Annotated in this window: 55 protein-coding genes and 1 tRNA gene (1 of these 56 cut by a window edge); 39 read left to right on the top strand and 17 right to left on the bottom strand. The window is 66.6% G+C overall.

Features of this window, described 5'->3' with window-relative positions; translation table 11 throughout:
* Window positions 1–39: 39 nt before the first annotated feature.
* Window positions 40–1,239: an LL-diaminopimelate aminotransferase gene (locus tag PS060_RS08215; protein WP_273986891.1), complete on the bottom strand. Its 1,200-nt coding sequence runs from the start codon at window positions 1,237–1,239 to the stop codon at window positions 40–42.
* Between the two features lie 161 nt (window positions 1,240–1,400).
* Between PS060_RS08215 and PS060_RS08210 the strand changes: the two genes are divergently transcribed.
* The 7 genes from PS060_RS08210 to PS060_RS08180 all read left to right on the top strand — a co-directional run bounded on the left by PS060_RS08210 (window position 1,401) and on the right by PS060_RS08180 (window position 8,390).
* Entirely contained in the window at window positions 1,401–3,335 is a 1,935-nt protein-coding gene (locus PS060_RS08210) for a PHA/PHB synthase family protein (RefSeq protein ID WP_273986765.1), read from the top strand.
* Between the two features lie 146 nt (window positions 3,336–3,481).
* On the top strand, window positions 3,482–4,276 hold the full coding sequence (locus PS060_RS08205; RefSeq protein ID WP_273986764.1) for a phasin family protein: 795 nt from the start codon (window positions 3,482–3,484) through the stop codon (window positions 4,274–4,276).
* Between the two features lie 216 nt (window positions 4,277–4,492).
* Entirely contained in the window at window positions 4,493–4,900 is a 408-nt protein-coding gene (gene clpS, locus PS060_RS08200; protein WP_443112410.1) for an ATP-dependent Clp protease adapter ClpS, read from the top strand.
* Window positions 4,901–4,910: 10 nt separating this feature from the next.
* Complete coding sequence (locus PS060_RS08195) at window positions 4,911–5,420, top strand: DUF427 domain-containing protein (protein WP_273986763.1); 510 nt, start codon at window positions 4,911–4,913, stop codon at window positions 5,418–5,420.
* A 93-nt stretch (window positions 5,421–5,513) separates the two neighbouring features.
* The gene (locus PS060_RS08190; RefSeq protein ID WP_273986761.1) at window positions 5,514–6,755 is read left to right on the top strand and encodes an LptF/LptG family permease; all 1,242 of its coding nucleotides are present in this window, start codon (window positions 5,514–5,516) and stop codon (window positions 6,753–6,755) included.
* Window positions 6,756–6,765: 10 nt separating this feature from the next.
* A complete protein-coding gene (lptG, locus tag PS060_RS08185) occupies window positions 6,766–7,878 on the top strand; it encodes an LPS export ABC transporter permease LptG (protein WP_273986760.1) in 1,113 nt (370 codons plus the stop codon).
* 47 nt (window positions 7,879–7,925) lie between these two features.
* Complete coding sequence (locus PS060_RS08180; RefSeq protein WP_273986759.1) at window positions 7,926–8,390, top strand: GNAT family N-acetyltransferase; 465 nt, start codon at window positions 7,926–7,928, stop codon at window positions 8,388–8,390.
* A gap of 165 nt (window positions 8,391–8,555) precedes the next feature.
* Here the strand turns inward: PS060_RS08180 and PS060_RS08175 are convergent, their stop codons facing one another.
* Entirely contained in the window at window positions 8,556–9,647 is a 1,092-nt protein-coding gene (locus tag PS060_RS08175; protein ID WP_273986758.1) for a fatty acid desaturase family protein, read from the bottom strand.
* 166 nt (window positions 9,648–9,813) lie between these two features.
* Between PS060_RS08175 and PS060_RS08170 the strand changes: the two genes are divergently transcribed.
* Together PS060_RS08170 and PS060_RS08165 are read left to right on the top strand one after the other, a co-directional pair.
* Entirely contained in the window at window positions 9,814–10,968 is a 1,155-nt protein-coding gene (locus PS060_RS08170; protein WP_273986756.1) for an N-acetyltransferase, read from the top strand.
* Window positions 10,969–11,433: 465 nt separating this feature from the next.
* On the top strand, window positions 11,434–12,222 hold the full coding sequence (locus PS060_RS08165) for a response regulator (protein ID WP_273986754.1): 789 nt from the start codon (window positions 11,434–11,436) through the stop codon (window positions 12,220–12,222).
* Window positions 12,223–12,393: 171 nt separating this feature from the next.
* On the opposite strand, the gene PS060_RS08160 is transcribed toward PS060_RS08165, so the two are convergent.
* Window positions 12,394–14,223, bottom strand: a complete 1,830-nt coding sequence (locus PS060_RS08160; RefSeq protein ID WP_273986751.1) for a CHASE domain-containing protein — start codon at window positions 14,221–14,223, stop codon at window positions 12,394–12,396.
* A gap of 111 nt (window positions 14,224–14,334) precedes the next feature.
* Here PS060_RS08160 and PS060_RS08155 point away from each other — a divergent pair, with 111 nt between their 5' ends.
* Both PS060_RS08155 and PS060_RS08150 read left to right on the top strand, forming a co-directional pair.
* Window positions 14,335–14,562, top strand: a complete 228-nt coding sequence (locus PS060_RS08155) for a NepR family anti-sigma factor (RefSeq protein ID WP_273986750.1) — start codon at window positions 14,335–14,337, stop codon at window positions 14,560–14,562.
* Entirely contained in the window at window positions 14,559–15,182 is a 624-nt protein-coding gene (locus tag PS060_RS08150; protein WP_273986749.1) for a sigma-70 family RNA polymerase sigma factor, read from the top strand. The genes PS060_RS08155 and PS060_RS08150 overlap by 4 nt, the downstream gene beginning before the upstream one ends.
* 150 nt (window positions 15,183–15,332) lie before the next feature.
* Here PS060_RS08150 and PS060_RS08145 read toward each other — a convergent pair whose 3' ends face one another.
* Entirely contained in the window at window positions 15,333–15,941 is a 609-nt protein-coding gene (locus PS060_RS08145) for a superoxide dismutase (RefSeq protein ID WP_273986748.1), read from the bottom strand.
* 86 nt (window positions 15,942–16,027) lie between these two features.
* Window positions 16,028–17,314, bottom strand: coding sequence for a dicarboxylate/amino acid:cation symporter (locus PS060_RS08140; RefSeq protein ID WP_273986747.1), 1,287 nt, complete (start codon window positions 17,312–17,314; stop codon window positions 16,028–16,030).
* Between the two features lie 98 nt (window positions 17,315–17,412).
* Here PS060_RS08140 and glmM point away from each other — a divergent pair, with 98 nt between their 5' ends.
* On the top strand, window positions 17,413–18,750 hold the full coding sequence (gene glmM, locus PS060_RS08135) for a phosphoglucosamine mutase (protein WP_273986746.1): 1,338 nt from the start codon (window positions 17,413–17,415) through the stop codon (window positions 18,748–18,750).
* Window positions 18,751–18,761: 11 nt separating this feature from the next.
* Window positions 18,762–18,986 (top strand): DUF1272 domain-containing protein, encoded by a 225-nt coding sequence (locus PS060_RS08130; RefSeq protein ID WP_273986745.1) that lies wholly within the window; start codon window positions 18,762–18,764, stop codon window positions 18,984–18,986.
* 9 nt (window positions 18,987–18,995) lie between these two features.
* Here the strand turns inward: PS060_RS08130 and PS060_RS08125 are convergent, their stop codons facing one another.
* The 4 genes from PS060_RS08125 to PS060_RS08110 are packed head-to-tail and all read right to left on the bottom strand — an operon-like array spanning window position 18,996 to window position 22,005.
* Window positions 18,996–19,985 (bottom strand): FAD:protein FMN transferase, encoded by a 990-nt coding sequence (locus PS060_RS08125; RefSeq protein ID WP_337960238.1) that lies wholly within the window; start codon window positions 19,983–19,985, stop codon window positions 18,996–18,998.
* The gene (locus PS060_RS08120; protein WP_273986743.1) at window positions 19,982–20,839 is read right to left on the bottom strand and encodes a DUF4198 domain-containing protein; all 858 of its coding nucleotides are present in this window, start codon (window positions 20,837–20,839) and stop codon (window positions 19,982–19,984) included. Before PS060_RS08120 ends, PS060_RS08125 begins: the two co-directional genes overlap by 4 nt.
* A 26-nt stretch (window positions 20,840–20,865) precedes the next feature.
* Window positions 20,866–21,348 (bottom strand): DUF2271 domain-containing protein, encoded by a 483-nt coding sequence (locus tag PS060_RS08115; protein WP_273986741.1) that lies wholly within the window; start codon window positions 21,346–21,348, stop codon window positions 20,866–20,868.
* 27 nt (window positions 21,349–21,375) lie between these two features.
* Complete coding sequence (locus tag PS060_RS08110; RefSeq protein WP_273986739.1) at window positions 21,376–22,005, bottom strand: PepSY-associated TM helix domain-containing protein; 630 nt, start codon at window positions 22,003–22,005, stop codon at window positions 21,376–21,378.
* 318 nt (window positions 22,006–22,323) lie between these two features.
* Between PS060_RS08110 and PS060_RS08105 the strand changes: the two genes are divergently transcribed.
* Genes PS060_RS08105 through PS060_RS08085 form a run of 5 tightly spaced genes read left to right on the top strand, consistent with a single transcriptional unit; the run spans window position 22,324 to window position 27,746 of the window.
* Complete coding sequence (locus PS060_RS08105) at window positions 22,324–24,558, top strand: TonB-dependent receptor (RefSeq protein ID WP_273986738.1); 2,235 nt, start codon at window positions 22,324–22,326, stop codon at window positions 24,556–24,558.
* A gap of 6 nt (window positions 24,559–24,564) precedes the next feature.
* Window positions 24,565–25,413: an energy transducer TonB gene (locus PS060_RS08100; RefSeq protein ID WP_273986736.1), complete on the top strand. Its 849-nt coding sequence runs from the start codon at window positions 24,565–24,567 to the stop codon at window positions 25,411–25,413.
* On the top strand, window positions 25,298–25,969 hold the full coding sequence (locus PS060_RS08095) for a Fe2+-dependent dioxygenase (RefSeq protein ID WP_273986887.1): 672 nt from the start codon (window positions 25,298–25,300) through the stop codon (window positions 25,967–25,969). The genes PS060_RS08100 and PS060_RS08095 overlap by 116 nt, the downstream gene beginning before the upstream one ends.
* A gap of 53 nt (window positions 25,970–26,022) precedes the next feature.
* Window positions 26,023–26,820 (top strand): bifunctional hydroxymethylpyrimidine kinase/phosphomethylpyrimidine kinase, encoded by a 798-nt coding sequence (thiD, locus tag PS060_RS08090; protein ID WP_273986734.1) that lies wholly within the window; start codon window positions 26,023–26,025, stop codon window positions 26,818–26,820.
* Window positions 26,817–27,746: an acyl-CoA desaturase gene (locus tag PS060_RS08085; RefSeq protein WP_273986733.1), complete on the top strand. Its 930-nt coding sequence runs from the start codon at window positions 26,817–26,819 to the stop codon at window positions 27,744–27,746. Before thiD ends, PS060_RS08085 begins: the two co-directional genes overlap by 4 nt.
* Here PS060_RS08085 and PS060_RS08080 read toward each other — a convergent pair.
* Together PS060_RS08080 and PS060_RS08075 are read right to left on the bottom strand one after the other, a co-directional pair.
* Window positions 27,728–28,615: an LOG family protein gene (locus PS060_RS08080; protein ID WP_273986731.1), complete on the bottom strand. Its 888-nt coding sequence runs from the start codon at window positions 28,613–28,615 to the stop codon at window positions 27,728–27,730. The genes PS060_RS08085 and PS060_RS08080 overlap by 19 nt on opposite strands.
* A gap of 85 nt (window positions 28,616–28,700) precedes the next feature.
* Window positions 28,701–28,774, bottom strand: a tRNA-Gln gene (locus PS060_RS08075).
* A 182-nt stretch (window positions 28,775–28,956) separates the two neighbouring features.
* Here PS060_RS08075 and PS060_RS08070 point away from each other — a divergent pair.
* Window positions 28,957–30,225 (top strand): Ppx/GppA phosphatase family protein, encoded by a 1,269-nt coding sequence (locus PS060_RS08070; protein WP_273986729.1) that lies wholly within the window; start codon window positions 28,957–28,959, stop codon window positions 30,223–30,225.
* Complete coding sequence (locus PS060_RS08065) at window positions 30,222–30,887, top strand: RlmE family RNA methyltransferase (RefSeq protein ID WP_273986727.1); 666 nt, start codon at window positions 30,222–30,224, stop codon at window positions 30,885–30,887. The genes PS060_RS08070 and PS060_RS08065 overlap by 4 nt, the downstream gene beginning before the upstream one ends.
* Before the next feature lie 20 nt (window positions 30,888–30,907).
* On the opposite strand, the gene PS060_RS08060 is transcribed toward PS060_RS08065, so the two are convergent.
* The gene (locus PS060_RS08060; protein ID WP_273986726.1) at window positions 30,908–31,585 is read right to left on the bottom strand and encodes a c-type cytochrome; all 678 of its coding nucleotides are present in this window, start codon (window positions 31,583–31,585) and stop codon (window positions 30,908–30,910) included.
* A 97-nt stretch (window positions 31,586–31,682) separates the two neighbouring features.
* On the opposite strand from PS060_RS08060, the gene PS060_RS08055 reads away from it, so the two are divergent.
* From PS060_RS08055 to bla, 8 genes are all read left to right on the top strand, one after another.
* Window positions 31,683–32,588, top strand: coding sequence for a prephenate dehydratase (locus tag PS060_RS08055; RefSeq protein ID WP_273986723.1), 906 nt, complete (start codon window positions 31,683–31,685; stop codon window positions 32,586–32,588).
* Between the two features lie 83 nt (window positions 32,589–32,671).
* Window positions 32,672–33,370 carry a hypothetical protein gene (locus tag PS060_RS08050; protein WP_273986721.1) on the top strand — a complete coding sequence of 233 codons (699 nt, stop codon included), beginning with the start codon at window positions 32,672–32,674 and terminating at the stop codon, window positions 33,368–33,370.
* Window positions 33,367–34,650, top strand: a complete 1,284-nt coding sequence (locus tag PS060_RS08045) for a DUF4350 domain-containing protein (RefSeq protein WP_273986720.1) — start codon at window positions 33,367–33,369, stop codon at window positions 34,648–34,650. The genes PS060_RS08050 and PS060_RS08045 overlap by 4 nt, the downstream gene beginning before the upstream one ends.
* Window positions 34,647–35,609, top strand: a complete 963-nt coding sequence (locus PS060_RS08040; protein WP_273986718.1) for an AAA family ATPase — start codon at window positions 34,647–34,649, stop codon at window positions 35,607–35,609. The genes PS060_RS08045 and PS060_RS08040 overlap by 4 nt, the downstream gene beginning before the upstream one ends.
* A 6-nt stretch (window positions 35,610–35,615) precedes the next feature.
* Window positions 35,616–36,989: a DUF58 domain-containing protein gene (locus PS060_RS08035; protein WP_273986885.1), complete on the top strand. Its 1,374-nt coding sequence runs from the start codon at window positions 35,616–35,618 to the stop codon at window positions 36,987–36,989.
* Complete coding sequence (locus PS060_RS08030; RefSeq protein WP_273986716.1) at window positions 36,989–38,068, top strand: stage II sporulation protein M; 1,080 nt, start codon at window positions 36,989–36,991, stop codon at window positions 38,066–38,068. Before PS060_RS08035 ends, PS060_RS08030 begins: the two co-directional genes overlap by 1 nt.
* A complete protein-coding gene (locus PS060_RS08025; protein ID WP_273986714.1) occupies window positions 38,065–38,988 on the top strand; it encodes an RDD family protein in 924 nt (307 codons plus the stop codon). The genes PS060_RS08030 and PS060_RS08025 overlap by 4 nt, the downstream gene beginning before the upstream one ends.
* The gene (gene bla / locus PS060_RS08020; protein ID WP_273986712.1) at window positions 38,985–39,917 is read left to right on the top strand and encodes a class A beta-lactamase; all 933 of its coding nucleotides are present in this window, start codon (window positions 38,985–38,987) and stop codon (window positions 39,915–39,917) included. Before PS060_RS08025 ends, bla begins: the two co-directional genes overlap by 4 nt.
* A 104-nt stretch (window positions 39,918–40,021) precedes the next feature.
* Here the strand turns inward: bla and PS060_RS08015 are convergent, their stop codons facing one another.
* The gene (locus PS060_RS08015) at window positions 40,022–41,098 is read right to left on the bottom strand and encodes an isoaspartyl peptidase/L-asparaginase family protein (RefSeq protein WP_273986711.1); all 1,077 of its coding nucleotides are present in this window, start codon (window positions 41,096–41,098) and stop codon (window positions 40,022–40,024) included.
* A 73-nt stretch (window positions 41,099–41,171) separates the two neighbouring features.
* Here PS060_RS08015 and PS060_RS08010 point away from each other — a divergent pair, with 73 nt between their 5' ends.
* Together PS060_RS08010 and PS060_RS08005 are read left to right on the top strand one after the other, a co-directional pair.
* Window positions 41,172–41,684 (top strand): GNAT family N-acetyltransferase, encoded by a 513-nt coding sequence (locus tag PS060_RS08010; RefSeq protein ID WP_273986709.1) that lies wholly within the window; start codon window positions 41,172–41,174, stop codon window positions 41,682–41,684.
* Between the two features lie 15 nt (window positions 41,685–41,699).
* Window positions 41,700–42,650, top strand: a complete 951-nt coding sequence (locus tag PS060_RS08005; protein ID WP_273986708.1) for an SDR family NAD(P)-dependent oxidoreductase — start codon at window positions 41,700–41,702, stop codon at window positions 42,648–42,650.
* 4 nt (window positions 42,651–42,654) lie between these two features.
* Here PS060_RS08005 and PS060_RS08000 read toward each other — a convergent pair whose 3' ends face one another.
* The gene (locus PS060_RS08000; protein ID WP_273986707.1) at window positions 42,655–43,605 is read right to left on the bottom strand and encodes an alpha/beta hydrolase fold domain-containing protein; all 951 of its coding nucleotides are present in this window, start codon (window positions 43,603–43,605) and stop codon (window positions 42,655–42,657) included.
* Between the two features lie 46 nt (window positions 43,606–43,651).
* Window positions 43,652–44,389: a hypothetical protein gene (locus tag PS060_RS07995; protein WP_273986705.1), complete on the bottom strand. Its 738-nt coding sequence runs from the start codon at window positions 44,387–44,389 to the stop codon at window positions 43,652–43,654.
* A gap of 219 nt (window positions 44,390–44,608) precedes the next feature.
* Here PS060_RS07995 and ispG point away from each other — a divergent pair, with 219 nt between their 5' ends.
* From ispG to PS060_RS07965, 6 genes are all read left to right on the top strand, one after another.
* Complete coding sequence (ispG, locus tag PS060_RS07990) at window positions 44,609–45,757, top strand: flavodoxin-dependent (E)-4-hydroxy-3-methylbut-2-enyl-diphosphate synthase (protein WP_273986704.1); 1,149 nt, start codon at window positions 44,609–44,611, stop codon at window positions 45,755–45,757.
* A gap of 17 nt (window positions 45,758–45,774) precedes the next feature.
* The gene (locus PS060_RS07985) at window positions 45,775–46,266 is read left to right on the top strand and encodes a thioredoxin family protein (protein WP_273986703.1); all 492 of its coding nucleotides are present in this window, start codon (window positions 45,775–45,777) and stop codon (window positions 46,264–46,266) included.
* Window positions 46,263–46,808 carry a manganese efflux pump MntP gene (locus tag PS060_RS07980; RefSeq protein ID WP_273986702.1) on the top strand — a complete coding sequence of 182 codons (546 nt, stop codon included), beginning with the start codon at window positions 46,263–46,265 and terminating at the stop codon, window positions 46,806–46,808. Before PS060_RS07985 ends, PS060_RS07980 begins: the two co-directional genes overlap by 4 nt.
* 9 nt (window positions 46,809–46,817) lie before the next feature.
* Window positions 46,818–47,741 (top strand): histone deacetylase family protein, encoded by a 924-nt coding sequence (locus PS060_RS07975; RefSeq protein ID WP_273986701.1) that lies wholly within the window; start codon window positions 46,818–46,820, stop codon window positions 47,739–47,741.
* A 70-nt stretch (window positions 47,742–47,811) separates the two neighbouring features.
* Window positions 47,812–48,513, top strand: coding sequence for a murein L,D-transpeptidase catalytic domain-containing protein (locus tag PS060_RS07970; protein ID WP_273986700.1), 702 nt, complete (start codon window positions 47,812–47,814; stop codon window positions 48,511–48,513).
* Entirely contained in the window at window positions 48,513–48,956 is a 444-nt protein-coding gene (locus PS060_RS07965) for a hypothetical protein (RefSeq protein ID WP_273986699.1), read from the top strand. Before PS060_RS07970 ends, PS060_RS07965 begins: the two co-directional genes overlap by 1 nt.
* Window positions 48,957–48,965: 9 nt before the next feature.
* Here the strand turns inward: PS060_RS07965 and PS060_RS07960 are convergent, their stop codons facing one another.
* A complete protein-coding gene (locus PS060_RS07960; protein WP_273986698.1) occupies window positions 48,966–50,333 on the bottom strand; it encodes a L,D-transpeptidase family protein in 1,368 nt (455 codons plus the stop codon).
* 162 nt (window positions 50,334–50,495) lie between these two features.
* Between PS060_RS07960 and PS060_RS07955 the strand changes: the two genes are divergently transcribed.
* The 3 genes from PS060_RS07955 to PS060_RS07945 all read left to right on the top strand — a co-directional run bounded on the left by PS060_RS07955 (window position 50,496) and on the right by PS060_RS07945 (window position 54,690).
* The gene (locus tag PS060_RS07955) at window positions 50,496–51,386 is read left to right on the top strand and encodes a DMT family transporter (protein ID WP_273986697.1); all 891 of its coding nucleotides are present in this window, start codon (window positions 50,496–50,498) and stop codon (window positions 51,384–51,386) included.
* Between the two features lie 122 nt (window positions 51,387–51,508).
* Window positions 51,509–54,181, top strand: coding sequence for an aconitate hydratase AcnA (gene acnA / locus PS060_RS07950; RefSeq protein WP_273986696.1), 2,673 nt, complete (start codon window positions 51,509–51,511; stop codon window positions 54,179–54,181).
* A gap of 8 nt (window positions 54,182–54,189) precedes the next feature.
* Window positions 54,190–54,690, top strand: a complete 501-nt coding sequence (locus PS060_RS07945) for a rhodanese-like domain-containing protein (protein WP_273986694.1) — start codon at window positions 54,190–54,192, stop codon at window positions 54,688–54,690.
* A gap of 79 nt (window positions 54,691–54,769) precedes the next feature.
* Here PS060_RS07945 and PS060_RS07940 read toward each other — a convergent pair whose 3' ends face one another.
* A protein-coding gene (locus tag PS060_RS07940) for a hypothetical protein (protein ID WP_273986693.1) crosses the window boundary here: on the bottom strand, window positions 54,770–55,159 show its end. 1,092 nt of this gene lie beyond the right edge of the window; the window shows 390 of its 1,482 coding nt (coding positions 1,093–1,482); its start codon lies beyond the right edge, outside the window — the gene reads right to left on this strand; the stop codon is at window positions 54,770–54,772.

Genomic DNA, 55,159 nt, shown 5'->3' with positions numbered 1-55,159 from the left:
CCGTTTTGGATCAGAAAGGGTTGAGAGTTGGGAAACGTCTCAGGCGGCGGACGCGTTGACGCCGACTGATTGCAGGTAGCGCTTGATGTTGCGCGCGGCCTGGCGGAGGCGCTGTTCGTTCTCGACCATGGCGATCCGCACATAGCCTTCACCATTCTCGCCATAGCCGACCCCCGGCGCAACCGCGACCTGCGCCTGCGTGAGGAGCTGCTTCGAGAATTCGAGGCTTCCCATCGATTTCAGCGCGGGCGGCAACGGAGCCCAGGCGAACATCGAGGCAGGCGGCGGCGGGATCTCCCAACCGGCGCGGCCAAAGGCCTCCACCATTACGTCGCGGCGCTTGTGGTAAAGTTCGCGATTGGTTTCGATGATGTCCTGCGGGCCGTTCAATGCCGCACAGGCGGCGGCCTGAATCGGGGTAAAGGCGCCGTAATCGAGATAGGACTTCACCCGCGTCAGCGCCGCGATCAGCTGGCGGTTGCCGACCGCAAAGCCCATCCGCCAGCCGGCCATCGAATAGGTCTTCGACATCGAGGTGAATTCGATCGCGACATCCTTGGCACCCGGCACTTCCATGATCGAGCGCGTCGGCTTGCCGTCGAAATAGAGCTCGGAATAAGCGAGATCGCTGACGATCCAGACCTGATTCTCCTTCGCCCAGGCCACCAGCCGCTCGTAGAAGGGCAGCTCGACGGTCTCGGCCGTGGGGTTGGAAGGATAGCTCACCACCAGCACCGACGGGCGCGGGACGGTGTAGTTCATCGCCCGCTCGAGCGATTCCCAGTAATGTTCGTCCGGCGTGGTCGGCACCGAGCGGATCGTGGCGCCGGCGATAATGAAGCCGAAGGTGTGGATCGGGTAGGAGGGGTTGGGCGCCAGCACCACGTCGCCCGGCGCGATGATCGCGGTGGCGAGGCTCGAGAGGCCCTCCTTCGATCCCATCGTCACCACCACCTCGGTCTCGGGATCGAGCTCGACGCCGAAGCGGCGCGCGTAATAGCCCGCCTGCGCGCGGCGCAGGCCCGGGATGCCCTTGGACTGCGAATAGCCGTGCGCATCGGGCTTGGCCGCCACCTCGCACAGCTTGTCGATAACATGCTGCGGCGGAGGCTGGTCGGGGTTACCCATGCCGAGGTCGATGATGTCCTGCCCCGCAAGACGGGCGGCATGACGCATGGCATTGACCTCCGCGATCACATACGGGGGCATCCGCTTCATGCGATAGAACTGGTCATTCATGCTCGTCATTACCTTGTCTTGCGCGGGGTCGATGGCTGCCGCTGCATCCTCCCCTTGGCGAATATTGCTCTAGCAGGGAAGGGCGTTTTCGGCGAGTTACGAGCAAGACCGGCAAGCGACACGTTCAGCACAGTCCGGCGAATGAGGGATAAAGGCAGGCGATGGCACAGGATAACGACCTGATGGCAGCAGCGGGCGAGAGCCTAAAAGGCTTCTTCGATATGCAGGGCGAGGCCTTGCGGGAGATGATGGGTGGCAAGGCTCCCGAAGCGCTGATGGCAGGTGCTGGCCAGGCGGGCCTTGACCCTGCGGAGCTGACCGAATGGGCCGCCACCGCCGCACAGCTCCAGCAATTGTGGCTCGATTTCGCGACCCATCAGGCGCAGGCCGCAGCCGAGAAGGCGGCAAAGGGCAATCTGGCCGGTGCAGGGGCGAATATGCTCGACCCGGCGCAGTGGCTGGTCATGTCGCAGGCCATGCTGGGTCAGATGCCGAAGGGGATGCTCGAAGCGTCGGGCAAGCTGGTGCAGGATCAGATGCAGCTGTGGTCGGGCGTGATGCAGAGCTTTGCCGCCGGAGCCGTCGGGGGGAAAGCCGATGCGGCCCCTGACGCTGCCGCCCTCCCCCGTTCCGACCGCCGCTTCGCCGATCCCGCCTGGCGCGAGCATCCGGCCTTCCTGCTGCTTCACCAGACCTACCTGATGCTCGCCGATTACTTCCGGCAGGCGGTCAAGGGCATGGACGGGCTCGACAAGGCAAAGCGCCAGCAGCTCGAATTCGCAGTGACCGCGCTCGCCGAAGCGATGAGCCCGGACAACTTCCTTGCGCTCAATCCGGTGGTCTTGAAGCGCACGATGGAGACCAAGGGCGGCAATCTGGTGCGCGGGATGCAGCACCTCATCAATGACCTCAAGCGCGGGCAGCTGACCCACACCGACCCCAACGCCTTCCGGCTGGGCGAGAACCTTGCGGCTAGCCCCGGCAAGGTGGTGCACGAAACCCCGCTCTACCAGCTGATCCAGTATTCGCCTTCGACCGAGACCGTGCTGGACGTGCCGCTGGTGATCTTCCCGCCGTGGATCAATCGCTTCTACATTCTCGACCTGACGCCGAAGAAGAGCTTCATCAAGTGGGCGGTCGATCAGGGCATTTCGGTCTTCGTGGTCAGCTGGAAGAGCGCTGACGAGACCATGGGCGACATCGTGTGGGACGATTACATCCGCGCCCAGATCGAGGCGATCGACCATGTCCGCGCGCGTCTGGAGGTGCCCGCCGTCCACACCATCGGCTATTGCGTGGCGGGCACGACATTGGCAGCGACGCTGGCGGTGCTCCATCGCCGGGGCGAAGCGGACAAGGTCAAGTCGGCGACCTTCTTCACCGCGCAGGTCGATTTCGAGCGGGCGGGCGATCTCAAGAACTTCATCGACGAAGGCCAGCTCGAAATGATCGGGCAATTGTCGCCGCAGGGCTATCTCGACGGGCGCTATCTTGCGGCAGCGTTCAACGCGCTGCGCGGGCGCGACCTGATCTGGAACTACGTGGTCAACAATTACCTGCTGGGTGAGGATTACCCGGCCTTCGACCTGCTGCACTGGAACGGGGATGTCACCAACCTCCCCTCCAAATGGCACAATGCCTATCTGCGCGACCTCTACCGCGACAACAAGCTGGTGGTGCCCGACGCGCTGGAAGCCGACGGAACGCCGATCGACTTGCGCCGGGTTGCCACGCCCAGCTTCGTGCAGGCAGGGCGCGAGGATCATATCGCGCCGGCCGAAAGCGTGTGGCGGATCACACGGCACTTCACCGGGCCGATGGATTTCCTGCTCGCCGGATCGGGTCACATCGCAGGCGTGGTCAACCCGCCTGCTGCGGGCAAGTACCAGTACTGGGTCGGCGACAGCGCTGCGCCGTCATTGAAGGACTTCGTGGCGGGCGCGACCGAGCATCCGGGCAGCTGGTGGCCGCACTGGCTCGCATGGCTGCACAAGCAATCCGACGCCCGCGTGCCGGCGACCGGCAAGCGAGTCCCCGGCGGCCCGGACGACACCGTGATCGAGGACGCGCCGGGGCGCTATGTGAAGACGCGCTGAGGGGTTTCGTTCAGCGGGCGCAACCGACGCGGACAGCAAGTCTCTGAATCTGCAAGACTTTCTACATTTTTGTGCGCTGCACAAAAAAGCTTGACTTCGCATTCGCAATGCCTATTTTGTGCAGTGCAACATGAAGCGAGGTCGCCATGTCCGAAGTTGAGAACAATGCTGAAGTGAAGGCTCCCGTCGCTAAGATCGACGCGGCTGCCGAGAAGGCTTACGCCGAGGCTTCGGCCAAGACCGTCGAAGCGCCCGCAGCCCCCAAGGCTGCCGCTCCGGCTGTGAAGACCCCCGCAGCGCCCAAGCAGGCTCCGGTCGCCAAGAAGGCGCCGGTGGTCAAGAAGGCCGCTGCCAAGACCGTCAAGAAGAAGACGGCGACCAAGACCGCTCCGGTCAAGAAGCCGGTGCTGGCGAAGAAGGCTGCCGCCAAGACGAGCAAGCCCGCCGCGCCGAAGACCAACCCCGTCATCAAGATCAAGGATACCATCATGGCCACTGCCAAGAACGCCGACATCACCGCCACCGCCAAGACCGTCCTTGCCGACGTTCAGGCCCGTGCGAAGACCGCCGCCACCACCGCCTACGCCAAGGGCACCGAACTGACCGCCGAAGCGACCGAGTTCGCCAAGGCGAACGTTGAAGCTGTCGTGGAAAGCGGCAAGATCTTCGCGGCCGGTGCGCAGGAACTGCTCAAGGACAACATCGAAACCGGCAAGACCGTGTTCGAAACCGTCACCGAAGACGCCAAGAAGGTTGCTGCCGTCAAGTCGCCGACCGAGCTGTTCCAGCTGCAGGGCGAAATCGCCCGTCGCAACTTCGACGCGGTCGTCGCCTATGGCTCGAAGCGCACCGAAGCCTGGGTGAAGCTCTACAACGATGCCTTCGCCCCGATCTCGAACCGCGTCAGCGTCGCGGTCGAGAAGGCCAAGAAGGCGGCGTAAGCACTACGAATTCTCCGGCCGGGCCTCTCTCCTCTCTCTCCCAACCCGGTCCACGAGAGCGCGCCGCAAGGCGCCGGCCGGCCAGACGCAAGTCTGGCCGGCCTTTTTCTTGGCCAAGTCCGGGACAGGTATCGGGGTTGGGGGTGGGAACGCAGCCTGAAACAATTCCCACGCAACCGCTTGCACCTTCCCCAGCGAATCCCATAATGGAGGCTCATGCCAACCTGCGCCTTTCCCGATCTCGCCGAACTGGCCGAGCTGCCTTTGCCGCAGCCCGTGCCCGTGCGTGCGGGTGAGGATGACGATGGCGGCAAGGACGGCGACGGACAGGGTCAGGTCGGCATTGCCACCAAGACCCGCGCCAAGCCCAAGAAGCCAAGCCAGTACAAGGTGCTGATGCTCAATGACGACTACACCCCGATGGAATTCGTGGTGCTCGTGTTGAAGCGCTTCTTCGGCATGGATCTGGAGCAGGCGACCCGCGTGATGCTCCATGTCCACCAGCGCGGCGTGGGCGTGTGCGGGATCTTCACCTACGAAGTGGCCGAAACCAAGGTCAATCAGGTGATGGACTTCGCCCGCCAGAACCAGCACCCGCTGCAATGCACGCTCGAAAAGGCGTGAGCGCGCAGGCGTGACGCGCCAGCCGCACCACCCGCAGCCCGATCCGCCCGCGCCGGGCCAGGAAAGCGTCTGGGACTACCCCCGCCCCGCCATCGCCGAACCGACCGGGCGCCATATCGTTATCGTCCACAAGGGCGTGACCCTCGTCGATAGCCGCGCGGCATGGCGCACGCTCGAAACCTCGCACCCGCCGACCTATTACGTCCCGCAAACCGACATCGCGATGGGGCATCTTGTGCCCAATCCGGCGCGTTCGATCTGCGAATGGAAGGGACAGGCTTCCTATTGGGACGTCGTGATCGCGGGCGAACGGATTGCGCAGGCCGGGTGGAGCTACCCCGCCCCTACCCCCGCCTTTGCCGGGATCGCCGGGCACATCGCCTTCTATGCCGCCCCCTTCGATGAGGTGACCGTCGATGGCGAACAGGTCACGCCCCAACCCGGCGGCTTCTATGGCGGGTGGATCACCACGCGCGAGGCCGGGCCATTCAAGGGCGTTCCCGGCAGCCGGTTCTGGTAAATCCCCCGGTCATCCCGCCTCCCCCAGATTTGGGGGCATGACGCGCCGCCACGAAGCGGCTAGGGCAGCAGCACAAACGACGGAACGGCGGACGTGTTCAACACCATTCCCAGCATCGACCGCTATATCCTGCGGCTGACGATCGTGCCCATGCTGGGCGTGTTCGCGCTGGCGGCATCGCTGCTGATGCTAGACAAGATGCTGCGCCTGTTCGATTTCGTCGCGGTGGAGGGCGGGCCGGTGGGCATCGTCTTCAAGATGCTCGGCGCGCTGATCCCTGAATATGCCAGCCTCGCGATCCCGCTCGGGCTGTTGCTGGGCGTGCTGCTGGCGTTCCGCAAACTGGCAACTTCATCCGAATTGGACACGATGCGCGCGGTCGGGCTGTCGTATAACCGGCTGCTGCGGATGCCCTATCTCATCACGCTGGTGCTGGTCGCGGTCAATGTCGCGCTGGTGTTCTACGTCCAGCCGCTGAGCCGCTACTACTACGAGCAGATGGAGTATGATCTACGGTCGGGCGCGCTGGGTGCCTCGATCAAGGTCGGCGAATTCACCACGCTGGCAGATCGCATGGCCTTGCGGATCGAAGCCAGCGAGGACGAAGGCCGCAAGCTGATGGGCATTTTCGCCCGCGTGTCGAACAGCAAGGGTCAGGTGCTCTCGATCAGCGCACGCGAGGGGGCATTCCTTGCCACGCGCGACAATCCCGACACGATCATCCTGCGCCTGACCGAAGGCACGATCATTCAGGATACGGGCATGAAGGGCCAGACCCCGCGCGTGCTCAGCTTCAGCCGCCACGATCTGCCGATCGATCTGCCCGCGATCGAGAAATTCCGCGCCCGCGGCGATGCGACGCGCGAATATATCCTGCCCGAATTGCTGCGGATCGGCTGGAACAGCGATGCCGCGCCCCAGCAGCGCGACGCCAGCCTTGCCAGCTTCAACTTCCGGCTGGTCGAGATCGTGATGATGTTCCTGATGCCGCTGCTCGCAGTGGCGCTCGCGATTCCGCCCAAGCGATCGACCAGCGCGCTGGGCGTGTTCATCTCGATCGTGATGGTGGTCGCCTATCACAAGGTGAACCAGTACGGCGAGGACGTCGCCTCACTCGGCCGGCTCGATCCGATTCTCGCCTTCTGGGTGCCCTTCGTGCTGTTCGCCGGGCTGATCGTCTGGATGTATTACCGCGTCGCCTATGTCCCTGGCGGGCAGGCGATCGGCGCGCTGGAGATGGCCTTCGCCAAGCTGTCCAAGCGCATCGGCAAACTCTTCACCCGCCGCCGCCCGCGCATGGCCGGGCCTCTGGCCGAGGCAGCTCCGGCAGAGTAGGCGCACGGCAATGCAGCTCGACTTTTTCCCTTCGCGCACGCTGACGCTTTATCTGGCGAAGCTGTTTGTGGTGCGCATCCTTGCGGTGCTGATTATGCTGGTCGTGGTGCTGCTGGCGCTCGACCTGTTGTCGGAAACGGGCGACATTCTCGCCGCACCGGGCAACGGGCAGGCCGAGATCCTGCGCTATGCCAGCCTGCGCGTGCCGCAACTCGTCAGCCGCTTCCTGCCCTATTCGGTGCTGCTGGCAACGCTGATCACGCTGGTGACGCTGAACCAGAATTCCGAAGTCGTGGCGATGAAAGCGGCCGGGCTTTCGGCCCATCAGGTGCTCGCCCCGCTGCTGCTGACAGCGGCGGTGATCGCAGGCGTGAGCTTTGGCTTCAACGAGCGGATCGTGACCCGCGCCAATGCCACGATCAAGGCGTGGCAGGCGGCCGAATATGGCCCGATCCCCGAAGTGGAAAGCGGCGCATCAAGCGGCGTGAGATCGAACATCTACCTCACCGATGGCGACAATATCCTTGCCGCTTCAACCCTTACCGGATCGGGCAAGGACATCGTGCTGACCGGCGTGACCTGGTATGCGCGCGGGCCGGGCGGGATCATCCGCGAACAGGTGCGCTCCGCCCGCGCGACCTATGCTGCACCCGGCTGGCGGCTCGAAAACCCGGTCGCCTTCGACGTGGCGGGCGCGGTGACGCAAGCGCTGCCGGCACGGGTAGTGGGCGAAGCGCTGACGCCGGAGCGGATCATGCTCCAATCGGTCGATGTTGACGGGCAGAGCTTCTGGGAACTGGGCGAGAGCATTGCCGCCTATGATGCCGCCGGGCGCAACACCGACGAGATGCGCGCCAAGTGGTGGCACCGTTTGTCGGGGCCGCTCTCGGCGCTGCTGATGCCGCTTTTAGGCTCGATCGCCGCCTTCGGGCTGGCACGCTCGGGCCAGCTGTTCGTGCGTGCGATCATCGGGATGGCGCTGGGCTTTGCCTATTTCGTGGTCGACAATGCGGCGCTCGCCATGGGGAGCTTCGGCGGTTATCCGCCCTTCCTGGCCGCCTGGGCACCGTTCTTCCTGTTCCTGCTGGTCGGCGAAACGGTGCTGATCCGGACCGAAGAGTGAGCCGCGACTGGTCACTCCGCCTCGCGCGGGCGGAGGATGCCGCGGCGATGCCCGCCATCGAGCGCGCTGCGGCAGAAGCAGCCTTTTCGGGCGAGCCTTCGATCGACCCATCCCGCACCCGCTCTGCGGAGGACTACGCCCGCCTGATTCGCCGGGGGCACAGCCTTGTCGCGCACGTCGGCGAGGCGATGGCGGGCTTCCTTGTGGCCCAGCCCTTTTCCCGCGAACTCCACATCTGGGAGATGGACGTCGCCCCCGCCTCCCAGCGCCGCGGGATCGGGGCGGGGCTGGTGCGTGCGGCGATGATCGATGCGCGGAACACCGGCTTCAAGGCGCTCACCCTCACCACCTTCCGCGATCTGGCGTGGAACGCGCCGTTCTATGCGCGGCTCGGCTTCGAGGAAGTCACCGCGCTCGACGCCCATCCGCGCCTTGCGGGCGAACTCGCCAACGAGATCGACGACGGCCTACCCGCCGACCGCCGCTGCGCGATGATCTGCTTCTTGGATTAGAGCCACCTTCGGTGGCGCAGACCTCCCGCCCCGCCTCCCCACCCGGCCACCATAGCCTGATGGTATCATTGGTGGCTTCCGGCGTCGCCGGCCGCCTACAGCGGTGGGGAGGCGGGGCGGCCAAAGGGAAGGCAGGTCTGCATCGCGCATCAGCGCGACCAGAAATCAGCCCCGCTTGCCCATCGTGCTCCTGGCGATCCGCCCGACCAGCACCAGCATCCCCGGGTGGTTCGCGCCTTCATAGGTCGAGCCCGTTCCCAGCTCGCGCGCCAGACGGCGGTGGGCTTCGGGAAGGTCATGATAGGGCATAGACGGCATAAGATGGTGCAGCGCGTGATAGCGCAGGCCAACGGGCGCCCAAATCTCGGCAGCAAGGCCCGGCGGGGGGACGTTGACCGAATCGAGGAACTGCGCGGTCACCGTCATCGCCTCGCCCTCGTTCTCCCACAGATGCGCGACCAGCGTGCGCAGCTGGTTGAGCACCGCGGCGAGCGAGAGGATCGCCAGCGCTGTGGCGAGCGGCTCCCAGCCGAACACGAAGACGCTCGCGATCAGCGCAATGGCCCACAGGCTCGCGCCCGCTTCCTGCCAGCGCACCCGGCCGGCGAACTCGCCCTCGGGGGCTTTGCGGCGGAACTCGGGGTTGATCGAGAGCGACGAGAACCGCTCCCACACGAAGGTGCGCAGCGGCGGCACCAGCAGGCCGAGCGGATAAAGCACCCCGAAGCGAATGATCAGCGCCACCGGCAGCAGCATCGCCACCAGCACGAACAGCGGCAGGCTCCACGGCTTCATCAGCGCCAGCGGGAGGTATTCGGGATCCTCCACCGTGCCGTATTGCGTGCGCTTGTGGTGGATCACGTGGACGCCTTCATACATGAAGGAGGGCGTCAGCATCGGGATGCCGACGAGGATGTTCCACGCGGTGCGGAAACCGGGCAGCGCGTCGCGGTGGATGTGGGTCAGCTCGTGAATGAACATCAGCGCCCGGTAAAGCGCCAGTGCCGCGACCAGCCCGGCGGCGATTTTCACGGCCATGCTGGGCGAGGCGATCGCAACAGCAATCCCGGCATAGCCGACGCCCGCCGATACCAGCATATCGGGCCAGTAGATCGCGGGCCTCGCTTCCCCCAGCCCCTTGGTGAGGTCGCGCGCGGCGCGCAGCATCGCCTTGTCGTCCTCGGCCATGAACTGGGCGCGGGTCGCCTTGGGAACAGCCGTGCCGGGCTGGGCGGAAAGGGTCTGGTGCAAGGTCATTTCAGCGAATTCCTGTGGCTCGCCCTACCCGAAAATGGGTCGCTCGCCAAACGCGGGTTGTTGGTGACAGTGATCGATAGCCTTGCGCGATTGCCCTGCGCGCGACACAGACACCTTGATCAACCGCAAATACGAAGGAAGCGGCGTGACGGATGAGGCAACCCGCATGGCTCAGATAGTTATCGAACCGGTCACCGACAAGCGCGGCCGGGAGGCCTTCGTCGATCTGGGCCGCGCCTTCTCCGACCGGCTGGAGCATTTCGTTCCCCAGATCCGCGCCGAACAGATTGAGCTGGTCGATCCGGCCAAGAACCCCTTTTTCGGCCACGCGCGGGTGCAGCTGTTCATTGCCAGGCAGGGCGGCAAGCCGGTCGGGCGAATTTCGGCGCATATCGACGAGCTCGCGCTCGCCATGCCGGCAGACCAGGGATTTGGCCCCGGCACCGGCTTCTTCGGCTATTTCGATGCCGAGGACGAGGCCGTCGCGCGCGCGCTGCTGACGGCGGCAGAAGGCTGGCTGGCAGGGCAGGGCATGACCCGCGTGCTCGGCCCGATCTCGCTATCGATCTGGGAAGAGCCGGGCCTGCTGGTGCGCGGGCAAGACCACGCGCCGATGCTACTGATGGGCCACCACCCGGCGCATTATGCCGGCTGGATCGAGGCGGCAGGCTATGGCCGCGCCAAGACGCTCTATACCTATGATCTCGACATCACCCGGCCCTTCCCCCCGCTGGTGCAGCGGATCGTGCAATCGGGACACAAGAATGCGCGCATCACGATACGGCAGGTGCGCAAGAAGGATTGGGACAGCGAGGTCGCGACCATCCTCGGCATCCTCAACGATGCCTGGTCGGACAACTGGGGCTTTGTCCCCTTCACCCCGGCCGAAGTCGCCTATGCGGGCAAGAAGCTGCGCCCGCTGATTTTCGAAGAGCTCAACATGATCGCCGAGCTGGACGGGCGCCCGGTGGCGTTCATGCTCACATGGCCCGACATCAACGCCGCGCTGGCGAAGATCAGGGGCAAGCTGTTTCCCTTCGGCTGGATCACCATGCTGCGCTGGCTGCGCCACCCCAAGGGTGCCGGGATGCGCGTGCCGCTGATGGGCGTGCTCAAGGAGTTCCACTCCAGCCGCCTCGCCAGCCAGCTGGCCTTCATGATGATCGAGGCGATCCGCGTTCAGGCGAACGAGAAATTCGCCTCGACCCGCGGGGAGATCGGCTGGATCCTCGACGACAATCAGGGAATGGTCGCGATTGCCGACACGATCCAGAGCACAATCAACCGCGAATATGTGATCTACGAGCGAAAGCTTGGTTGAGCGGGTTCGCTGACGCGAACCGCAGACCTCCCCACTATTTGGCCGCCCCGCCTCGGAGTCTTTGTTTGCGGGTTCGCTGACGCGAACCGCAGACCTCCCACCCCGCCTCCCCACCCGGCCACCAAGAATACCATTACGGTATGGTGGCCGGGTGGGGAGGCGGGGCGGGAGGTCTGCGTCGTGCGCCAGCACGACCAACGAAAAAAGGCCTCCGTTGCGTAAGCAACGGAGGCCTTTCGGGATCGTATCACCAGCCGCTTGGACGGGAGGGGGGTCTCGGCGGTGACAACGGGATAATGATCAGACCCGAACGCGGTTCCCGGGCATCCGAAAATTTTTTTCGCCCTTACGGAAACCGCAGCAAACTTGCGCGATTCCAGCAATTTGCGAGATTGAGGCGACGGGGCGGCGGGGAACCGCTATGCCCCGAATCGGTAGTCTCTGCAGACCAGCGAAAGGTGTCCCATGTCACTCGCCAGCCAGATCGCGGCTCATCTGCCGTTCCTGCGCCGCTACGCGCGTGCGCTGACCGGATCACAGGCGAGCGGCGATGCTTTCGTGCGCGAAATGCTCGAAGCGGTGCTGGCCGATGCCGATCTGATGGCGAGCCTCGCTGGCGGGCGGGTGCCGCTCTACCGCGCCTTCAGCAAGGTCTGGGCGAGCGCCTCCGGCCCGGTCGCCACAGGCGCGGTCGCAAGCGAACACGAAGCTGGCGCGCAGGCCCGGCTGGGCGCCATCACCCCGCCCGCACGACAGGCGCTTCTGCTCACCACGCTTGAGGATTTCACCACCGCCGAGGCGGCGGCGATCCTCGAACGCACGCCCGAAGAGATTGCAGCGCTGGTGGCCGAAGCGATCGCCGAGATCGAACGCGAGCAGACCACCAGCGTCCTCATCATCGAGGATGAACCGCTGATCGCGATGCAGCTCGAAGACCTTGTCTCCAGTCTCGGCCACACCGTCAGCGGCACCGCCGCAACCCGCACCCAGGCCCGCACCGCCGTGGCCGAGGCGATGCCGGGTCTGGTGCTGGCCGACATTCAGCTGGCCGATGGTTCCTCCGGCCTTGATGCGGTGGACGATATTCTCAGCGTCGGCGCGATGCCGGTGATCTTCATCACCGCCTATCCCGAACGCCTGCTGACCGGCGACCGGCCCGAGCCGACCTATCTGGTCACCAAACCGTTCCAGGAAGCGACGGTGCGTGCAGCGATCAGCCAGGCGCTGTTCTTCGGATCGACCAGGCCGCTTTGATTTTCGGCCACCTTCGGTGGCGCAGACCTCCCGCCCCGCCTCCCCACCCGGCCACCATAGCCTGATGGTATCATTGGTGGCTTCCGGCGTCGCCGGCCGCCTACAGCGGTGGGGAGGCGGGGCGGCCAAAGGGAAGGCAGGTCTGCATCGCGCGTCAGCGCGATCGCAAAATCACGGCTTCACCACCCGCCGATCCGCGTCCTTCTCGCGAATCCGGAAGTCTGCCGGTCGCCGGACGGGCACCCGCAGCACGCAGCGCACGCCGGTGATCGCGAAATCGAGTGTCACCGGCTGACGCAACTCGTGAGCCACGACCTTCTCGATCAGTTCGGTGCCGAACCCGCGGCGGCGCTGCTGGGCGACCGGCGGCCCTCCGGTTTCCTGCCATTCGACCTCGGCCCAACTGGTTTCGGCCTGCGCATCATCGCCGCGCCGCCAGCGGATAGTGACCTTGCCGCCCGGCACGCTCAGCGCGCCATATTTGGCGGCATTGGTGGCGAGTTCATGCACCGCCAGGCCAAAGGACAGCGCATCATTGGGCGCCAGTTCCAGATCATCCCCTTCGAGCAGGATCGCATCGCCCAGCGCCTCGCGGAAATGCTGCAACTCCGCCTCGATCACCGCGCGGATCGGGGTCGTGCCCCAATCGGTAACGGTCAGAAGGTCATGCGTTGCCGAAAGCGCGCGGATGCGGCCCTCGAGGCTGTCGGCGAAATCATCCAGCCCGCTCGCCCGGCGGCGGGTCAGCGACAGGATCGACAGCACATTCGCCAGCGTGTTCTTGACCCGGTGATTGAGCTCGCGGGTCAGCGAATTGCGGATCGAGTGCTGTTCTTCAAAGAACGCCAGCCGCGCCTGATCCTCGAAGGCCTGCTGGGTCAGCAGGCGGGCGAGCAGCATCAGCAGGCTGGCAAGGGCAAGGCCGAACATCAGCGTCACCATCGACAAGGGCGAGAGCACCTGCGCGTCGGCGGTTTCGATCACCAGCATCAGCTTGCGGTCGGCGATGGTGACTTCCTGCTCGACCGTCTGCTTCGCATCGCCTGCGATCGAGTGTGCGACCAGCAGGTGCCCGGTCGACACCTCGCCATCGTAGAGCCGCACGCCGAAGCGCCCCTGCCCTTCGCGGTCGATGGCGGCATCGAGGAATTCGCGCGCGCGGAACGGAGTGTAGACAAAGCCCAGCAGCCGCCGCTCGTCCTGCGATCCGGCAAGGCGGAAGACCGGCATATAGATCGCAAAGGCAGGCGCAGTGCCGCTGGTTTCCTGCCGCAGCACGATCCGGCCCGACGCGGCCGGGCGCAGCGTCACCTCGGCCTCGGCCATGGCGGCAGCGCGGGCGGCGTCGGAATACATATCATAGCCCAGCGCGCGGCGGTTAAGCGGGGTCGCAGGCGCGAACATCGTCACGGGTGCGATCCGGCTGGTGCCGCTGCTGGGGGCGGGGAAGATATCGGGGAAGTCGGGCTGGCGCGCGCGGGTGCTCCGCAGGAAGCTGTCCAGATCGCGCGCCTCGATCACCGGGATCCAGCCGATCCCCTCCGCCCCGGAATATTCGGTGTTGAGCTTCAGCGCCCGCACAAAGTTGTCGAAGGTCGCCGGACTGACCTCGTCGAGACTGGCAAACAGCGCGGCGCCGGCGCGAAGGTAGGAGGAAAACCCGCTCCCGCTGCGATCCAATGCCGCGGCCACGCCTTGCGCATATTCGCGCATCACTGCGCGTTCGCGGGCGCGGGCGTTGCTTTCGATCGCGAAGACGCTGAGCGCGGTGATTGCCACCAGCGCGAAGAAGATCACCAGCGGCACCGCGCGCGGATACATCACCAGCCAGCGCCGCGCCCGGCCCGACGAAGTCGGCGGCGGAGGGGCCGCCGGGTCAAGATCAGGGGAGATGACAAGCGGGTCGATGATGCGAAAATCCTGTCGGGCCGTGGCACAAAGCGGGACGCGAGAGCCGGTGCCGGAACCAAACTGGTAGCGCATCGTTCCCGAATCGTCCAAACTCGGCTCCTGAGGGTCTCGGCCGATGGCAAGTTGTCCGGCCTCAGCAGGCGATGACAGCCCCTTTCTGCGGGGCGGGGACAACGGGATCAGGGACAAGACCACAGCATCATGGCCGCGAATCACACACAGGGTGGCAGCAATGGCGGAGGCGACGACAGCGCCCCGCGTCGCCCGCCCGAATGGGCCGATGGGCTGAAGCAGCTCTATGATCAGGTGGTCGAGGAAGCCCTGCCCGACAGTTTCAAGGATCTGCTCGACCGGCTCGACAGCATCGATCCCGCGCGTGGCAAGCGCGGGGCCGCGCCATCTGCGGATGGCTCGGACACGAGCCAATGAGCGACGACCGCCCCACTGGCGACAGGCGCTCGGCCGCCGAAAAATCCGATTTCAAGCGTGAGCTGACCGAGGTGGTGCCGCACCTGCGCGCCTTTGCGCGCGGGCTGTGCGGGCGGCCCGATCTGGCCGATGATCTGGTGCAGGAAACGCTGCTGAAGGCCTGGGCCGCGCAAGACCGGTTCGAGCCCGGCACCTCGATGCGCGCCTGGACCTTCGTGATCCTGCGCAACGCCTATCTCACCGATATGCGCCGCAACCGCTTCCGCGGCGAGTATGACGAGGGCGTGGCCGAACGCATCCTCACCGCGCCTGCCGGTCAGGAAGAACCGATCCACCTGAGCGATCTGCACCGCGCGCTGCTGACCCTGCCCGCCGAACGGCGCGAGGCGCTGCTGCTGGTGGGCGCAGGCGGGTTTTCCTACGAGGAAGCCGCCGCGATCTGCGGCTGCGCTGTCGGCACGATCAAGAGCCGGGTGGGCCGCGCCCGCGCCGCGCTGACCGAAATGCTCGCCAACGGCAGCATCCCGCGCCGATCAAGCGACGACGACGTGGCGCACGCCGCGATCCTCGAAGAGCTGGACACCGTGGCTTCGGGCAACGGTGTGAGTTCGCGGGACTGAGTTACCATGCCCGCTCCGGACTTGATCCGGGGCCCAGCTTTCTCTTTCCCGCGCAAAGGCAGCGGGGTCCCGGGTCAAGCCCGGAACGAGGACGAAAAAAGGCCCGAGGGATCGCTCCCCCGGGCCTTCTTCATTCACATCCCGAAGAAATCAGGCGTAAGTCCACACCGTGCCGCGCGCGAGGTTCTCGCTCGCGAAGGCCCAGTTGAGCTTGGTTTCGACCACGGCATCCAGATAGGCCGGACGCTTGTTCTGGTGATCGAGGTAGTAGGCGTGCTCCCACACGTCGAGCACCAGCAGCGGGTTCATGCCCTTGTCGGCGAGCGTATCGGCATCGTGGGTTTCCTCGATCGAAAGCTTGCCGTCCTTCTCGGCCAGCCACACCCAGCCGGAGGCGAAGTGGCCCACGCCGCGATCCTTGAGCTGCTGCTTGAGGGCATCGACCGAGCCGAACGCCTCGTCGATCTTGGCGGCGAGTTCCGCCGAGGCTTCGGTCGTCTCGGCGGCCATCGAGTGCCAGTAGAACATATGGTTCCAGGTCTGGGCGGCGTTGTTGAACAGGCCCTGATTGGTCCCGCGCGAGGCCGCGACGATCTCTTCGAGCGACTTCGATTCGTGCTCGGTGCCGGCGATCGCGGCGTTCATCTTGTCGACATAGGTCTGGTGATGCTTGCCGTAGTGGAACGACAGCGTCTCGGCCGAAATCGCCGGTTCAAGCGCGGTGTCGGCATAGGGAAGCGGGGAAAGTGCGAAAGCCATGGGTCGTCCTCCAAAAGGGCTGGGGTGGATGCTCTATCTGTCGGTAACGCAAATGCGCACGAAGGGTTGCACGTTCAAGACGCAGATCAGGTTGGGGCGATAGCCTCATCGGCCGAGCGGTCAACCGCGCTTGTGACAGCGACGTTCATCGTGACGTTGCCCAGTGTGCGCATCAGGTCGGGCAGCATCTCGACCGCGACCAGCAGCGCGAGCGGCTCCACCGGCACGCCCATGGCGAGCGCAATCGGCCCGATCGAGACGACGAAACTGATCGATCCGGGCAGGCTGACGGCGCTGAGGCTGATGACGCTGGCAATCAGGATGCCGGCGATGGCAACCGTGGGCGAAACCTCGACCCCGGCGAGCGCGGCGACGTAATAGACCACGGCAAGGTTCATCGCGGCGCTGGTGGCGCGGAAGATCACCACCGCCAGCGGCAGCACGAATTCGGCGGTCGAGGCGCGCAGGCCCAGCCGTCCAGCCGAATCGAGCATCGCTGGGAGGCTGGCGAGCGATGACTGGGTCGACAGCGCCACCGCCTGCGCGGGCAACATCGCACGGAAGAACCCGCCCAGCCCCTTGCCGCCCAGCCCGGCCGCGACAGCATAGGCGAGCAGGAAGATGAAGGTGCCCATCAGCGTCACCGTCAGCACGTAATGCCCGAGCGCCGCAAAGGCGCCGCCCCCGCTTTGCACGCCCACGCCATAGGCCAGCGCGAAGACGCCCACTGGCGCGGCGGAGAGCACCCAGCCGATGATCAGCAGCATCGCATTGCCCAGCGCATGGAAGAACCCCATCAGCCGGTCACCCTGATCGTCCGGCAGCCGGGTGATCGCCACGGCGAACATCACGAAGAACAGCGTCAGTGGCAGCATCGCGGTCTCGGCGGCAGCGGCGATGATGTTGGGACTGACCAGTGATGCCATGAAGTCGAGCACGCGCGGCACTTCGCCCACCTCCGAAGGGGTCTGGGCGAGGAAGGCCTCGGCCCCGGCGGGCACCGGGAAGGCGCGCAGGAGCATCGGCATGGCGACCGAGGTGAACGCGCCGCCTGCCAGCTGCACGAACACCATCAGCGCAATCATCCGCCGCGCCACAGTGCCGACCCGAGCGGCCATGATCATCTGCACGAGCCCCAGCACCAGCAGCGCCGCGACCAGCGGGATGATCGTCATCTGCAAGGCGCGCAGCCACAGCCCGCCCACCAGCCCCGCGATCTCGCCGACCAGCGCGGGCGCATCGGCCAAGGCGCCGAGGATGCCCGCCACCAGCCCGCCCACCAGCCCGGCAAAGGTGAGCGCGACCGGCAGCCGGATCGACACCAGCCCGAACTTTCCCTGCCCGCTCGCAGCGACGTTTTCACTTTCCAGCAATGGCCTGTCCTTATGCGGGCGTCTCGCCCTTCCCTTTGCGCGATAACCGCGCCAGAAGCGCGAGACAATCTCATGCGACCGGCACGACAGGGGAATTCATGGCACGCAAGCTGTTCGGAACAGACGGGATCAGGGGCCGCACCAATGCAGGTGCGATGACAGCGGCGATGGCGATGAAGGTCGGGCAGGCCGCAGGTCGCCATTTCGTGCGCGGCGGCCACCGGCACCGGGTGGTGATCGGCAAGGACACGCGCCTGTCGGGCTACATGATGGAGAGCGCGCTGGTGGCCGGTTTCACCTCGGTCGGGATCGACGTCATCATGACCGGCCCCCTGCCCACCCCCGCGATTGCGCTCCTGACGCGGGAAATGCGCGCCGACCTTGGCGTGATGATCTCGGCCAGCCACAATCCCTTTGCCGACAACGGGATCAAGCTGTTCGGCCCCGATGGCTTCAAGCTCTCGGATGAAGCCGAAACCGAAATCGAGCGGCTGATGGAAACCGACATCCCGCTTGTCCCTGCCGAAATGATCGGCCGCGCGCGCCGGATCGAGGATGCGCGCGGGCGCTATATCCACGCGGTCAAGCAGTCGGTTGCCGCCGAGCTGCGCTTCGATGGTCTCAAGGTGGTGGTCGATTGCGCGAATGGCGCCGCCTATCAGGTCACGCCTTCCGCAATCTGGGAACTGGGTGCGGAGGTGGTGGCGCTGGGTGTCTCCCCCAATGGCACCAACATCAACGACGGGGTCGGATCGACCGCGATTGCCGCGCTGCAGGCCAAGGTGGTCGAGGAGAAGGCCGATATCGGCATAGCCCTGGACGGCGATGCCGACCGGCTGATCGTGGTCGATGAAAAAGGCCGCGCGGTTGATGGCGACCAGATCATGGCGCTGATCGCGGGCCGGATGCAGGATCGCGGCTCCCTGCGCGGCGGCGGGATCGTGGCGACGGTGATGAGCAATCTCGGGCTCGAACGCTACCTCAATGGCCGCGGCCTCGATCTGGTGCGCGCCAAGGTGGGCGACCGCTATGTGCTCGAAGCGATGAAGGCGGGCGGGTACAATGTCGGCGGCGAACAGTCGGGGCACATGATCCTGCTCGATTACGCCACCACCGGCGATGGCACCGTGGCGGCGCTGCGGGTGCTCGCCAGCCTGGTGCGCAGCGGCAAGCCCGCAAGCGAGCTGCTCCACGTCTTCGACCCCGTGCCGCAATTGCTCAAGAACGTGCGCTACGACGGCGGCAAGCCGCTGGAGAACGCGGGCGTCAAGGCCGCCATTGCCGAGGCCGAGGCATCGCTGGCCGGCAAGGGGCGCCTTGTGATCCGCGCCTCAGGCACCGAACCCCTGATCCGGGTCATGGCCGAGGGCGACGATCAGGCGCAGGTGGAACAGGTGGTCGACACCATCTGCGAAGCGGTGCGCGCGGCGGTTTAGGAGACGGCACGATGCTCGAAATGCGCCCCGATTGCGAAACCTGCGGCGTGCTGCTTCCCGCCGAAGCGCCCGGCGCGTTCATCTGCTCGTTCGAATGCACCTTTTGCGCCGAATGCGCCGAGGATCTCGACGACCGCTGCCCCAATTGCGGCGGCGAGCTGATGGATCGGCCCGCGCGTGCCAAAGCGCTGCACGCCAAGTTCCCGCCGAGCACGCAGCGCCGGTTCAAGGGCTGACGTCGCCGGTCAGGCAAGCATCAATTGCAGCGCGGGGCTGAGCCATTCCTCGCCGCTGCGCGACACGATGCGGGCGGCGAGGTGATGGGCCCGGGCCAGCTGGCAGGCGTGATCGGGCCTCGCGACGCTGAGCGCGGTCGCCCAGGCATCAGCCACCATGCATGACGGATGCAGCACGCTGATCGCCGTGGTCGCATGAGTGATCGGGAGGCCGGTCGCCGGGTCGAGCGTGTGGCCACCGCGCAGATAATCGCCCGAGGTTGCCACCGAGAGCTGATGCAGCGCCACCCGCAGCGGCGGCAGGGTGCAGGCGGGCGGGCTTTCGAGCTCGACCCACCAGGGATCGCCATCGGGCCGCATCCCGCAGCCTGCCAGCTCGCCGCCAATCTCGATCAGCGCATGGCCGATCCCGCGGCCTGCCAGCAGATCGGCAAGCGCATCGACCGCATAGCCCTTGGCGATCCCGGAAAGGTCGAGCCATACCCCACCGGGCTGCGTCAGGGTCGCCGTTGCCGGGTCAAAGCCGAGTTGCCGCCAGTTGCGCTCGGTCTGCACCCGCGCCAGCGCTGCGGCATCGGGCACACCCGCGGCCGGTCGGGGGCCGAGACCCCACAGGTCAGTGAGCCGGCCCAGCGCCGGATCGAAGGCGCCGCCGCTCGCCGCCGCAATCGCAAGGGCAGCGGCGATCACGCGGGCAAAGTCAGGCGACAGCGGGTGCGCGCTGCCTGCCGGCGACCTGTTGAAGCGGCTGAGTTGCGAGCCTGCATCCCAATGGCTCATCTGCCCGCAGATTTCGTCCAGCCGCCTGCCGATTGCATCGGCCAGCCCTGCCGTGTCACGCCCCAGCCGCGCCGGGATTGCCGCCTGCACCTGCCAGGTCGTGCCCATCGTCTCGCCCGCAAGCACGACGATGGGCGCTGAGGGATCGTGACCCATCAGCGCCGAGGGATCGAGTTGTGGCGGCACCGCGATCCGCGGGGCCGCCTCATCCAGCGTCACGGTGCGAGCACCTCCAGTGTCGCGGTGTAGGTCATGCGGCGCTTTGTCGCCATGTCGTTTGTCGGTCGCTCGTCGGTGATCGTCGTGTTGAGCCAGTAGAACCCGGCCCCCGGCCAGCTGATCGTGACCCGGCCTTCAGCATCGGTGACGAGCTTTTGCGCTCCGCTTTCGCTGCGATAGCGCCGCCCGCCCGGCACCACTTCAACCTCAAGCCCGGCGACCGGCTGGCCATCGACAAGAAAGCGGAACCGTCCCGGCTCGTCAGCGACGAGATCGGTGGGGAGCGTCTCGGGCACGAATTCCAGACCCTTGCCCGTGGGCGTGAACAGCGTTTCGGTCGGTGCCCCTGCCGTCACGAAAAATTCATTGCGACCAGAAACTTCCGTAAGGTCGAGGTCGGTCGCATTGGCGGGAAGTTCGGCAATGCTGGCAATAGCGCGCACCGGAGCGGCGGGGGCGGCACCGGGCGCAGGAGGCGGCCCGCGGCGGCGGCCGAGCGTCCACGCCTCGCCATCGACCTTGAAGCTGCCGGTGATGGTGCCCGTCTCCATCCCGATCCGCCAGGTGCCAGGCTTGTCGATCTTGACGTCGAAGGTCGAACGATAGCGCAGGCGGGCCGCATTCTCGAGCGTCCCCATCGTGCCGTCAGGCGCCCACACCTTCACGTTCTCGGCGGGAAGCGCGGCGTGATCCGCCTCGAACGGCGCAGTCGATGCGCCCATGTCGACGGTCACATACTGGCCGGTATCGGACAGCACCGTGGTGGAAGGCAGCAGCCAGGCATTATGCGCAGCGAGGGGAGCGGCGATCACGCCAAAGGCAGCGGCACCGATCAAAAAGGTCTTGCGGATCATGGGAGTTTCCTCAGGTCTTGAGAGCATCAACGGGCGACAATGGTGACAGCGCCCAGTTCGGTCTTGCCGCTGGCCTTGCCCTTGGGGACGGGGATGGTGAGCGGCACCGACACCAGCTCACGGCCGCCCTCCTCGCGCGCGGCCTCGACGTGGAGGGTGTAGGCGCCTGCCGCGAGATTGGCGGGCAGCGGGATGCGATAGGCACCCGGCGCACGGGTCGCGCCGCTCACGCCGCTGGCGGGCAGCTTGAGATTGCGGCCGCCCTTGCGCCACCAGGTGCGCAGGTCGGCGAGCCACTTGGTGCCCGGCTCGTTCCCGCCTTTCTTGATGTCGTACCACACCGCCAGCGTGCGGATCGGACCGCCGCCCGCAGGCTCCAGCCAGATCGCCACATAGGGCTTGTGATATTCCGACACCTTGATCTGCGGAATGGTGACAGTGACGCTCTGCGCCGCGAGGGCGGCGGGGGCGACAGCGACCCCGGCGGCGAGCAGGTGGGTGAGTTTCAAGCGGGCGTCTCCTTGCAAGGGTGGGCGTCAGAGGTGGAGGAAGAACACAATCACGATCACCGGCAGCGCGGTGCCGAAGCCGACCAGCGGCCAGGTCGAGGGCCGCTTGCGCGCATGGAGTTGCAGCAGCAGCAGCCCGGTGATGGTGAAGACGATCGAGGCGACAGCGAGCAGATCGATGAACCAGAACCACGCGGTGCCGGTGTTGCGGCCCTTGTGGAGATCGTTGAGGAAGGAAATCGCGCCGCGATCGGTCAGCTCGGCCTCGATGCTGCCAGTGGCGCGGTCGATGCTCGCCCATGCATCCCTGCCCGGTCCAGGAACGGCGATGTAGACTTCATCCGCCGACCATTCCGCATCGCGCCCGGCGGCGGTGATGCCGGTTTTCGCTGCGAGTTCGCCTGCAACCGTGCGGGGCAGCGGGGCAAGGCCGGTGTCCGAGCCCTGCGCCAGCGCGGCCTGTGCGGTGGGGGAAAGCGCGGCGGTGAATGTGCGCACCTCGGGCTCAGCCCCGATGCTGGCGGCGTGGTTGAGCGTGAGGCCCGTGACCGAGAAGACCAGCATCCCGGCGAGCGACACCGCTGCGCTGATCCAGTGCCAGGCGTGCAACTGCTTCGACCAGAACTGCCGCGCCTTGCCGCGCTTGCGGGCGGGCATGGGCCGCGGCGGTGCGACGACCTGTTCCTCAATGATCCGACGACTGGCCACTGCGGCGCTTGCTCCTGAATACTCTTGCAGCACGACCTGTGCCGCGCTGTGTGATTTTCTGCAAATGATTCGCACTTAAATATAGCCGTGTCCATACGGCCCTGCGAACAGAGAGCGAGCCATCCCGTCTGCGCCCCTGCGCAACCGAAGTACCCGAATCCCCTGCCATCTGCCGGACTGCGCATATTCGCCTTTTTATGTTTTGACAATGAGAGTGATTCGCAATAGCGAGCCTCCACACCATTCATTGTCCAGACAGGAAGTCCCATGACCCCCACCCGTCCCGCCTCCCGCCTGCTTGCTCTCGGCTGCGTCGGTGCTGCCGCCTTTGCGATGCCCGCGCAGGCGCAGACCGCCGAGCCGGAGCAGGAGCAGGAGCAGCCCGCCCGCAGGCTCGGCAGCGTCACCGTGACCGACACCGTGATCGAGGACAGCTACAAGCCAGAGGTCGCCTCAAACCCGCTCATCACACAGCCGCTGCGCGATACGCCGCGCACCGTCACCGTGCTCGACAAGAGCTTCCTCAAGGATAATCAGGCCGTCAGCTTCACCGAAGCGCTGCGCAATGTCCCCGGCATCACGCTGGGCGTGGGCGAAGGCGGCGCAGGATCGGGCGATTTCATCAATCTGCGCGGCTTCGATGCCAGCAACGACATCGCCATCGACGGGTTCGCCGACCGCCTGCAATACAGCCGTTCGGACGTGTTCAACATCGAACAGATCGAGGTCTACAAGGGCGCCAACACCGCGCTTTCGGGCGCGGGCGGCGCGGCGGGGCAGATCAACCTCGTCACCAAGCGCGCGGTCGCCGACACCTTCGTCAACGCCGATGTGGGGCTGGGCAACCGCGACTGGCGGCGCGCCACGGCAGACGCCAACGTGCTGCTCGATGCGGACAAGGGCATTGCCGCGCGGATCAATCTGATGGCGCATGATCAGGGCGTGGCCGGGCGCGACTTTGTGGGCCAGAAGCGCTTTGGCATCGCCCCCTCGCTCGCCTTCGGGCTCGATCAGGATACGACCATCACCGCCAGCCTCCAGTATCAGGAGGACGACAACCTGATCGATTACGGCGTGCCCCTGCTGGCGAGCGGCGCACCGGCCAATTTCCCGCTCAGCAACTACTATGGCTGGCGCAATATCGATTTCGAGGATCAGGAGCTGCTGATCGCCACGGTCACGCTCGATCACAGGATCAGCGATGTGGTGAGCCTCACCGGAGGCGTGCGCTGGGGCGAGGTGCGGCGCGAGGCGGTGTGGTCGACCCCGCGCCCGACCAGTCAGGCAAGCCTGCAAGCCGCCGTCGATGCCATCAATGCCGGGAACACCGCCGGGGCCACCTATGTGATCGGCGGGCCGCAGGGACTTGGCCGGATCAGCCGCAACGAAGTCGCCGCCGCGCGTGCCGCCGTGGTGATCGACCATCCGGTGCGCGATGGCGGGATCGGCAATGCCCTCGTCATCGGGGCCGAAGTCAGCCGCGAAAGCCTGACCCGCGACACCATCTCCACCACCGGCCTCGCGGGCACCGCGCGCAACCTGTTCGCGCCCGAGCCGGACTTCGCCGGGGCTTTCACGCAAAGCCGCACCTATGGCCTGATCGACAACAGCGCCGACCGGATCGCGGTCTATGGCACCGACACCTTCAAGATCGGCGAGGCGTTGCAGATCAATCTCGGCGGGCGTTACGAACGCTTCGAGGCGAATCTCGGCGGCACGCAATATGCCGCGCTTGCGACCCGCAGTTTCAGCGAAGACCTGTTCAGCTGGCAGGCGGGCGTGGTGTGGAAGCCGGCCGAGAACGCCAGTCTCTACGTCAGCTATTCCGACGCGCGCCAGCCGCAGACCCTCGGCGCGACTGCGACCGGGACGGTGACCACCGCCAATGCCGCTCTGCCCGCGCTGAAGAACGAGAATTACGAGGTGGGCGCCAAGGTCGATCTGTTTGATGGCGCGCTGGCGCTGACTGCGGCGGCGTTCCGCAACCAACGGGTCAACCAGCCGATCACGGTCGATGGCGATGTCACGCTGACCGGGCGGCAGCGGGTGCAGGGGGTGGAACTCTCCGCCACCGGCAACATCACCGATGCCTGGCAGGTGTTCGCCGCCTACACCTTCCTCGATTCCGAAATCCAGCGCGCGGGCACCGGCGCGGAGCTGACCGTGGGCGAGGAAATTGCAGGCACGCCCGAACACAGCGCGACGCTGTGGAGCACCTATGACACCGGCATCGGCCTGCGTCTGGGCGGCGGGTTCAATTACGTGGGCGAATTCGCCACCCGCAACTCGACTCTGGCCAATCAGGCATGGACGGGCGGCGATTACTGGCTGCTCAATGCGATGGCGGAATACCGCTTCAGCGACACCCTCGCGGTGCAGGTCAACGCCAACAACCTCGCGAACGAGCGCTATCTCCAACGCATCCGCGCCAATGACACCTATGTGATCGCGGTGCCCGGCGAGGGGCGCACGGTGATGGCGACCCTGCGGGTGAGCTTCTAGGCGCAAATGGCGCAGGCAATCGCCTCTGCACGCGGGCTCGGCGGGTTTGGCGCGACCAGACCGCCGAGCCTGCGCGCGATTATGCTGACCGTCGCGGCCCATGCCGCGGTGCTGCCGATTGCGCTTAGTCTCGGCCATGCGGTGAGCGCGGCGCCGGAGGAACGGCTGCTGATGGTCGATCTTGCCGCAGCAGCACCCCCGCCGCCACCGCCTCCGGCCCCGCCCCCGCCCGATCCGCAGTCCCGGAGCTTGCCTCCCCCGGTGCCGGGCGTGCCGCCGGTCGCACTCCCGCTCAGCCTGCCGAACGCCCCTGCCCTGCCCGAGCAGGCACAGCCCCAACCGAGTGCTGCGCCTGCCCCTGCCGCCGCACCCGCCGCCGCTGCCGCCGCCCCGGCCCGCGCGCCCGCCGCATCCGGCCCGGCGACGATCAGCTCCAACGCGCTCGATTCCACCCTGATCGCGGGCGCGCCGCCGCGCTATCCGCACGAAAGCCGCCGCAAGCGCGAGCAGGGGACGGTCGAACTGCTGGTGATCGTCGGCACCGACGGGCGGGTGGAGGCGATCTCCATCGCCCGCTCCAGCGGCTCGCCCCGGCTCGACGATGCAGCCTTGAAGGCGGTAAGGGGCTGGCGCTGGCAACCCGTCCGCCGCGACGGGCAGGCGGTCAAGGTGCGCGGCATCGTCGAAATTCCTTTCGTCCTCACCTCTGGCAGAAAAGGCCGCGAACGTGCTGATTGCGATACCCCAGATCCTCACTGCCACCCAGACCGCAGCCCTGCGCGCCCTGATCGACGCGGCCGAATGGACCGACGGGACGGTGACGTCCGGCACCCAGGCAAGGATGGTGAAGAATAACCTCCAGCTGCCTGAAGACAGCGAGGCCGCAAAGACCGGCGGGCAGATGGTCATGGCGGCCTTGCAGGCGAACCCGCTGTTCATTTCCGCAGCCCTGCCGCACCGGCTCTACCCGCCGATGTTCAATTCCTATGCGGGCGGGCAGGCGTTCGGGAACCATGTCGACAACGCCCTGCGCGTGCGCGCGGGCACCGATTGGCGGGTGCGCGCCGACCTGTCGATGACGATCTTCCTCGAAGACCCGGATGCCTATGACGGGGGCGAGTTGGTGATCGAGACCGATTTCGGCCCCCAGCAGGTCAAGCTGCCGGCGGGGCACGGGGTGCTCTACCCCTCCTCCTCGCTCCACCGGGTCGAGCCGGTGACGAGGGGCCGGAGAGTGGCGAGCTTCTTCTGGATCCAGTCGATGGTGCGCGATGCGACAGTGCGCACCAACCTGTTCCGGATGGATCAGGCGATCCAGTCGCTCGCCAGCCAGAACGGCATCGACGATCCCGCCATCGTCGCACTCACCGGGGTCTACCACAACCTGCTGCGCCACAACGCCGACGCCTGAGCGGGCGCAAAAAACCATCCCGAAACAGCCACCAGGCTGCTAGGGCTGCGGGCATGAACAAGCCCCCGCGCATCCTCAGCATCGCCGGTTCGGATTCCTCGGGCGGCGCGGGGATCCAGGCCGATATCAAGACCATCACCATGCTCGGCGGCTATGCCATGACGGCGGTGACGGCGATCACGGCGCAGAATACGGTGGGCGTGCAGGGCATCGCGCCGATTGCGCCGGAGATGGTGGCGCGCCAGATCGCCTCGTGCATCGACGATATCGGGGTCGATGCGATCAAGATCGGGATGCTGCACGATGCGGCGGTAATCGCTGCCGTGGCCGAGGCGCTGGAGGGTGTCACCGCGCCCATCGTGCTCGATCCGGTGATGATCGCGACCTCGGGTGCGGCGCTGATCGAACCTGCCGCTGTCGCCGCCTTGCGCACCGAACTCTTCCCGCGCGCGGCGCTGCTGACCCCCAATCTGCCCGAGCTTGAGGCGCTGGTTGGGCATACCGTCAGCGACACGGAGGCGATGTACGAAGCGGCCGAGGCGCTCTCGCAAGAAACCGGCGCGGCGGTGCTGGCCAAGGGCGGGCACGGCGGAGGCGAGCGGATCGTCGACGTGCTGTTCGATCCCGGTGAACGCGCGGTCGCCTTCGATCACGCGCGGATCGACACCGTGCACACGCACGGCACCGGCTGCACGCTGTCGTCAGCGATCGCGACCCTGCTCGGCCATGGACAGCCATTGGAACACGCGGTCAGGCTTGGGCGGCAATTCGTGATCCGCGCGATCGAGCAGGCACCCGGATACGGAGCAGGCCACGGCCCGCTTGGCCATCAGGCGGTGCGGCAGGGATGATGGAGCCGGTGATCCGGGTCGACGGCAGCGAGGCTGACCCTCGCGCCGGCCGCGTCCGGATCGATGGGCCCAAGGCGCTGTGGAACGGGGCGATGATTGCCGGCACGCTCGCCGCGCTGATGGTGGCGACGTGGCAGGCGGTAGGGCTGTTCCTCGTGCTGACCTATGCAACACTGCTGGTCGGCCATTCGGTGGGGATGCACCGGATGATGATTCACCGGACGTTCAAGGCCAAGCCGTGGGTCGCCCGCACGCTGATCTGGCTCGGCACGCTGGTCGGTGTCTCCGGCCCCTCGGGCATCATCCGCATCCACGACACCCGCGACTGGGCGCAGCGCGAGCCGGCGTGCCACGATTTCTTCGCCCACCGCGCCGGGTTCTGGCAGGATCTGGCGTGGAACCTGTTCTACCGGTTCGACTTCGACCATCCGCCGCGCCTCACCATCGAACCGGCCATCGCCGCTGATCCGTTTTACAGGTTCCTCGATGCGACATGGCGCTGGCAGCAGGTGCCGCCTGCCGTTCTGCTTTATGCGTGGGGCGGGTGGCCCTTCGTGCTGTGGGGCGTGTGCGCGCGGGCTTTCGTCAGCACCGCAGGGCACTGGAGCATCACCTATTTCTGCCACAACCCGCAGTTCTTTCAGCGCCCCGGCCGCTGGTGGGTGAAGGGTGCAGGCATCCAGGCCGCCAACCTCACCGCCCCCGGCCTCGGCCTCCTCACCTATGGCGAGTGCTGGCACAACAACCACCACGCCTTCCCCGAAAGCGCGCGCATCGGGCTGGAGCAGGGTCAGACCGATCCCGGCTGGTGGGTGATTGCCGCGCTGGAGCGGCTGGGCTGGGTCCATGCCGTCGGCACGCCCCGCCCCGAGGCAGCGCGCGATGATCTGGCCGAGCGCACAGCGGATCAATCCTCCGCCGAATGATCCTTGATCTCGTAGAAGTCGGCGATTGCCGCCCAGGCCTCTTCCGCCGTCTCGACCCAGGTGAACAGGTCAAGGTCGCTCTTGGAGATCACGCCTTCCTCGGCCAGCGCCTCGAAATCGACCACCCGCGTCCAGAAATCCTTGCCGAACAGGATGATCGGCATCGGCTTCATCTTGCCGGTCTGGATCAAGGTGACGAGCTCGAAGAATTCGTCGAACGTCCCGAAGCCGCCGGGGAACACCGCCACGGCGCGGGCGCGCAGCAGGAAGTGCATCTTGCGCAGCGCGAAGTAGTGGAACTGGAAGGAGAGGTAGGGCGTCACATAGGGGTTGGGCGCTTGCTCGTGGGGCAGCACGATGTTGAGGCCGATCGATTCGCTCCCAGCGTCCGACGCGCCGCGATTGCCTGCCTCCATGATCGACGGCCCGCCGCCGGTGGTAACTACGAACTGGCGCTCGCCGTTCTCGATGATGCCCTTCTCGCTGACGAGGCGCGCAAGGCGATAGGCCTCGTCGTAATACTTCGCCTTGTCGGCAAGCCGCTGGGCGACCTTCTGGTCGTATTCGGAGCCGTTCTTGGCCGCCTCGATCCGCGCCTCGGCCTGGGCGGGCGAGGGGATGCGGGCCGAACCATACATCACCAGCGTCGATCCGACGCGGGCTTCATCGAGCAGCATTTCGGGCTTCAGCAGTTCCAGCTGGAAGCGCACGGGCCGGAGTTCGTCGCGCAGCAGGAAATCGGTGTCGCGGAAAGCGAGCTTGTAGGCGGGATGCGCGGTCTGCGGGGTGCGTTCCGGGCCGCCCTCGGCGAAGCGGGTTTCCTCGCCGGCGCGGTAGAACTTGCGATTGGTCAGGTCTTTGTCGGTCATGCTTGACCCCTAGTCAGCGCGCCCCAGCCCCGCAATAGCAATGGCACGCGGGCATCAGGCGGGGGGAATGTCGGGAAAGGAAGGCTGGATGCCCCGCAAGGATTCGAACCTTGATTGACGGAGTCAGAGTCCGCTCTCTTACCATTAGAGGACGGGGCATCGGCCATGCGCCGGGCAGAAGGCTGCTGAATCGGCGAGCGCGCTCCCTAGTTTCGTGCTCGCCCAAGGTCAAGCGTTGAGGTTGCGGGCGCCTGCTTGCCCTCGGCGGCAGCTTGGGGTAACTTCGTATCAAGTGCCGCGTGCGTGGAGGGATGCGCGTGGTGATGCGAAAGTATGTGATAATGGCGGACACACTCCCGCCGGACAGGAATAGCAGTGCTGGGAAAAAACGGGGCGGCAAGTCCGGCAAGGTAGCCGATTTCCGCTACAAGCGCCCCCCCCAGACCGAGAGCCGCTCCAGCGGCCGCGATGGCAGAGCCAAGGGTGCAGGGGGTGACCTGCGCCGCGGGGTAACCACGCAGCCTGCACGGCCCAAACCCGATCTTGCCGATATCGGCGCCATGAAGCCTGCCAGTCACGGCGAGGCCTATGCTGCGCTTGATCTGGGCACCAACAATTGCAGGCTCCTGATTGCGCGGCCCTCGGGGCGGGACTTCACGGTGATCGACGCCTTCAGCCGGGTGGTGAAGCTGGGCGAGGGGCTGGCGACCAGCGGGCGCTTGTCCGATGCGGCGATGGACCGCACGCTCGCCGCGCTCACGATCTGCGCCGACAAGCTCCAGCGCCGCAATGTCCGCCTCGCGCGGAGCGTCGCCACCGAAGCCTGCCGCCGCGCCAGCAACGGCCCCGCCTTCATCGAGCGTGTCCGGCGCGAAACCGGCATCGCGCTCGACATCATCAGCGCCGAGGAAGAAGCGCGCCTCGCGGTGCTGGGCTGCCATATCCTGCTCGAAGCAGGCGAAGGCCCGGCGGTGATCTTCGACATCGGCGGCGGATCGACCGAGCTGGTGCTGGTCGAGCCTGACGCGGCCAATCGCGTGCCCCGCATCCTCGATTGGCAGAGCGTGCCGTGGGGCGTGGTCTCGCTGACCGACACGGTCGGCCGCGCCGAAGACAGCGAAGCCGCGCGCATTGCCCGATTCGTGCGGATGCGGGAAATGGTGGCGGAGAGCTTTGCGCCCTTCGCCGCGCGCGTGGCCAATGCCGCACAGCATCCCGACATTCGCCTCTTGGGCACCAGCGGGACAGTGACGACACTCGCCAGCCTCTATCTCGAGCTGCCGAGTTATGACCGCAAGGCCGTCGATGGCCTGATCGTGCCCGCCGGGGAAATGCGCGGGATCAGCGCAAGGCTCTCCACGATGACACCATACGAACGTGCGACCCTGCCTTGCATTGGTCAGGATCGGGCCGAGCTGGTGGTGGCAGGCTGCGCGATCCTCGAAGCGATCCTCGACCTGTGGCCCGCGCGGCGGTTGGGTGTGGCGGATCGCGGGATTCGTGAAGGGATCTTGAGGAGCATCATGGCCGCCGAACGCCAGTCCGAGCGGACGCTCAAGGCTTTGCAAAAGCAGCGCGGCGCCAAGACGTCCGGGCGCGCGCCGGCATGACCCGCGGCGTCAAGGATACCGGCAAGCGCGTCAAGACCGCCAAGGGCCGCACCGCCAGTCAGGTGCGCTGGCTCGAACGGCAATTGAACGATCCTTACGTCCGCCAAGCCAAGGCCGACGGCTATCGCAGCCGGGCGGCCTACAAGCTGATCGAACTCGATGAGAAATTCGGCCTGCTGAAAGGCGCGAGCCGGGTGGTTGATCTGGGTATCGCGCCGGGCGGGTGGAGCCAGGTGGTGCGCGCCAAGAAGCCCAAGGCCGAAGTGGTGGGGATCGACCTGTTGCCGGTCGAACCGCTCGAAGGGGTTACGATCTTCCAGATGGATTTCATGGCCGATGAAGCCCCCGAGGCGCTGGCCAAAGCTCTTGGTGGTCCGCCCGATCTTGTCATGTCGGACATGGCCGCCAACACCGTCGGTCACAAGCAGACCGATCACCTGCGCACGATGGGCCTCGTCGAAGCGGCAGCGTGGTTTGCGGTCGAGAACCTTGCGCCGGGCGGCGGCTTTGTCGCCAAGGTGCTGGCAGGTGGCACCGACACCGACCTGCTGGCGCTGCTGAAAAAGCACTTCGCGACCGTCAAGCACGCCAAACCCCCGGCGAGCCGCAAGGGCTCGTCGGAGTGGTACGTGATTGCACAGGGGTTCAAGGGAGGGGTCTGAAACCCCTCACCTCACCGGCGTCAGGGTGCCGGAGTTTCCGCCGGAGCGGGCGATTCGCCGGCAACGGGGGCTTCGGCAGTCGCGGCTGCATCGCCAGCTGCTGCATCGGCGACGAAGGCCGGAACCGGCAAATTGGCGCCCTTGGAATTGAGATACATCGCAATCGCGGCGCGATCTTCAATCTTGGACAGACCGGCAAAGCTCATCTTGGTGCCCGGGACATAGGCCTTGGGGTTCTTGAGCCACTCGTTCATGGTGTCCCAATCCCACTTGCCGCCGTGCGCCTTGAGTTCGGCACTGTAGGCAAAGCCCGGATGCGCGGCGACCGATCCGCCCATCGTGCCAGCAAGGTTGGGGCCAATGCCGTTGGCACCGCCCGCATCAACCGTGTGGCAGCTCTGGCACTTGGAAAACGCCTTCTCGCCCGCAGCGATCAGCTCGGCAGCGGGCATCTTGTTGAGCGCTTCGGCCATCGACATTTCTGCCGGGCCGGAGCTTTCCTCGACCGCGCCCTCGATCACATAGCCGAGCTTTTCGGGCCGCTGCGGCTTGTCACCGTGGTAATACTTGCCCGACAGGATCGACAGACCCAGCCCGAGACCGGCCGCGAACAGCACCCAGCCGGCGGCAGTGTTGAACAGATCGCCGCCACCGTTCTGGCCTGCGGGCGTTTCCTGCGAAGAGTTGTCCTGTGTCATCCCGCGCGCTCCATAATGGCGGCTTTCCGCCCGCGCAAGACCGATCATGGCACGAATTCTTGCACCAATTGCAAGCAGGCTCTAGGCGGCGGGCATCATGCGATCTTTCCCTACCCCTGCTCTTGAAATCGTTGACCGGATGCGCGCGGCGGCTGCCGCCGATCCGGCTCGTGCGATTGCCTATCAGGGATCGCCCGGCGCCAATTCGCACCGCGCTGCGACCGAAGCCCGCCCCGATCTCGCCCCGCTGCCGTGCTTCAGCTTCGAAGACGCACTGGATGCAGTGAAGGACGGGCGTGCCGGCTGCGCGATCATCCCGATCGAGAATTCGCAGCACGGCCGCGTCGCCGATATCCACTTTTTGCTGCCCGAAAGCGGGCTCCATATCGTCGGCGAATACTTCATGCCGATCCACCACGCGCTGATGGCGCTGGGCGAGGCTGCACCGGGGCGCACCTTCGAGGCCGCTTACAGCCACCCGCAGGCGCTCGGCCAGTCGCGGCACTATCTGCGCGCGCGCGGGATCGTCCCGCTGAGCCATGCCGACACGGCAGGGGCAGCCGCCTATGTGGCCGAGCGCGGCGATCTGACCGTTGCCGCCATCGCCCCGGCACTGGCGGCGGAGCTTTATGGCCTCACCATCATCGAACACAATGTCGAGGACAGCCCCGACAACATGACCCGCTTCGTCATTCTGGCGAAGGAGGCGCTCGCGGCGCACGCCTTGGCAGACCAGCCGGTGATGACGACCTTCATCTTCGAGGTGAAGAACATCCCCGCCGCGCTCTACAAGGCGCTTGGCGGGTTTGCCACCAACGGGGTCAACATGACCAAGCTGGAAAGCTACCAGCAGGGCACCAGCTTTGCCGCGACGACCTTCTATGCCGACATCATCGGCGCGCCGGGCGATGCAGCGGTTGATCGCGCACTGGAAGAATGTGCGTTCCATTCCAAGGAATTGCGCATCCTCGGCAGCTATCCGCTGGGCCGCGCCAGAGGGTAGCGCGCGGCAAGGGCGGGGATAAGCCGGGAGCAGCGCTGTTTCCCGTTGCGCGCAGGCAGGCACCATGCCACCACCTGTCAGGGATGACCGCAGCGGCCGCAAAACCTTCGTCAGAAACGCTCGCCAATTCAGGCGGATCGTCGCCCGCAGGCTGGCAGGAGCTGCGCGGCGACGGGACGATCCAGTTCGACCCGGTCAAAATCCCCGAGATCCCTCCGCGCGAACTCAGCTGGTTCGAACGCGCGCTCGCTGACTTCTTGGAATGGCTGGCCGATCTGCTCGGCCCTGTCGGCGGATCGCTGGGCGGGTCGTGGTGGTGGCTGCAATGGGTGGTGCTGGGCGTGGTCGCGCTGGCCGCAGCGGTGTTGCTGGCACGGCTGGTCGCGGCGCGCACCGGTCGCGGCGGCGCGGCCAAATCGTCTGACGCGACCCAGGCCGAGGAATGGCGCCCCGATGCCGCCGCCTCTCAGGCCTTGCTGGAAGATGCCGACCGGCTGGCAGCAGAGGGCCGCTTCGACGAGGCGACCCACCTGCTCCTCCAGCGCTCTGTCAGCCACATCGCCGCCGTGCGCCCCGATTGGGTCGAGCCATCGAGCACCGCGCGCGAACTGGCGGCGCTGCCCGCCCTGCCCGATGCCGCACGCGCCGCCTTCCGGGTCATTACCGAGCGGGTCGAACGCTCGCTCTTCGCGCTCAGCCCGCTGGCCCGCGCGGACTGGGAAGCCGCGCGCGCCGCCTATGCCGAATTCGCGCTCGCCCGGATCGGAGGGCAGGCCGCATGACCGCCGTCGCAGCTGCGCGCCCCAGCGGCGCTTTCTCGAAATTCGGTGTGTTCGCGCTGGTCGCGGGCGGTTTTGCCCTGTTCCTCGCGCTGCTCTATCTGCTGGGAGCGGGCGAGGAGATCGACGGCAATTCCGGCGGGGGCGGGCAGGCCCATGCGGTCAGCAAGGGATTGAACGGCTATGCGGGCCTCGTCCGGCTGGTCGAGGCGCAGGGCCATGATGTCGAACGCTCGCGCAGACGGGGCGGGCTGGAAACGACGGGCCTGCTGATCCTCACCCCGCCGCCGACAGCCAAGCCCGAGGAAATCACCAAGCTGCTCAAACAGCGCGCCTTTACCGGGCCGACGCTGGTGATCCTGTCGAAATGGTGGGCGCTGGAACCGCCGCAGCAATTGCCCGAAAAGGTGCGTGCGAAGTTCAAGCCCGGCTGGGTGATGCTCGGCCCGCCGCAGCCGTCTCGCTGGACGCAGGAACTGGGACGGCCCTTTGCGTTCGAGCACAAGTTCAAGGGCGAGAGCACGCGCTGGAGCGGGATGAAGCGATCGGGCAAGCTGCCGACGGGCACCACGCTCCATGCCGTGCCCGCGCACGAATTCGCCCCGCTGATTTCGGACGAGGCGGGCGATCTTCTGGCCTTCATGACCAAGGGCGCGCGGGATTTCCCCAGCAATCCCGCCTATCCGGTGGCTTTCCTTGTCGAGCCTGACATGGCCAATAATTACGGCCTCGCCGATGCCGACCGCGCCGCAGCAACCGTGGCGCTGGTCGAGCAATTGTCCGACGAAGCCTCGACCGGCGACGTGGTGTTCGACCTTACGCTCAACGGCTTTGGCGGGCAGGAGAACCTGCTCACCCTCGCCTTCCGTCCGCCCTTCCTTGCAGCAACCCTCAGCCTGATCGTGGCGCTGCTGATCGTCGGCTGGCGCGCCTTCATGCGGTTTGGCCCGGCAGCGAGCAGCGCGGGGCCTGACATCGCCTTCGGCAAGCGCCAGCTGATCACCAATGGCGCAGGGCTGATCCTGCGCGCGCGGCGCTTTGCCCTGCTGGGCGCGCCCTATGCCGCGCTGTCGGCCCGCCGCATCGCCGAGCGGCTCGGCCTGACCCGCGCCGATCCCGCCGCGATCGACGCCGCGCTTGCCCGCCGCCTGCCCGATGCCGAACCCTTCACCCAGCGCGCCGCGCGACTGGAGGCGGCCAGCAAACCCGCCGAAATCCTCGCCGCAGCGCAAAGCCTCGATGACCTCGCCACCACCTTGCAACAGGGACAATCCACCCGATGACCATGACCCTCGACGATGTCCGCAGCCTGACGGCCGCCATCCGCGCCGAAATCGCCAAGGCGATTGTCGGGCAGGAGGGGCTGGTCGATATGCTGCTGGTCGCGATGCTGAGCGAAGGCCACGTGCTGCTCGAAGGCCCGCCGGGCACCGCCAAGACCTTCCTCGCCAATGCCTTCGCGACCGCGCTGGGCCTCGATTTCGGGCGCATCCAGTTCACCCCTGATCTGCTGCCGGGCGACATCCTCGGCTCAAACCTGTTCAACTTCCAGACCAGCCAGTTCACCCTCACGCGCGGGCCGATCTTCTGCGATCTGCTGCTGGCCGACGAAATCAACCGCACCCCGCCCAAGACCCAGGCCGCGCTGCTGGAGGCGATGCAGGAACGCCGCGTGACGCTGGACGGGGAAACCTACGCGCTGCCCGAAAGCTTCATGGTCGTCGCAACCCAGAACCCGATCGAGAACCAGGGCGTCTATCCCCTGCCCGAAGCGCAGCTTGACCGCTTCCTGTTCAAGCTGCTGGTGCCTTACCCCGCCGAGGAGGAAGAAGCGCGGATCGTGACCACCTATGGCCAGCGTTCAGGCCCGCAGCGGCCCGCCGATCTGGGCGTGAGCGCGGTTACCAACGCCGCCGGGATCGCCGCGGCCTGCGGGGCTTTGTCGCAGGTCACGGTGGCGGACGAGATCACCCGCTATGTCGTGCGCCTGATCCGCGCCACCCGCGACCACAGCGAGTTGACGGTGGGCGCATCCCCCCGCGCCGCCGTGCTGCTGGCAGGCGCGGCCCGCGCCCGCGCGGCGCTGGAGGGGCGCAGTTACGTGATCCCCGATGACGTCAAGGCGCTCGCCGTGCCGGTGCTGCGCCACCGCCTGACGCTCTCACCTGCTGCCGAGATCGAGGGCCGCGACATGGAGGCACTGGTCGCCGAACTGGTCGAAGCGACCGAGGCGCCGCGCTAAGCCGTGATTCGCGCCTTCCGCCTTGTCCTCAACATCCTGCTGCTGCCCCTACGGCCGCTGCTGATCGTCGCCCCGACAGAGCGCGCGGCGTGGATCGCGGCGGGCCTCGCCCCGGTCGCGGTGGTGATCGCCGCCACGGCTCCCGGCGCTTGGGTGATCGCGCCGATCCTCGGCGGAGCCTTGCTGCTGCTGATCGCGCTGGACGGTGTGCTGACCGGCAAGCTCGAAGGCTGGGAGATTCGCACCGGCGAGGACATCGAGGTCGGCCAGCCGAGCGTGCTCGCCATCACCGCGCGCTTTGCGGGCCGCCAGCCAAGACGCGCCGAAGCCGCGCTCGCCTGCGACGCGCGTCTGGCGGATGAAGGCCGCATCGCCTTCGCGCTCAGTCGCGTCCCCAATGGCGAAGGCTGGCGCGGCCAGACCACTCTCACCCCCACCCGCCGTGGCACGGCGCAGGTGGAGCGCGCGTGGATGCGCTGGGAGGGGCCGCTCGGCCTTGGCGCGCGGCAGGTCGATTACAGCCTCGACAAGCCGGTGCGCATCTGGCCCGATCTGTCGCCCGTCCGCTCGCCCGACTTGCAGACCTTCCTAAGAAACGCCCAGATCGGCCTCATCAACCGCCGCATCCGGGGCGAAGGCACGCAGTTCGAGGCGCTCTCGGAATACGAGCCCGGCATGGACCGCCGCCGCATCGACTGGAAGGCGAGCGCGCGCCACACCCGGCTCTACGCCCGCGAGAACGAGAGCGAGCGCAACAACCAGATCGTCTTCGCCTTCGATTGCGGGCAAGCGATGTGCGAGCCGGTCGACGGCCTCCCCCGCATCGACCGCGCGGTCAGCGCCGCGCTGACCTGCGGCTATGTCGCGCTGAAGGGCGGGGACAAGGTCGCGCTGTTCGGCTTTGCTCGAAGGCCGCAGCTGATGACCCCCTTCATCGCCGACGCCCGCGCCTTCCACCGCTTGCAGAGCGCGGCCGCAGGGCTGGATTACGAACCGGTCGAACCCAACTTCACCCTCGCGCTCGCCACCCTCACCGCCAAGCTCAAGCGCCGCTCGCTGGTGGTGGTGTTCTCCGATTTCACCGATCCGACCGCCGCCGAACTGATGGTCGAAAGCCTCGGGCGGCTGGTGAACAAGCATCTGGTGCTGTTCGTCACCATGGCCGACAGCGAGGTGGAGGATCTGATCGCCGCCCCGCCCGGCGACATCGCCACCCTCGCCCGCTCGGTCACCGCCGACAGCCTCGCGCAGCAGAGAAAGCTGGTGCTGACCCGGCTGCGCAGGCTGGGGATCGACGTGCTCGAGGCCCCGTGGGAGCGGATCGGCCCGCGCCTGATCGACCGCTATCTGGCGATCCGCAGCAGCGAGGCGATCGGCTGATGAAGGCACCGATCATCTCCTCGTGGTTCGGGCGCGGCGCGGTGGAAGCGCCGCCCGATATTGCCAGCGCCACGCTGCGCTCCGACCGTTTCCGGCTGGAGCGCGAAGGCGAGTGGCGGCGGCTCGACGAGCTTGTCACGCGGATGGAAAAGGGCGGCCTCAGGAAGATCGCCGACGCCGATCTGATCGCGCTGCCCGCGCTGTATCGCACCGCGGCCTCCTCGCTTTCGGTCGCGCGCGAGACGTCGCTCGATGCAGCAACGCTGGCCTATCTCGAAGGGCTGGTGCAGCGCGCCTGGTTCCAGGTCTATGGCCCGCGCTCGGGCTTCATCCGCTGGTTGCGCGGATTCCTGCTCGGCGGATGGAGCCGCGCGGTCAGAGCCTTGTGGCTCGACATCTGCATCGCGCTGTTCGTGATGGTGGCCGGCGCGGTTGTCGGCTGGCTGCTCGTGGCGCAGGATCAGGCGTGGTACTATCGCCTGTTCCCCGCCAGCCCGGGCGAGACCCGCCTGCCCGGCGCAAGCCGCGAACAATTGCTGCAGAGCCTCGCCACAGAAGACAACGCGGCGGGCCTGTCCGCCTTTGCCGCGCAGCTGTTCAGCAACAATTCGGCGGTGTGCATCCTCGCCTTTGCGCTGGGGTTCGCCTTCGGCATCCCCTCGCTGCTGCTGCTGGTGCACAATCTGGCGATGCTGGGCGCGATGCTGTGGCTGTTTGACGGGCAGGGGCTGCTGGTCGATCTGGCCGCATGGCTGAGCGTGCATGGCACCACGGAGCTGTTCGGCATCATGCTGTCAGGCGCGGCGGGGCTGCATATCGGGCGGTCGATGGCCTTTCCGGGCAAGCTGCCGGTGCTGGCCTCGGCGGCGGCTGCCGGGCGACGCTCGGCGGTGGTGATGGTCGGCGTGGTGATCATGATGGTGGTCGCCGCGCTGCTCGAAGCCTTCCCCCGACAGCTGGTCGAGGGTGCATCGAGCCGCTTCGTGATCGGCGGCACGATGCTGCTGTTCTGGATCACCTACTTCTTCCTTTACCGCCCCGCCCCACCCGCCGACGCGGCGCTGGGAGACGCGGCATGAGCGCGCGCACCCCCGACCGGCGCACCCGCACCCATATCACGCCGGAAGGCCTGAGCCTGCCGATCACCATCGCTTCCCGCGCCGCGCGGGCGGGCGCGCTGATCATCGATGTGATGATCATCATGGTCAGCCTGACCTTGTTCCAGATCCTGATGCAGATGATCGTCGGCGGGCTGCTGGAAAGCGCTGGCTTCGATCTGCAGGGCGATGCGGGCGGCGCGCTCGAATTTCTGGTGATCCTCTATGCGCTGGTCGGATTCGCCAGCTGGTACGGCTATTTCCTGGTGCAGGAACTGGGCCCGCGCGGGGCGACCTTGGGCAAGCGCATCGTCGGCATCCGCATCGCCGCGCGCGGCACGGCGCGGCTGACCCCCGAAGCGGTGATCGCTCGCAACCTGTTGCGGGACATCGAGATATTCTACCCGCTGGTGGCGCTCGCCGTGCTGCTGGTGATGGCCACGATGGGGCAGGACAACGGCAAGCTCGGCTGGGTGGCGGCGGGCTGGTTCGCGCTGTTCCTGCTGTTTCCCTTCTTCAACCGCGATTCGCTGCGGGCAGGTGATGTGATCGCCGGCACCTGGGTGGTCGAGGCGCCCCGCACCAAGCTGGCCGCCGTGCTCAGCACCACGGGCGCCGCTGCCGCCGAAGGCGCGAGCAACGTGACCGGCGTGCGCTATGAGTTCGGCGAGGCGGAGCTATCGGTCTATGGCGAAAAGGAACTCCAGACGCTTGAGCGGATGCTGCGCGAATCGCAGCCGGATGCGCTCAAGGCGGTCCACGCCACGATCTGCCGCAAGATCGGCTGGGATCCGGGCGCGGGCGACGAACGGGCTTTCCTCGAGGCCTACTATGCGCAATTGCGGGGCCGGCTCGAAGGCGAAATGCGCTTCGGCAAACGCAAGGCGGACAAGCACTCATGACGATTGATCGCAGACACTTCATCGGCGGCGCGCTGGCTTTGGGCGCGGGCGCCTGCATCCCGCCCGACCAGAGCCCGCTGGGGCGACTGGCGGCGGAACTGCGCATCATCGAGGCGGCGGGCGGCGGCACGCTGGGGGTGGAGTTGTTCAACACCGCCACCGGCCTGTCGGTGGGGCTGAACCGCGACCGGCGCTTCGGCCATGCCTCCTCGTTCAAGCTCAGCCTTGCCGCACTGCTGTTGCAACGCCATGCCGCCGGGCTGATCGATGCGGACAGGCACGTGATGTGGACCGAGGCGGATATGATCAACCACGCGCCCTTCACGCGCGAGAGGATGGCGACGGGCGCGACCTTGCGCGAGCTGGCGCGGGCGACGCAGACCACCTCGGACAATCCGGCGGCCAATATCCTGCTGCGCGAACTCGGTGGCCCGGCGGGGCTGACCGCCTTCTGGCGCAGCCTCGGCGACGAGGTCAGCCGGGTCGACCGCTACGAGCCGGAGATGAACCTCGTCACGGCGGCGGAATTCCGCGACACCACCACGCCCGCCGCCATGGCGCGCACCGTGGCGAAGATCGTCTATGGCGACGTGCTGCCCGAGAAGGAGCGCGCCGAGTTGAAAGGCTGGATGGTCGAGACCCAGACCGGCCTCAAGCGCGTGCGGGCGGGGCTGCCCGAGGGCTGGGTCGCGGGCGACAAGACCGGCACCAGCGGGCTGGTGGGCACCGATTACAACTACATCGACATCGGTTTCGCCGAGGGGCCGAAGGGCGAAGGGCCGATAACCTTCGCCTGCTATTTCCGCGCGCGCCAGAGCGTGGACGAGATGCTTGATTCCGGACAGGCAACCCTCGCCCGCATCGGCCGCATCATCAAGGAATTCGCCGAGCCGGAACGCGGGCTGCCGGTGGTGGGCAAGCTATACTGACAAGCACCGTTCGCCCTGAGCTTGTCGAAGGGCCGTCTTTCTCTTGCGCCGTGGTCAACGCGAAGGACGGTGCTTCGACAAGCTCAGCACGAACGGGGCTAAGATCAATGATCCGGCGTCGCCGACGCCTTCTCCTCGCCGCCGAAGATCGCCACTTCGTTGACCCCGGCACTGGTCGCGCGGCCGCGATACATGCCGGTGGTGTTGAAGCTGAAGATCGCATGGCCCTCGGGCGTGACGAGGATCACCCCGCCATCTCCGCCGAGCTCGGCTACATCATACATCACCGCGTCAGCAACGTCCTGCACGGTCTGGGCGATATCCTCAGCTTCCGGTGCGATGGGGGCACCCTTGTTGTCAAACGAAAGCCAGTTCATGGCCCGCGCAGCACGCAACCGCGCGCAAATCTCGTGCGCCACGCCAACCCGCAGGAAATACTCCCCCCACCCGGTCGCCGAGACGGCGCAGGCGCGATTATCCGCATAGGTGCCCGCGCCGATCACCGGCGCATCGCCCACGCGGCCCCAGCGCTTGCCGGTCATCCCGCCGGTTGATGTGCCCGCCGCCAGATTGCCCTTCATGTCGAGCGCCACCGCGCCCACCGTGCCGAATTTGTGATCGACATCCAGCGCCGAAAGCTTCTTCGCCTTCATCCGCTCCAGCGCCTCGCGCCGCGCGGGGGTGGCGAAATATTCAGGCGGGGTCACAGCAAAGCCTTTTTCCAGCGCAAAGGCCTCCGCCCCGGCGCCCATCAGCATCACGTGCTCGCTCTGGGTGCGCACCGTGTCGGCCAGCAGGATCGGGTTCTTCACCGTCTTCACCCCCGCAACCGCACCCGCCGAGCGATCGCGCCCGTCCATGATCGAGGCGTCGAGCTCGTTCGTCCCGTCCCAGGTGAACACGGCGCCCTTGCCGGCGTTGAACAGCGGTGAATCCTCCATGATGATGATCGCCGCCTTGATCGCGTCCATCGCATCGCCGCCATCGGCGAGGATCTTCGACCCGGCATCGAGCGCGGCTTGCAAATCCGCCTCGTAGGCCGCGCGCTTTTCGGGTGTCATCGCCTTGGGATCGAGCGTGCCCGCGCCGCCGTGAATGGCGAGCGACCATTTGGGCGCGTCCTCTGCCATGGCAGCGTGGGACATGAGGGCGAGCGCGACAGCGGCAATGAGGTTCTTCATGGCCGGAAGGTGTAACGCGCCCCTGCGGCTTTCGCCAGCTTAACAGCGCGCGTGCCAACCGCTAGGGCGAGGCATGATCTACCGCCCCGCCACCCTCGACGATGCCCCCGCGCTGGCCGCGCTGGGTGCCGAGACCTTCATCGCCGCCTTCGGGCACCTTTACAGCAAGGAAAACCTCGAAGGCTTCCTCGCCGAAGTCCACGCGCCCGAGGCGGTCGCGGGCGAGATTGCGGGCGGCACCTGCACCCACCGGCTGGTGGAGCAAGATGGCAAGCTGGTCGCCTTTTGCAAGCTGCGCTTCCCCAGCAGCTTCACCGCCTATTCCGATGCCGCCAAGCCGCTGGAGCTCGGCCAGCTCTATGCCTTGCCGACCCACACCGGCCACGGGATTGGCGCCAAGTTGATGGACTGGGCGCTCGCCCATGCGCGCGAGCACGGGCATGATGCGATCCTGCTCAGCGTCTATGCCGAAAACTTCGGCGCGCAGCGGTTCTACCAGCGCTATGGCTTCGGCAAGCTGGCCGACATCACCTTCAAGGTGGGCGACCACTATGATCCGGAGTATCTCTACGAATTGAAACTATAGCAGCGGGAGAGGGACATGAGCGGATTTGGCTGGGCCAGCACCACGGATGATGTGCTGGCGGGCATCGACCTGTCGGGGCGGACGGTGTTCGTCACAGGGGCGAATTCGGGCCTCGGGCAGGAAACCGCCCGCGCCATGGCCAGCCGCGGGGCGCAGGTCATCATGGCCGGGCGCGATCAGGGCAAGCTCGACGAGAGCGTCGCCGCGATCCGCAGCCAGCATCCCAAGGCGCAACTCGATACGATCACGCTTGACCTGACCAGCCTCGAAAACATCCGCGCCGCCACCTCCCGCGCGCGCCAGCGGTTCCACAAGATCGACATTCTCATCAACAATGCCGGCGTGATGGCGACCCCGCTCCTGCACACCCATGACGGGTTCGAGATGCAGATCGGCACCAACCATTTCGGCCACTTCGCGCTGACCGGCGAGCTCTTCCCGCTGATCGAGAAGGGGCACCTCAAGCGCATCGTCAACCTCTCGAGCCGCGGGCACCACTTTGCCCCCGTCGACTTCGACGACCCCTTCTTCGAACGCCGCGCCTATGATCCGTGGATCGCCTATGGCCATTCCAAGACCGCCAATGTGCTGTTCTCGGTCGGGCTCGAGGCGCGCTATGCCGTGCTCGGCATCCACGCCTATGCGGTGCATCCGGGCGGGATCCAGACCAATCTCGGCCGCCACATGACCCCCGAAATGGTCGAGGCGCTGATGGCGCGGGTCACCTCGCGCGATACCGGCTTCCAGTGGAAGACCATCCCCCAGGGCGCGGCGACCAGCTGCTGGGCGGCGACCGCGCCGGAGCTCGAAGGCAAGGGCGGGGTCTATTGCGAGGACTGCCACGTCGCCGCGGTGGACGACGAGAGCGCCACCGGCGGCGTGCGCTCCTACGCGCTCAACACCAGCTATGCCGACCGCCTGTGGGCGATGAGCGAGGAACTGACCGGGGTGCGCTACCCGAGCTAGCTAGCTAGCTCGCGATGAACTCCGCCAGCAGCCCCAGCGCATCCTTCGCCTCGCGAGTCGGCAGGATCGCCATGAAGACGTGCGGCGCGGCTTCGTATTCGTAGAGCCTGGCATCCACGCCAGCTGCACGCAGGCGGCCGAGGAAACTGCGCGAATCGACGATGAAGATGTCGTGCCGCCCCGTCCATATCCGGGTCGGGGGCAGTGCGCTGAGCGCTTCGGCGGGGGCATAGAGCGGACTGACGGCGGGATCATCCAGCGCGCGGCCTTCGGCCACCAGAGCCCCGCAGGCACGCAGCGTACCGATCTTGAGCATCACATCATGCGGTTCGACCGCGCGGATCGCCGGGTCGGCAAGGCCGAGATCAAGCCATGGGGCAAACAAGGCCAGCTTGCCCGGCAGCGGGCCTCCCGTCTCCTTGGCTGCCGCCACCAGCCGCAGCGCCAGCGCCAGCGCCATGTGCCCGCCCGCCGAATCGCCATTGAGGATGATCCGCGCTGGATCGTGCCGCGCGGCCAGATCGGCCCAGACCGCATCCGCCAGCGCATCCTGCGCGGCATAGCTCGCCTCGGGCACCACCGGATAGAGCGGCACGGTGACACTGATTCCGCAGCGCTTCACCATTTCGGCGACCAGCGGCCAGTGCACCTTGAACATCGGCCGGACAAAGCCGCCGCCGTGAAAATAGATCATGTGCCACTGGCCCGGCCCCGTTTTCGGATGCAGCGTCACCACCTTGTGGCCGAGCAATGCGCGCTCCTCGACGGCGAACTTCTTGCGGAACCCCTCCGGCATCGGCGCGTCGAGCGGCAGCATTCTGCCCGCCATCGCCGCATGAAAGCCCGCCTCGTCGAGCGGGAACACCGGCGTCTGGCGGCTCACCAGCCACTTGATTCCCCGCATCAGCAGGCTGGGCGCAGGCGAGCGCAGTTCATTGGCGGTATCGGTCAGCATGGTCTCTCCCCTTCAGCCCGGCAGACTGCCGCGCGGGAGAGCCAAGTCAAGCGCTGGCGGGATTGAACGCGCCCTGGCCTTGATCGGTATGCGCCAGCCGTCGGCGCTCGACATCGAAAATGCCGACGCTGACCGCGAACATGGCGATGATCATCACGAACTCGCCCTCGTCTTCGATGAAGGCGAGCAGGTTGAGCACGCCGGGGGTATGCTCGCCCCACGACGTCACCATGTCCACCGCCACCCCGAACACCGCCGCCCCGGCAATGCAGGCCGCGATCAGCACGCCGTGGATCGCGGCGCGCTTGTCCGCCTGCCGCAGTGCCAGCGCCATGCCTGCCAGCCACACCATGCCGACGATGCCGAACACCAGCGTTTCGGCCAGATGATTGGCATGAACGGGCAGCCAGCTGAAGGCAGGCATATCCGCCGAAAGGAAGAAGCCGAGCTGCTCGTGCATCTCGCCCCAGTTGTCGAGCGTCAGCCACACGAACAGGATCGCGCTTGTCAGGTACACGGTCGCCCGGCTGCGCAGCCACACCAGAAACAGCAACGCCGCCGCCGCGGTGGTCAGCGAATATTCGAGAAATTCCGCGAAGGAGCCGTCCTGCGACATGAAGAACTGCACCGGCAGCGCCGCGCCGGTGGCATCGCCGTAATGCGCCGCGACATCCAGACCCACCAGCACGCAGGCATAGGGGATCACCACCATCAAGGCGATGTGCAGCGCCCGCGAGCGCGCAATCTCGAGGCCTGTCGTCCACAATTCGCGTGGGTTGATCATGGCAATGTCCCGTCCTGGTGGTGCGCCGTCCGTTTGTGGCAGGTCAGGGGTTAGTCCCCGATGTGTAACAAATACCTTTCCGGCCGAGCCGCGCGAACGAGGAAAGTGGCCGCTGCACCAATCTGCGACAGTTTGCAGGAGTGGTATTAAGTGCCTCAGGCAGGCCCGCACGCCCGCTGGTCATTGCCTGACAAGGCTTTGCGGCCTATATGCCGCCCCATGTCTTCCATCCGTCCGTGGCGCACGATCGAGCGGCGCAAATCGCGCCAGATCATGGTGGGGAATGTCCCCGTTGGCGGTGATGCACCCATCACCGTGCAGACCATGACCAACACCCCCACCGAAGACGTCAAGGCGACGATCGACCAGATCCGCCGCTGCGAGGAAGTGGGCGCGGACATCATCCGCGTGTCCTGCCCCACGGAAGAATCGACCGCCAATTTCAAGCAGATCACCCGCGCGGCGCGCATCCCGATCGTGGCCGACATCCACTTCCACTACAAGCGCGCCCTGGAAGCGGCTGATGCCGGCGCGGCCTGCCTGCGCATCAACCCCGGCAATATCGGCTCGGCCAGCCGCGTCGCCGAAGTGGTGCGCGCCGCCAAGGCCAATGGCTGCGCGATCCGCATCGGGGTGAACGCCGGTTCCCTGGAAAAAGACCTGCTCGAAAAATATGGCGAGCCCTGCCCCGAAGCCCTGATCGAAAGCGCGCTCGATCACATCAAGCTGCTGCAGGATCACGATTTCCACGAATACAAGGTGGCGGTGAAGGCCTCCGACGTGTTCCTCGCGGTCGCAGCCTATCACGGGCTGGCCGAAACGGTCGATTGCCCGCTGCACCTCGGGATTACCGAAGCGGGCGGGCTGATCGGCGGCACCGTCAAGTCGAGCATCGGCATCGGCTCGCTGCTGTGGGCCGGGATCGGCGACACCATCCGCGTCAGCCTCTCGGCCGAGCCCGAGCAGGAGATCAAGGTCGGCTTCGAGATGCTGAAAGCGCTCGGCCTGCGCACTCGCGGCGTGCGCGTGGTCAGCTGCCCCTCATGCTCGCGGCAGGGTTTCGACGTGATCCGCACCGTGGAAACGCTCGAGAAACGGCTCGAACACATCAAGACCCCGATGAGCCTTTCTGTGCTCGGCTGCGTCGTCAACGGCCCGGGCGAAGCGCGCGAGACCGATATCGGCCTCACCGGCGGCGGCAATGGCAAGCACATGGTCTATCTGTCGGGCATGAAGGCCCACGCCATCGACGACGAGGCGATGCTCGAACACATCGTCAAGCTGGTCGAGGAAAAGGCCGCCGCGATCGAGCGGGGCGAGGCGACCGCCTTCGATCCCCACGCGACACCCGCCGAAGCCGCCGAGTGATCCGCGCCCTTTTGGCTATGGCCCTCGCGCTGATGCTGGGAGCCTGCGCGAACGCGCCTGCGCCCGCCTTTGCAGCGCATCCCGAAGCGCGGCTGTATGATGCCGGGGCTGACGCGCTGGCCGATGTCGATGCCGCGCTCGCCCGCGCCGCGGCCAGCGGCAAGCGCGTGATGCTGGTGCTGGGCGCGAACTGGTGCCACGATAGCCGCGCGCTGGCTGGATGGCTCGAAACCCCGCGCTTCGCCGCCCTGACCGCCGCGCGTTACGAGGTGGTCTTCGTCGACGTCGGCTCGCCTCAGACGGACGAGGGCCGCAATCTCGACATCGCCCGCCGGTTCGGGCTTCCCGACATGGTCGGCACGCCCGCGCTGCTGGTGCTGGATGCCGATGGCACGGCGGTGAACCTCGATACCGCCGCCAGCTGGCGCGATGCCGCGAGCCGCTCCGAGGATGCGATCTTCGCGGAACTGGCAGCTTTGGCTGAAAGCACGGCTCCGTCGCAGCAATGATCGCCGCCCTCCTCCTCGCTCTCGCCCTCGCGATGGACGCCTTTGCCGTGGCCCTCACGCAAGGCGCGCGGTTCCGGCCTTCGCCTGCCGGGGGCTTCGCCATCGCATCGACCTTCGGGGTGTTTCAGGCGGTCATGCCGCTGATCGGCTGGGGGATCGGAGCCTTTGCCCTGTCCTATGTCGCGGCGGTCGATCACTGGATCGCCTTCGGTCTGCTCGCCTTCCTCGGCGTGCGGATGCTCGGCGGCCATGTCGGCGAGGAAGAGGCCGCCCGCGCGCTCACCGGCACAGCGTTGCTGGTGGCAGGGGTGGCGACCAGCGTCGATGCGCTGGCGGCAGGGATCACGCTGCCGACCCTCGCTGTTGCCCCGCTTACCGCCGTGGCCCTTATCGGCCTTGTCACCTTTGCCCTGAGCGCTGCGGGCGTGGTGCTGGGCCGCCGCGCGGGCGATCATCTGGGCGAATGGGCCGAGCGCATCGGGGGCGTGATCCTGATCGGGCTGGGGTGCAAGATCCTCGCCGAACATTCGGGCTGGCTCTGAGACGGGGCGATGCTCCACGTCGTCCACCACGCCGACTATATGGCCCCAAGGCCCGGGCGCGGCAGCTTCCGCTTCGACAAGTATTACCTCGTCATGGAGGAGTTGCGCAGCAGCGGCGCCCCCATCACCGAACACGCGCCCCAGCCCATGCCGCGCGAATGGCTCGAAGCCGTCCACTGCCCCACCTATGTCGATGAAGTCTTCCGCGCCGAAGTCCCGCGCGAAAAGGAACGCCGCATCGGCTTTCCCGTCACCCCGGCGATCACATCGCGGGTCAGACACACCAATGGCGGGACGTGGCTCGCGGCCCAGCTGGCGATGCGCCACGGCTATGCCGCCAACTCCGCCGCCGGAAGCCACCACGCGCTGCACGATACCGGGGCGGGTTATTGCGTGTTCAACGACCTTGCGGTGACCGCCAACCGCCTGATCGCCGAACGCCGCGCCGCGCGCGTGCTAATCGTCGACCTCGATGTGCATCAGGGAGACGGCACCGCCAGCCTGACGGCCGGGCGCGCGGACATCTTCACCCTCTCGCTTCATGCCGAGAAGAACTTTCCGGTGCGCAAGGCCCGCTCGAGCCTCGATGTCGGCCTGCCGGACGGGCTGGACGATGATGGCTACATGGAAGCCCTCACCCGCCACCTGCCGCAGGTGCTCGCCGATTTCACGCCGGACTTCGTGCTCTATCAGGCGGGCGTCGATCCGCACCGCGATGACAAGCTTGGGCGGCTGGGGTTGAGCGATGCGGGATTGGCGCTGCGTGACCGCTTCGTGGTGACCTCATGCCGCAGCCACGGGCTGCCCCTCGCCAGCGCCTTGGGGGGCGGCTACGGCGATGATCCGCGTCTGGTCGCCGCGCGCCACGCTGCCTCGATGCTGGCGATGGCCGATGCAAACAGCGCGTTTTCGGCACCATCCTCCACGAGTTGAGGCACATCTGCGATGAACCGTTGCGCACCCTTATTGGGAACGCAAGGTCCGCCGTTTACGTTAGGGCACAATGATACGTCGCGACATTCTGAAGGGCACCTTGGCAGCCGGGGCGGCACTGGCCTTGCCCCCGCGCGCCTTCGCTCAGGCCATGCCCGGCACCCCGCGCGACCGTATCCTGTTCGACATCGCCCGGCGTGAACTCGCGCGTGCAGGCAACGCGATCTGGAAACACGACATCGTCGGGATCGCCGATTTCGGCCTCCATTCGGCCAAGCCCCGCTTCCACTTCGTCAACCTCGAGCGGGGCGAAGTGCAGTCTTATCATGTCAGCCACGGCCAGGGTTCCGACCCGCAGCACGACGGCTGGCTCAAGCAGTTCAGCAACACCGAAGGCAGCAACGCCACCAGCCGCGGGGCTTATGTCACGTGGGAATGGTACAAGGGCCGCTATGGCACCTCGGTGCGCCTCGGCGGGCTGGATGCAACCAATGACGCGGCGCTGCAACGCTATATCGTGATGCACCACGCCGACTATGCCGAAACGTCGCACCTCGAACGCTGGGGCCGCCTCGGGCGCTCCAACGGGTGCTTCGCGATGGGCACCGAGCAGTTCCGCGAAGCGCTGCTGCACCTGTCGGGCGGACGGCTGCTGTTTGCCGATTCGCTGGGGCTGGAGGAAGACGGCTCGATCCAGCCCGTCCCCGAACTCGCGATGATCGACCGCCGCCCGCTCGACTTCGCCCCCCGACCCTCGATCAGCGGCTATTGATGTCGGCCGTCCGGCGCAGCACGGCGGATCAGGTCGCCGTCGCGCTGATTTGGGCGACATTGGGCGGCGCGCTGATCGGCGGCGTCGCTCTGACCATTGGGCTTAATGCCCACATTGTTGATGAGCCATTTGTGCAAGAGCCTTTGTCGCTGATCTTGGGGCCACTCGGCATCGGCGCGTTCAGCCTGTTCGTCGTCGCGCCCTGCACGATCATTTTCGGCCTCGTCAGCGGAGCGCTGATCAACCACCTGCGGGTTGGCCGGTGGGCGGCGCTTGCGATCTGCCTGGCAGCGGCCACCGCCACTCAGATTGCCTGTGTCCGCCTGTTTTTCTGGGACGAATGGCGCGAGCCTGCCGACTTCCTGTTCACCACGCCCTTCGCATGGGGCGCAGCTGTCGTCCTGTGGTGGCGGCTGACCCGCGAGAGACGCGAGCCAGCCTAGGGTCAGAACCTAGCTGTCGCGCAGGTCGTCCTCGATCACGATCACCTCATCATCGACCACATTGGTGCGGTTGCGCACCCGCGGCTTGTCGAGGCTGGCGAGCACCGGCTTGTCGCGGCCATAGATGTCGGCGAAGGTCGACATCTGCCCGTTGATGTCGGACGCCATGGTGAAATAGGTGATATAGGCGGGCCACTGCTTTTCGAGCATCACCTTGGTGTACTTGCCCGACTTGGAGATCGCCACGACCTCCTCCTTGGTGCCGCCCTTGCCGAGAATCGCCATCGTCATCGCCAGTTCGAGCGCGCGTTCGGTGCGAACGCAGCCGTGGCTCAGCGCGCGGAATTCGTTGCCGAACAGGTGGCGCGAGGGCGTGTCGTGGAAGAAGATCGCGTGCGGATTGGGCATTTCGAGCTTCATCAGGCCCAGCGAATTGCCCGGCCCCGGCTGCTGGACGACCGTGATCGTGCCATTGGCGGACTTGGTGCCGACATAGCCGTTGCGCTTGGCCCAGGTCGGGTTGCCGATCACCCGCGCGCCAAGGCCTTCGCCCTTCACGATTGATTGCGGCACGGTCCAGGTCGGGTTGAACACCACGCCCTCGACCACCTCGGCCAGCTGCGGGGTCGCGGTGCGCCCCGGCTTGCCGACGATGGTGCGATAGGTGCTGATGATCTTGTTCTTGACCGTCAGCCGCAGCTGAAATTCAGGCACGTTGGTGATGAGATATTGCGAGCCGAGGTCGCGCTGCAGCCACCGCCAGCGATCCATGTTGGCGCGGATCAGCTTGCGCCTGGCGGTCTGACCGTCCGAGGTCGCGGCGAGCTCTGCCTTCAGCTTGGCGTAATCGGGGTGGGTCGGGTTGAGCTTCATCAGCGCGCCCGCGATGTCGCCGGTCTTGAGCGCTTCGGCCATGACATCGCCGGTGCGATAGAGGTCGCGGTCGGGATCGACCACAAACCACTGTTCGCGCGCGTCCATCGGCGTGCGCCCGTCGCGCAGATCCTCGACCAGCCAGACGAAGCTTTGCGAGGCAAGCTCGTTCAGCTCCTTCGACGCGCCCGCCGCGAGCGCGACCTTGAGCGGTTCGAGATCATAATCCTTGGGATCGAGCCCTTCGGCGCCGATCCCCTCGATCACCGCAACCAGCTGCGCGGCCTGACCGACCGTCCAGTTCTGCACCAGCGGGGCCATGGGCTGCACGACGGGTTCGGACAGGGTCTGGCCGAAGGTCTCGGCCACGCTGGCGCGCGCCGGGCCGCCCTGCTGGGTGCTGCTGGCGGGACGTGCGGGCGCGGCGGCGTCCTGTGCCCACGCGGTGCCAGCCACCAGCGCCGCAACTGCGATGCTACCTGCGAATTTGCCCGGAAACCTCATTACAAAACTGCCTTTTCGCCCCGCGCGCGCATGACTTGCGCTGCGCCCTACCGTGGCCTGTGTCATACAGGCTGCGGGCTCCCCCTATCAACCACCTTCGCTTTCGCCGCGATTAATGTGCACAGGCGTGACCTTGCGCGCACACACCCCTATGGAGCGCCCATGTCCGCACACCGCGCTCCCCTGCTGCCCTTTGCCGCCGCGCTGGCGGGCGTGGGCTTTCTGTCGCTGATGGATGCCTTCATGAAAGAGGCCGCGCTGATGATCGGGGCGTACACCGCCACGGTGCTGCGCGCCTTTATCGGCGCGGGGTTGATCGCGCCCGTGTGGCTCGCGCGCCGCCCGGCCATGCCGAGCCGGGCTGTGCTGAAGCTGCATCTGGAACGCGGCGTGGTGTCGGCCTTCATGGCGCTGACCTTCTTCCATTCGCTCACCCTGCTGCCGCTGGCCGAGGCGATTGCCTTGAGCTTCATCGCCCCGCTGATCGCGCTCTATCTGGCGCGGGTGCTGCTGGGCGAGACGATCAGTTCGGCAGCGATCCTCGCCAGCCTGCTAGGCTTTGCCGGCACGCTGGTGATCGTCGGCGGGCGGATCGGATCGGGCGCGTTTGACGAAAAGGCCGCGTGGGGCGTCGCCTCGGTGTTCGTCTCGGCCCTGCTCTATGCCTATAACTTCATCGTCATCCGGCGGCAGGCGCAGGTCGCCGGGCCGCTGGAGATCGCGACCTTCCATTCGGGCGTCGGCGGGCTGGTGCTGCTGACGCTCGCACCTTTTGCATGGGAGACCCCGGTCGCCGCCGTGCTGCCATGGCTGCTGGTGGCAGGCGCGCTGACCGTGGCCGGCTCCTTCGCGATTGCATGGGCCTATGCCCGTGCCGAAGCCAATGTGCTGGTGCCGACCGAGTATTCGGGCTTCGTCTGGGCGGCCGCGTTTGGCTGGTTGTTCTTCCGCGAACCGGTCACCTGGCCAACCCTGACAGGCACGGCGCTGATCGTCACCGGCTGCTGGCTCGCCACCCGCCCGCAGCGCCGGGCCGCAGCCGCGAGCGTGTGAGACGATTGTCCTAGGGGAACCCCCCTTGACCTCGCGCGCGAAGCGGAGCAGGTGCGGCGACGATATTCCCACGCCCTTGGTGGATCGGGGGCGGGACAACCTCGAAAGGACGGACCTCTCCCATGACCGCAATCGGCCAGGATTCGCTCGGCACGCGCCAGATGCTTGACGTGAACGGCAAGCAATATGCCTACTACTCGCTGGCGAAGGCCGCCGAACAGCTGGGCGACATCAGCAAGCTGCCGATCTCGATGAAGGTGCTGCTGGAAAACCTCCTGCGCTTCGAAGACGGCGGCTTCACCGTCGCACGTGAGCACATTCAGGCGGTCGTGGACTGGCAGAACAACCCCACCACCGGCGAGGAAATCCAGTACCGCCCCGCGCGCGTGCTGCTGCAGGACTTCACCGGCGTGCCCTGCGTGGTTGACCTCGCCGCGATGCGCGATGCGATCAAGAAGCTCGGCGGCGATACCGCCAAGATCAACCCGCTGGTGCCCGTGAACCTCGTGATCGACCACTCGGTGATGGTCGACGAATTCGGCCACCCCAAGGCGATGGAAGCCAACATGGCGCTCGAGTATGAGCGCAATGCCGAGCGTTACGACTTCCTCAAGTGGGGCTCCAAGAGCTTCAAGAACTTCACCGCCGTGCCGCCGGGCACCGGGATCTGCCACCAGGTGAACCTCGAACACCTCGCCCGCGCGGTGTGGTCGTCCGAAGGCCCGGACGGCGTGATGGTCGCCTATCCCGACACCTGCGTCGGCACCGACAGCCACACCACCATGATCAACGGCCTTGGCGTTCTGGGCTGGGGCGTGGGCGGGATCGAGGCCGAGGCCGCGATGCTCGGCCAGCCGGTCTCGATGCTGATCCCGGAAGTCGTCGGCTTCTACCTCGAAGGCGCGATGGCCGAAGGCGTCACCGCGACCGACCTCGTGCTGACCTGCGTGCAGATGCTGCGCCAAGTCGGCGTGGTGGGCCGCTTTGTCGAGTTTTACGGCCCTGGTGTCGCCAATTTGACGCTGGCTGACCGCGCCACGATCGCCAACATGGCCCCCGAATACGGCGCGACCTGCGGCTTCTTCGGGATCGACGACAAGACCCTCGATTACCTGCGTTTGACCGGCCGCAGCGAAGAGAACATCGCGCTGGTCGAAGCCTATGCCAAGGCGCAGGGGATGTGGTTCGATCCGGCGAACGAGCCGGTCTTCACCAAGACCCTGTCGCTCGACATGGCCGCCGTCGTCCCCAGCCTCGCCGGCCCCAAGCGCCCGCAGGACAAGGTCGTGCTGCAGGACGTTGACGACCTGTTCAACGGCGATCTCACCAAGGTCTACGGCAAGGCCGCAGCTGCGCGCGTGGCAGTCGAAGGCAAGGACCACGACATCGGCGACGGCGACGTGGTGATCGCCGCGATCACCTCGTGCACCAACACCTCGAACCCCGATGTGCTGATCGCCGCCGGCCTCGTCGCCAAGAAGGCGAACGAGCGCGGCCTGAAGCCCAAGCCCTGGGTCAAGACCAGCCTCGCGCCGGGCTCGCAGGTGGTGACGGACTACCTCGTGAAGTCGGGCCTGCAGGAGCATCTCGATGCGGTCGGCTTCGACCTTGTCGGCTACGGCTGCACCACCTGCATCGGCAACTCGGGGCCGCTCGCCGCGCCGATCAGCGCCGCGATCAACGGCAACGATATCGTCGCTGCCTCGGTGCTCTCGGGCAACCGCAACTTCGAAGGCCGCGTCTCGCCCGACGTGCGCGCCAACTTCCTCGCCTCGCCGCCGCTGGTGGTGGCCTATGCGCTGAAGGGCACCGTCACCGAAGACATCACCACCACGCCGATCGGGCAGGATCAGAACGGCAACGACGTCATGCTCGCCGACCTGTGGCCGACCAACGCCGAAGTCGCCGCGCACCGCGCCGCCAACATCGACCGCTCGATGTTCGAATCGCGCTACGCCAACGTCTATGATGGTGACGAACACTGGCAGGCGATCACCGTGGAACCGTCCGACACCTACCAGTGGCGCGCCGGTTCGACCTATGTCGCCAACCCGCCCTATTTCGAGGGCATGACCATGACCCCGGCGCCGGTCACCGACATCGTCGATGCCAAGCCGCTGGCGATCCTCGGCGATTCGGTCACCACCGACCACATCTCGCCGGCCGGCTCGATCAAGGAAGACAGCCCGGCGGGCAAGTTCCTGATGGGCAATCAGGTCACCAAGAAGGACTTCAACTCCTACGGCTCGCGCCGCGGCCACCACGAAGTGATGATGCGCGGCACCTTCGCCAATATCCGCATCAAGAACGAGATGGTCCCGGGCGTCGAAGGCGGCTTCTCGACCTATGGCGGCGAGACCATGGCGATCTACGACGCTGCCATGAAACACAAGGACGACGGCACGCCTCTCGTCGTCATCGGCGGCAAGGAATACGGCACCGGCTCCTCGCGCGACTGGGCAGCCAAGGGCACGATCCTGCTCGGCGTGCGGATGGTGATCGTCGAGAGCTTCGAGCGCATCCACCGCTCGAACCTCGTCGGCATGGGCGTGCTGCCGCTGCAGTTCAAGGAAGGCGACACCCGTTCGAGCCTCGGCCTCAGCGCGACCGACACCTTCTCGATCCGCGGCCTTGCCGACCTGACCCCCGGTCAGGACGTCACCGTCGAAGTCACCCGCGAGGACGGCACCCAGTTCAGCTTCACCGCGCTGTGCCGGATCGATACCGCAAACGAGATGGAATATTACCGCCACGGTGGGATTCTCCATTACGTTCTGCGCAAGCTTGCGGCATAAGGAGCCGCATGACACTCGGCCGCCTCACCCTTCTGCTCTCGCCTGCGCTGCTGCTGGCAGCCTGCGGGCAGGAACCGGGCGAGGCGCAGGGCCAGCAGCCTGAGGGCGCATCTGCGCCTTTCGGGTTCGAACTGGCGATGATGCGCGTGGGCGCGGATGGCGAAACGACCACCGCGCCTGCCCCCGCCTCGCCGCTCGTCGCGCTCTCGCCCGAGGAACTGGCCGCCAAGCTGGCCGAAGGCAATATCCGCCTGATCGACGTGCGCACCGATGCCGAAGTGGCCGAGGGCACGATCCCCGGCGCTGAACACATTCCGCTCGACCGCTTCGATCCCGCCGCGCTCGATCTCAGCGACGGGCGCGAGGTGGTGCTGTACTGCCGCTCAGGCCGTCGATCTGCGATGGCGGGCGAGGAACTGGCGGCGCATACCGGCGCGCCGGTGGAGCATCTGGACGGCGGCATCCTCGCCTGGGAAGCCGCAGGCCAGCCGGTTGCCAAGCAGCCCTAGGGCGCGTTCGTAGCGGACAAACAAAAGGGGCGGCCCGATCGACGGGCCGCCCCTTTTTGCTTGTGCGGGTTCCTCAGCGTCAGCCGAGGAACTTGCGCCGGCCCAGCACCGCTGCGGCGGCAAGGCCGAACAGCACCATCATCGGCGGCGCAGGCACATCGTGACCGCCCGAGGACGAGGAGGAGCTGCTGCTGCTCGACGAGGACGACGAGCTGCTGCTGCTGCTGCTCCCGCTCGACGAGCTCGAACCCGAAGACCCGCTGCTGCCCGAAGAGCCGCTGCTCGACGACGAGGATGACGAGGACGACGACGAAGACGACGAGCTGCTGGTGCTGCTGGTCATGTCACCCGAAGAACCGCCGCTGGTCGCACCACCCGAGGACGAAGACGAGCTGCTCGACGAGGACGAGGACGAACCCGAGGACGAAGACCCCGACCCGCCCGAGCTGCCGCCCGGCTTGCCGCTGCT

The organism is Erythrobacter sp. BLCC-B19 (assembly GCF_028621955.1).
Lineage (GTDB): Bacteria > Pseudomonadota > Alphaproteobacteria > Sphingomonadales > Sphingomonadaceae > Erythrobacter.
This window is presented reverse-complemented; position numbering and strand designations above follow the sequence as displayed.

Coding starts and splice junctions, on each gene's coding strand:
- bla (WP_273986712.1), top strand. CDS start 38,985: ATGACGATTGATCGCAGACACTTCATCGGCGGCGCGCTGGCTTTGGGC.
- PS060_RS08205 (WP_273986764.1), top strand. CDS start 3,482: ATGTCCGAAGTTGAGAACAATGCTGAAGTGAAGGCTCCCGTCGCTAAG.
- PS060_RS08080 (WP_273986731.1), bottom strand. CDS start 28,615: ATGACCGACAAAGACCTGACCAATCGCAAGTTCTACCGCGCCGGCGAG.
- PS060_RS08060 (WP_273986726.1), bottom strand. CDS start 31,585: ATGACACAGGACAACTCTTCGCAGGAAACGCCCGCAGGCCAGAACGGT.
- PS060_RS08100 (WP_273986736.1), top strand. CDS start 24,565: ATGGCGCAGGCAATCGCCTCTGCACGCGGGCTCGGCGGGTTTGGCGCG.
- PS060_RS08175 (WP_273986758.1), bottom strand. CDS start 9,647: ATGACCTTGCACCAGACCCTTTCCGCCCAGCCCGGCACGGCTGTTCCC.
- PS060_RS07980 (WP_273986702.1), top strand. CDS start 46,263: ATGATCGCCGCCCTCCTCCTCGCTCTCGCCCTCGCGATGGACGCCTTT.
- PS060_RS07945 (WP_273986694.1), top strand. CDS start 54,190: ATGACACTCGGCCGCCTCACCCTTCTGCTCTCGCCTGCGCTGCTGCTG.
- PS060_RS07960 (WP_273986698.1), bottom strand. CDS start 50,333: ATGAGGTTTCCGGGCAAATTCGCAGGTAGCATCGCAGTTGCGGCGCTG.
- PS060_RS08055 (WP_273986723.1), top strand. CDS start 31,683: ATGCGATCTTTCCCTACCCCTGCTCTTGAAATCGTTGACCGGATGCGC.
- PS060_RS08040 (WP_273986718.1), top strand. CDS start 34,647: ATGACCATGACCCTCGACGATGTCCGCAGCCTGACGGCCGCCATCCGC.
- PS060_RS08025 (WP_273986714.1), top strand. CDS start 38,065: ATGAGCGCGCGCACCCCCGACCGGCGCACCCGCACCCATATCACGCCG.
- thiD (WP_273986734.1), top strand. CDS start 26,023: ATGAACAAGCCCCCGCGCATCCTCAGCATCGCCGGTTCGGATTCCTCG.
- PS060_RS08170 (WP_273986756.1), top strand. CDS start 9,814: ATGGCTCAGATAGTTATCGAACCGGTCACCGACAAGCGCGGCCGGGAG.
- PS060_RS07955 (WP_273986697.1), top strand. CDS start 50,496: ATGTCCGCACACCGCGCTCCCCTGCTGCCCTTTGCCGCCGCGCTGGCG.
- PS060_RS08215 (WP_273986891.1), bottom strand. CDS start 1,239: ATGAATGACCAGTTCTATCGCATGAAGCGGATGCCCCCGTATGTGATC.
- ispG (WP_273986704.1), top strand. CDS start 44,609: ATGTCTTCCATCCGTCCGTGGCGCACGATCGAGCGGCGCAAATCGCGC.
- PS060_RS08130 (WP_273986745.1), top strand. CDS start 18,762: ATGCTCGAAATGCGCCCCGATTGCGAAACCTGCGGCGTGCTGCTTCCC.
- PS060_RS08015 (WP_273986711.1), bottom strand. CDS start 41,098: ATGAAGAACCTCATTGCCGCTGTCGCGCTCGCCCTCATGTCCCACGCT.
- PS060_RS08105 (WP_273986738.1), top strand. CDS start 22,324: ATGACCCCCACCCGTCCCGCCTCCCGCCTGCTTGCTCTCGGCTGCGTC.
- PS060_RS08045 (WP_273986720.1), top strand. CDS start 33,367: ATGACCGCCGTCGCAGCTGCGCGCCCCAGCGGCGCTTTCTCGAAATTC.
- PS060_RS08110 (WP_273986739.1), bottom strand. CDS start 22,005: ATGCCCGCCCGCAAGCGCGGCAAGGCGCGGCAGTTCTGGTCGAAGCAG.
- glmM (WP_273986746.1), top strand. CDS start 17,413: ATGGCACGCAAGCTGTTCGGAACAGACGGGATCAGGGGCCGCACCAAT.
- PS060_RS08210 (WP_273986765.1), top strand. CDS start 1,401: ATGGCACAGGATAACGACCTGATGGCAGCAGCGGGCGAGAGCCTAAAA.
- PS060_RS07975 (WP_273986701.1), top strand. CDS start 46,818: ATGCTCCACGTCGTCCACCACGCCGACTATATGGCCCCAAGGCCCGGG.
- PS060_RS08120 (WP_273986743.1), bottom strand. CDS start 20,839: ATGATCCGCAAGACCTTTTTGATCGGTGCCGCTGCCTTTGGCGTGATC.
- lptG (WP_273986760.1), top strand. CDS start 6,766: ATGCAGCTCGACTTTTTCCCTTCGCGCACGCTGACGCTTTATCTGGCG.
- PS060_RS07985 (WP_273986703.1), top strand. CDS start 45,775: ATGGCCCTCGCGCTGATGCTGGGAGCCTGCGCGAACGCGCCTGCGCCC.
- PS060_RS07995 (WP_273986705.1), bottom strand. CDS start 44,389: ATGATCAACCCACGCGAATTGTGGACGACAGGCCTCGAGATTGCGCGC.
- PS060_RS08155 (WP_273986750.1), top strand. CDS start 14,335: ATGGCCGCGAATCACACACAGGGTGGCAGCAATGGCGGAGGCGACGAC.
- PS060_RS08065 (WP_273986727.1), top strand. CDS start 30,222: ATGACCCGCGGCGTCAAGGATACCGGCAAGCGCGTCAAGACCGCCAAG.
- PS060_RS07970 (WP_273986700.1), top strand. CDS start 47,812: ATGATACGTCGCGACATTCTGAAGGGCACCTTGGCAGCCGGGGCGGCA.
- PS060_RS08050 (WP_273986721.1), top strand. CDS start 32,672: ATGACCGCAGCGGCCGCAAAACCTTCGTCAGAAACGCTCGCCAATTCA.
- PS060_RS08145 (WP_273986748.1), bottom strand. CDS start 15,941: ATGGCTTTCGCACTTTCCCCGCTTCCCTATGCCGACACCGCGCTTGAA.
- acnA (WP_273986696.1), top strand. CDS start 51,509: ATGACCGCAATCGGCCAGGATTCGCTCGGCACGCGCCAGATGCTTGAC.
- PS060_RS08000 (WP_273986707.1), bottom strand. CDS start 43,605: ATGCTGACCGATACCGCCAATGAACTGCGCTCGCCTGCGCCCAGCCTG.
- clpS (WP_443112410.1), top strand. CDS start 4,493: ATGCCAACCTGCGCCTTTCCCGATCTCGCCGAACTGGCCGAGCTGCCT.
- PS060_RS08070 (WP_273986729.1), top strand. CDS start 28,957: ATGGCGGACACACTCCCGCCGGACAGGAATAGCAGTGCTGGGAAAAAA.
- PS060_RS08180 (WP_273986759.1), top strand. CDS start 7,926: ATGCCCGCCATCGAGCGCGCTGCGGCAGAAGCAGCCTTTTCGGGCGAG.
- PS060_RS08150 (WP_273986749.1), top strand. CDS start 14,559: ATGAGCGACGACCGCCCCACTGGCGACAGGCGCTCGGCCGCCGAAAAA.
- PS060_RS07965 (WP_273986699.1), top strand. CDS start 48,513: ATGTCGGCCGTCCGGCGCAGCACGGCGGATCAGGTCGCCGTCGCGCTG.
- PS060_RS08165 (WP_273986754.1), top strand. CDS start 11,434: ATGTCACTCGCCAGCCAGATCGCGGCTCATCTGCCGTTCCTGCGCCGC.
- PS060_RS08085 (WP_273986733.1), top strand. CDS start 26,817: ATGATGGAGCCGGTGATCCGGGTCGACGGCAGCGAGGCTGACCCTCGC.
- PS060_RS08005 (WP_273986708.1), top strand. CDS start 41,700: ATGAGCGGATTTGGCTGGGCCAGCACCACGGATGATGTGCTGGCGGGC.
- PS060_RS08010 (WP_273986709.1), top strand. CDS start 41,172: ATGATCTACCGCCCCGCCACCCTCGACGATGCCCCCGCGCTGGCCGCG.
- PS060_RS08030 (WP_273986716.1), top strand. CDS start 36,989: ATGAAGGCACCGATCATCTCCTCGTGGTTCGGGCGCGGCGCGGTGGAA.